The sequence below is a fragment of the Pedobacter sp. MC2016-05 genome (assembly GCF_026239735.1).
Taxonomy (GTDB): domain Bacteria; phylum Bacteroidota; class Bacteroidia; order Sphingobacteriales; family Sphingobacteriaceae; genus Pedobacter.
On record NZ_JAPIVT010000015.1, the window covers coordinates 57,672 to 115,342 of the forward strand.

A 57,671-nucleotide genomic window follows, 5' to 3' on the forward strand; every position below is an offset into this window, starting at 1 on the left:
CCCAGTGTCTTTGCTGCAACATTGGATATGTGGGAGGCAATAAGTCCCCTCCAGCTTTTTTCTTCATATTTGTTCACAGCAGAAAAAAGCGCAAGATTTGTTTTGATATCTGTCAGTGAAGCAACAATTGCATCAAGACCGAGTTCGAAGGTTTTGTTCGTTGTATTTGATACGGAAATGAATGCACCGTTTTTATTCAGAAGTGTCTGGAAATCGGTTGCGGTGTTTTCTTTTGAGAGGAATTCCTTTAGTTCGTTATTTAGCATTTGGTTCAATTATTTGCTGATAAATATTTTTGGCAACTGCATGTACCACTGGGATAGTGACGCTATTTCCAAACTGCTTGTAAGCCTGCACTTTTGAGGGGTGTAGAATAAAATTGTCGGGGAAACCCTGGAGTCTTGCGGCCTCACGCGGGGTGATTTTCCGGGGGTTCATTCCATGTTGATTTATAAGAACCTCACTGCCGTCTTTGTAATATCTTGCCGATATGGTATTTGTGTAGGGCGAATCATCAGTGAAAACACTATATCCGAATCCCTTGCCTTCGCGCTCATTCTTAAGCTTTCTGTTGCGGTGACCTTCCCACAATCTGTCCGAAATGGTGAATTCGGATGAAACTTCGGGTTCAAGTATCTGTCCTACGCGAGTAGGACGATTAGGCGGCTCGGGATAAGTGAAATTAACCTCAAGATCCTCTCTCCACAAAACAATGTAAATGCGCTGGCGGTTCTGCGGCACACCGAATTCCCTGGATCTCATCACCATCTTTTTCGCATAATTCTGCAGTTTTTTTACTTCGGCTCCGCGGATAATATCTTCAGGAATATTGCATTTGTAGCCTTCATCAATAAGAGTACCCAAAACTACTTTCAATGTATAACCTTTATCATGGCTGATCAGTCCTCTTACGTTTTCAAGAACAACCGCTTTTGGCTTTTTTGCCTGAATAATCATGGCGATATTGTGAAACAGTGTGCCTCTTGTATCTTCAATCCCCAGTTTTTTACCCGCATGCGAAAAAGGCTGGCAGGGAAATCCACCGACCAATACATCATGAGCCGGGATATCGGACGGATCTATTTTTGTAATATCACCGAACGGATGTTCCCCGAAATTGGCTTCATAAGTGAATTGTGCGTTTTTTTCGAATTCTGAAGAGAACACGCATATTCCACCGGCGCGCTCAAAGCCTTGTCTCATTCCGCCAATGCCGGCGAAAAGGTCGATGAATGAAAAATCCATCTTATTGTCCTGTGTGGGCTTTAAGTGAATTTTTGAATAAACTTCATCCCGGAATGATTTTTCGTTTTTGTAGTGCCCTCCGGTTTTAAGTGCCTTTATAATATTTTGTTTATTCGCACCCCGCTCCGCTGCAAATAGCTCTCTGCCCGATGCGAGTGCATGCACCCACTGCTGTAAAACGGATTTGGTCTGCGTTCCCTCTGGAGTGAATGGTGATGCCAATTCAAATAAACTATCCTCTAGGCTCAGGTTGGCTTGCGTGCCTTTTTCCTTTATAGCTATTTTTTGCTCTACTGACGGATTATCCAGCTTCCCTGCATTATTTTTTGAATACTTAGGTGATAATGTATTGGTAATCAGTGTGCTTTTTTGTGTTGGCATAGACTGCAATCTAGCAGAAATTAGCCTATAATTCAAGTGATGAAATTATTTTTTTTCCACGTTTCAAAGACGTTTTTGGTCGGCATCCCAAATTAGGATGTTTCTTGTGTCTTCACAGATAATCCTAAGATCATAGATGCAAACTTATTTATTCAAACCAGTGTTTATGCATAATGGCTCATAGCGAAAAGTTAAAAGTTACTGATTCGGATAATTCTGACGGATACAAAACCAGTGCGTCCAGAAGTTTCAATATGTCAAGAATTAAAGGGAAAAATTCCAAAGCTGAGATTATACTTAGGAGGGCCTTATGGAGAAAGAATATCAGATTCAGGATACATTCGTTAGTCGTTGCCGGAAGGCCGGATATACTGATCAAAAAATACAGGCTTGCAGTATTCGTTGACGGTGGCTTCTGGCACGGATATCAATGGGAATTAAATCGGTCGAGAATAAAGAGTAACATTGATTTTTGGATCAGTAAAATTGAAGGGAACATGGAACGTGACAAAATTGTCAACATCAAGCTTTCCGAACAAGGTTTTACCGTCATGCGGTTCTGGGATCATGAAGTGTTAAAAGAACTCCCGAAATGTCTAAATCAGGTGTTGCTCTATATTGAATCATGCAGGTCAGGTAAAATTCCAGAAAGAGGTTAATCCGTTCTTGATAAAATTGCTTCTTAACGTCAGTTACATAATTTAACAAGGCACTGATTTTTAGTATCAGTAAGTTTTGAAAAAGTCTTGGCGACGACATCATTATTCCTCTTCTTCTTCAAGTACTGAATAGCTATGTTAATTTAATAAAATCCGAAACCCTGGTTTTTATGAATGAGTGGTTTATGTTTTTTATCGAACGGTTTTTATTTGGAGTGTCTATCGTTGTGAACTCTTTCAATGTGCCAATTCCCTAGGTTTTTACTTCCAGTATAAGGATATTCAAGTTCGACAGTCATGGTATCAATAATTTAATTTCTTCCTATTGAAACTTTTAAAGGTGGATGGAAGTGAATGTTTCGCCTCAATTTACTATGTACCAGATTAGTGTAATTTAATATTCCGGATTCAGATACTGATTTTCTCTGTTAGAAATTGAATCAACAGTAAAACAATTAGCATGATAGGCAGATTCATTCGGTTACTCGCGTTTAGTAGAATATAAACGTACAAAATTCCACCAAGAATATTTATTTTTTTAAGTTCTTGGTCTAGACAATAGTCTGATTGATCTCTTTTAGGCCAGTTTTAGCTCATTTTAGCTCATTAGTTTCCCTAACGAAATCTAGTCACTATGTTTAAATTATGAAACAGATAAAATTGGCGGGATTAATAATAATCAAGTAATAACAGCTATAATAAAATGCAAACTAATCGTCTGGCCCAACATACCTGAAGACTTTGGGTCAGAGAATTGCTTTTGGTTCAACTTTTTTTACTGAAACCTTAATACTTCACGGTAACACCAAACAAATGCGTCTTAGCAATAGGTGAAACTTTAAAATTTTAGAAAATGAAATTAGACCTAGTTACAAAAGAAGATTTATCAGAGTTCAAAAGCGAACTGATAAATGCAATTGAACAATTAATAAAGGGCGGAGATTCGCAACAACAGAAGAAATGGTTGAGAAGTGCGGAGGTTAGAAAAATATTGAAAATTTCTCCCGGCACTTTACAAAACCTAAGAATCAACGGCGTACTCTCTTTTACAAAAGTGGGCAGTATTTTTTATTACAAATTAGACGACATCAATGCAATAATGGATGGAGAGAAAAATGAATAATTCAAAACCTGAGATGAGAGCACATCATGATTTTTTAATAAAACGAATGAGCAATGATGAAAAAATAAAAATGCCCCACCTCGCTTTATTTGCAGGCTTAATTATTTGCTGGACTCAAGAAGGACAAACTAATACCTTTTCAATAACCCGGAAAATATTAATGTCCTTTTCTAAAATTTCTTCAATTGCCACTTATCATAAATGCATCAAGGAGTTAGATCAGCTTGGCTATATTATTTATCAGCCCTCTTTTCATCCAAGAAAAGGAAGCTTGGTGACTTGGGGAAATCGTAATAAATAGATTTAAATGTTTTGCAGGATTTGGGAGATGGTTTTTTTGAAACTTTGAGGGAGCAAGTTTGTGTTTTTGTTACACAAAAACCTTTGTCGCTCCCAGCGAAAAAGAACTTGTCTTTTTACTCCCGATGGTCGCAAAAAGTAGCAAAACCAAAGTGCATGAAAGAGCAAGCTACATCAGAAAAGTCGGCAACAGCGAAAGGCGGGAGACCGATAAAGAAAATAAAAAAAGATTCTGGAATAAGAGTCAGGCTGAGTAAAACGGAATATTTTATGATTGAACAGAAATCAAAACAGGCAGGTATGAAGATCAGTGATTGGTTTCGCCATGCAGCAAAATCAGCCAAGGTTTCACCAAGGTTTAATGCAGAAGAGCTTAAAATATTCAGGATACTGGCTGGTATGGCGAATAATCTCAACCAATTAACGAAGCTTTCTCATGAGCAGGGCTTACTGCTGTTTCAGAAAAAGTGCCGAGTGCTAGTAGACGATATCAATGAAATAATAGCTAAGCTTTTCAAGGAATGATAGGAAAAGTGATTATAGGAAAAAGTTTCGGAGGCTGCGTTCGTTATGTGGTCAATAAAAAAGATGCCGAATTGCTTTACGGGGACGGAATCAGATTAGCTGATCCATCCTTTGCTGTTAAAGATTTTAATTTGCAGCGACAAATGAATCCGGCACTTTCGAAGGCAGTTGGTCATATTTCTCTTAGCTGGAGTGAAGTTGATTCCGAAAGACTGAATAGTGAAAATATGTTAGCAATGGCGATGGAATATCTGGCGCTCATGGGCATCATAAATACTCAGTTCCTTATTGTTCGTCATCATGATAATCACCATCCTCATCTGCATATTATTTACAACAGGGTGGATGATAGCGGGAACACTATATCCGATAAGTTCCAGTTAAAAAAAAATGTTGCAGCATGCAAGACTATAACCTTAAAACACGGATTTTTTATGGCAAAAGATCGAACGAAAGTTAACAGAAAAGCGCTCAAGGGAAGTGACAAGGTTAGATACCAACTTTTTGACAAGATTAAAGCAGCCCAAAAACTGAGTAAAGACTGGCGAGCTTTTATTTCCAGTTTACATAATTCAGGTGTTGATGTGATTTTTAAATATAAAGCTAACAGCGACGTAGTGCAAGGAATATCGTTTAAGGCCGGAGAATATATTTATAAAGGCTCGCAAATTGATCGAACATTAAGCTTTGGCAAGCTCTCGGAGCACTTTTTCGGGAAATCTGTCGGAGAAAAAACGTCAGACTCAGTTGAAAAGCAATCAACATATATTTCTACGAGGGAAGTTTTGAAGGATTCATTTGGGCTAACTGAGGCATTAAATACACTGTTCGCACCTCCAATATTTTCGTTTCATCATGGTGAAGCTGAGCCTGACCCCAGGAGAAAGAAAAAAAGGGAGACTGGTGAAGATGAGGAGCAAAGTCAGGGCAGAGGCAGATAAAACATATAAGTTATGGAAAACACAGAAGACAAATTAGAACAAATAGAACAACTGATTGAAGTTTTCATCAGCAAGCAAATATTAATTGAAAAAAAGTTAGATACACTTATTAAAAACCGTTCTGCCAATTATGAAGAGAAATCGGATAAGATTCTGGAACTAATTGCTCAGCAAAAGAATGCCGAAAGTTTTTCCATTATCAGACAACAGATTCAAATATTGGTTGAAAAGTCAGCTAGAGCGCCAGAAATTATTCGTGTGAGGCATCATCACAATTTTGATTTTAAAGCCAGACCTTATTTTAGTGGTGCGGCTATTATAGCTATCATGTTCGTACTTTCACTAAGTTGTTCTCTATATTTGTTTTTTCAAAACCGGCAAATTGCAACTGATGCCGAAAAATTTTTGGTATTGAAGGGAAATCAGCCTAATCTGGCTTTTACAATCGATTCTTTATACTCGTTAAATCGGGAAGTACTAATGAGACAAACTGAAGAAAGAATTTTGGAACGGGAACGGTTAATTTTAGCGGCTGAAAAAGAACAAAAAACTAAAGCGGATTATAATAGAGCAAGGGCCGAAAATAAGGCCTTAAAACGAAAGGGTTTAAAAAAGTCAAAATAGTTGTTTTGCTCACACATTTTCCACCTGCGAATTGCCCACCACGAAAAGAACCCATCGAGTATTCGCTAACCTTCGCTGTTAATGTGATATTTGCACAAAAAGGGAATTTGTGTTTATTTGAAAATATTAAAATTTCATGTATGTTCTCAACTTTAAGTTTCGCCTTTCTAGGTACACCCGAAATTATTCTCTTCTTTTTATTTTTTGCCTGCATTTTATTATCTTATTTTTTAATAAAAGGCATTATTTACTTTTTAAAGGCTTTAAAAGGTAGATAGACATCCGATAATGATTGGTGGTAACTACATCGTCCGCATACCCTTTGCCGGATTGTCTGCTCATAGATAATTGACGGGTTCAAGCACTTGCTTTATTTCTTTCCTTTATTAACCACATTGCTTCAAACAACCGAACCAAGTTTTCATAGACAGCAATGATCTCTTCTTTCGATAGACTGTCCTCCATATATTTTTGACTTAATGAATCATAAAGCCAGTTTTTCAAAATAGCATGGTAATGGCGGAGCTTAAAGGTTTTAAAAACTCTCCTTAACACTTTCACAGGATTTATTATTTCATCTGCAGCGAGGTGAGTTGGATAGTCCCTCATTCCTTTCTTTTCTTTTTTTATGCACCATTCTACAATGATATCAATCTCACCACTATCAATATCAAGTTTTCCAATTGTTTTTTTTCGAATTAACCAGGCCGCTTCAATGACTTTCATAGTAAGTTCATAATCATAAAGTCTGTCGGATGGGCTGCTTTTAAGCGGATGATTAGCCTCAAATGAAACGTCATTGCGCCATTTTTTCAACATCTTAAGTTGATCAGGTAACCATGCCGCATCAAAGAATGCTGTTATCGGCTTGATCGGCATTACTATCTCCTCATCATCAAGAAGTATAATCCTATTTTTCTTTTGTCTGCTTAAATTAGTTCTCATGAGAATTATTTTTATATTGAATTTAATCAGTTGATAAGTAGTTAGATAAGCTCAATTATAAAACTTTTGCCAGGCTGAATACGTAGTGGGGATAAACGGGTAAAAGTTGAATATAGATGACAAGTTGATCCTGTATATGTCTTCTACATTCTTAAATCGAATTATTCAAAACATATTTTATTTTCCATTGCCATATTTCCTGCCCTTTCAAATTCTGATATTTTGTTTTCACACAATTTTCTGGTTAGCTTTTCAAAAGCATAGGCTTTGGATAATAATTTATCTGCATCGTCCTGCTGGACGCTAAATTTGTCATTATACCTGGCCTGCGAGTAGCTCTTTAACAAGATTTCAAATAATCTGCGATCTTCCTCCGTTGCCTTAAGCATTTCGTAAGGTAATGATGAAAAGCTGCTACACAAATCAAGCTGCCGACCTAAATGATGAATGTCAGATCGATAAGCAAGGTGTACGCGAATTAACGCTATCGTGCATTGTTCTATAACCTGGTGGGTCATAAACAGACATACCGCATAATGCTCATTACTGTAGCAATCCGCTGCACCTTCCAAAAAACCTGCAGCGAGTTTAATTCTGTGCGCATAATGTTTGCTTGCTTTATCGGAGTTCTGTGAGGAATCAAAAGCGATACTTGGAGTTTCATTTAAGATTCCATTTGAACTGTAAAGGTGTTGAGCCGCATTTAATATGGAAATGAAAAAGCGATTGTTCTTTTCAATGGAGCATTGAATGGTTTCCATGCTGTGGGAAAGCATAGTTATTTTACCGGAGAAAAATCTGGTATTGCAAAAATCCTGTGCCTCATGCTCGTTTCTTGTTTTACTCTCCATGACCATTAACAAAAAGTAGTGGTGCTCAGTTGAAGAATAAGTGGAACCAAAACATCCCGATTTTGTTGCTGTTTGAGTCAGCTTGCAAAAGCTGTAAATATAAATTGGCTTGAATTTCTCTATAAGCAATCTACAGAGCTCAATGATGCAATCTGTCCTAACCGTTTGTAATACTTGATTTGTTTTCATAACTACATGATTTTGAATTTACTCCAAATCTCCATATCTGTTCGATCGTACCGAACCACGAGCGGGTTGTTAAATACAAAAACTTGGTTGTTTTTAACGCTCGAAAAAAATCGATATATTTGGGTATGGAAACATCGGAAAAAAACACTCGAATGCATTTAGGGCGTAAAATCTCTCGTATACGTGAATTACGCGGGATCAAGCAAGAAGCGCTTGCTAATGAATTAGGCATCAGCCAACAGGCTATAAGTAAGCTTGAGCAGAGTGAAGATATTGAAGATTCGACATTAGATAAAGTCGCTAAAGTTTTGGGAGTAACTGCCGAGGGAATTAAACAATATTCTGATGAAGCAGTATTCAATGTTATATCTAACACTTTCCATAACACGAGCAGTGACAACTCAACCCTAATTGCTAGCTCGCTGAATTACCAGCCTACTTTTAATACTATAGAGAAAATCGTAGAATTATACGAAAGATTATTGGCAAGCGAACGTGAAAAGATCGATCTTCTAAAGAAGTCTTAACGTTTTTAAAATAAAAAGCAAAAAAGCTTATCACAATTTGTGATAAACTTTTTTGCTTTTTTTGACATAGACTTTTGGCCGTTAAAAATTGGTTGAATTTTACAGGTCATCTGGTCTGAAGCCTATTCGCTTTCTCGCAGGTTTCGGAGTTTTTGGCTTATCAAGTAACTCGTCAAGATATTTAAATACTATCTCCATATTCTTATCCTGATTATCCAACTTTTTTTTAATCTTTTCGACCTCCAGTTTAATTTCAATATTATCATATAATATGTTTCTGACCCTGGTGAAAATTCGGATAATCTGGATATTCATTTGGACGGCTCTTGGACTTGACAACACGCTGGAGAGCATTGAGACACCTTGCTCTGTGAAGGCCATGGGAAGGTATTTTAAATTAGTTCCAGATTCCAAGGTGCCAGATTGGCACCTTGCATTGTAATACTCTTCAGCGGTGATTTCGAACATAAAGTCTTCGGGAAAACGCTCGATATTTCTTCTTACCTGTCTTTTGAGCTGTTTATTTTCTACGCCATAAAGCTTAGCAAGATCTGAGTCAATCATTACTTTCTGACCTCTAATAAGATAAATCTGGTTGAGCACCAATTCATCAGTGATGATAAGATTATCCATCTGATTTTTTGTTATTTAATTTTTGCGCTAATTTTTCTCTTAGTCTGGCCATGTCGGCACCAACCTTAATGTCCACCACTTTGGCATACTGTTGGGTAGTTCTGATATTGGTATGGCCCAGCATCTGGGACACGCTTTCTATTGGAACACCGTTTAACAGTGTTACTGTTGTTGCAAATGTGTGGCGGGCAATATGAGTGGTTAGTTTTTTATCAACTCCGCATATAGTCGCTATTTCATGCAGATACTCATTCATTTTCTGGTTACTCAGAACCGGCAGTAACATATTCCCATCGCATATGGGATGATCAGCATATTTATCTAACAGGACTTGCGCTTGCGGTAGAATCGGTATCGCAGAACGGGTATTAGTTTTCTGCCTTACTTTTACTATCCACTGCTCACCATCGATACCTTTATTAATGTGGTTTTTCCTTAAATTTTTGACGTCTGTATATGCCAGACCAGTATAGCAGCAAAATAAAAATACATCGCGAACCGTGCCAAGTCTTTCAGAGGAAAATTCCTTGTCAGTAATTTTCTGAAGTTCGTCCTCGTCCATGAAGAATCTGTCTGTCTTCTTCGTTTTGCCTTTATATCCGATGAAAGGATTATTTTCAATTAGTTTATTGTGGTGACTAATGTTGATGATCTTACCGACGCTTTTTAATACTTTAACAGTATAATTGTTCGAGCACTTTTTTACCGAGCGGATATAAAAATCAAAATCACTTATAAATTTCTGATCTACCTTCTTTAGATCAAGATCTTCAAGCTTATATTTTTTTTGAATGAATTCCTGCACATGCTTTCTGAGTACCAGAAATCGCTTGAGCGTACCCGGCGCGTAATCCTTTCCAACCAGTGCTCTCATTTCATCATTGTGTTCATCGATAACATCAAGGATGGATAGCATATTAATCTCCTTACCCTGAAATTTTGCCTTGATTGATGCAATTGAAATTTCTTCATTTGCATTTAGTAGCGACTTGTAGGCATCATAAACCTTTCTTTGCAGCTGGTCTAACTGAAAGTTCAGCGTCATTGATTCTTCCTTTTTACCGCTGGCTCTGCCGGAAAATGAATTCCACAGACTAGGATGACAGGATCGCGCAGTAGAAATCTCTGCACGTTTACCGTTGAGTGTTAGTCGGATGTAAATCGGTGCTACATCACCTTCATAGTTTTTTTGTCTTTTCAGATAGAAAAGCACACTAAAATTGGTTTTCATAATGATAACATTAAGAGTGAAACAAAATTAGCATTGCAGTAAGACCTTTACAAGATGTTCGGGAGGTGAACAGCTTGTAATTCAATTAATTAAGCCGTTCTGGAGAGTAAATTTAAAATTTAGCTCAACTCACCAGATTACTCACCAGACTATTCCAAAACACGCTTAAACGATGCATAAAATGGAATTTCCGTAAAAAACAAAAACCTGCAAATGTTTGATTTGCAGGTTTTTAGCGTTTTTGACATTGATTTTGTGATCCCGCTGGGATTCGAACCCAGGACCACTACATTAAAAGTGTAATGCTCTACCAGCTGAGCTACGGAATCTTCTTTATTAAAAACGTTGTCCGTTTCCTTTAAAGTGATGCAAATATAGGGTTACCATATATCTCATGCAAATAAAAATATTGAAAAAGTGCTACTGTATTGATTTATAAGGCAATTAATTATTCGTGCTCACAATTTTGAACTGAAACCTCAATTTAAAATAGTAATAAATTAACCGTGATGGTCATTTTTAATAGTTTGGTTGTCAACCATCGGAATTTATTGGTTTAATTGACATAAAGGGTTATCTAACAGTTAGAACATAGACACTCAACAGAATCAATACTGAAAATCACGCAAACGTTTGAGTTGAAAAGTTATAGTTAAATTGCTTAGTTTGGTCCTATCAACTAAACAAACCAACTTTAACAACTATAAAAAATGATCAATCCCTCTAAACCGCAAAAGAAAACGGCACTATTACCCATGATAATTTGTTGTGCCCTGTTTTTTATTTTTGGCTTTGTAACCTGGGCTAATGGAACTTTAATCCCATTTTTGAAATTAGCACTCAACCTAAAAACTGATTTACAGGCATTCTTTGTAACATTTGCATCCTACATCGCTTACTTTTTCCTAGCGTTACCAAGTTCATGGATTTTAAAAAAGATAGGCTTTAAAAATGGATTGGTATTGGGTATGGTAATTTTGGGAGTTGGTTCTTTAATATTTATCCCGGCTGCCGATAATAGAAGTTTTAGCCTGTTTTTAGCAGGAATATTTGTTCAGGGGTCTGCGATGGCACTCTTACAAACTGCTGTAAACCCTTATTTAAGTATTATTGGCCCCATCGATAGTGCAGCAGCTCGTATCTCAATTGCAGGTTTATGTAACAAGGGCGCAGGTGTTATGGTACCCATCATTTTCGGTATTTTATTTCTAGACAATGCAAAGGAGGTTACCGCAAAATTAGAAACAACCATAGATATGAATGCCAAGAATGCAATTTTAGATGAACTTCTACATCGGGTTCATACCCCTTACATTGTTTTAGCGGTGGTATTTGTGCTCTTCGCAGTCCTTATTAAATTTGTGCATTTGCCTGAAATTAATGCAGAAGACGATGACGAAGTTTTAGTAAATGATGAGTTGATGACGCCAATTGTTGCTAAAACCAGTATTTTCCAATATCCACATTTATTTTTAGGTGCTTTGGCCATATTCAGTTGCGTAGCCGTAGAAGTTATGGCCGGCGATATTATAAATACTTATGGTCGTGAATTACATATAGACGCCGATTTGCTGCGTTTCTCGACTTCTTTTACTCTAATATGTATGCTTGTGGGTTACGTATTAGGGATAGCCACTATTCCTCGTTTTGTATCACAGCAAATGGCATTAAGAATTTGTGCGCTTTCGGGTGTGCTATTAACTATTGTTTCGGTTTTCACAACTGGATATGTTTCTTATTATTCCGTTGCTTTATTAGGATTGGCAAATTCTCTAATGTGGCCAGCTATTTTTCCGTTGGGAATTAAGGGGTTAGGTAAGTTCACCAAGACCGGATCTGCCATTATGATTATGGGAATTGCAGGTGGCGCAATTTGGCCTTTGGTTTATGGCTTTTTAAAAGATAAGTTGCATATCGACTTTCAACACGCATTTTTATTTGCTATGCTTCCAGCATATCTGTACATTATATACTTTGCGATTAAAGGTCACAAAGTTGGGTTTAAACATAAATAAGAATTTACCTGGCACAAGTATCTGTTAGCCAGGTAAATTCTTCGCAACCTTTAAGGTTTACGTTTTTGTCAACCGATGTAAATATTTGAAGTTTCGATACCATTACAACATCGTTTTCTTCCATTTACCTTTCTTGAACAAGATGAAAGCCGCTAAAGCGATTCCTGCTTCGGCCGTTGGAATGGCAATGAAAACGCCCGTTGGACCCATTTCTAAATACTTAGCCAGAAAGTAAGCCAAAGGAATCTGGAACAGCCAGAAAGCGAATATGTTGATTTTGGTTGGCGTCCAGGTATCGCCTGCACCGTTAAAAGCACTACTAAATACCATAGCAGCTCCATAAATAACAAAACCAATACTTAATATTTTCAAAGCACGACTTGCAATTTCAATCACTTTTACATCGGATGTAAAGAAGGAAGAAAATAAATGGCCACAGGTTAAAAATACAACACTTACCACAGCCATGAAAATGATGATGTATTTTAACGTTTGGAAAACAGATTTTTCCGCTCTATCAATATGTCCGGCACCCAAATTCTGTCCAACCAAAGTTGCAGCAGCATTACTTAACCCCCAGGCCGGAAGCATGAAAAACATCATTAATCTTAATGCAGTTTGATAGCCTGCAGAACCTTCATCGCCACCAGTTGTTGCAACTAATTCGGCTAAAAATACCCAACTACAACTGGCAATTACGAATTGAAAGATGGCTGGAGCAGCAATTTTAACAATGGCTTTGATCTGCTCTAAATCAGGAAGGAATTGACTGATCCGGATTTTTAAAGCATTTTTTCCGTTGAATAAATTGTAAACCTGGTAACAAACGCCCAATCCACGTCCGATTGTTGTTGCAATTGCTGCTCCTGTTAACCCAAATGCTGGAACTGGTCCGAATCCATTGATAAAAATAGGGCAAAGGATGATATTTGCAATGTTCGCAATCCATAAACTTCGCATCGCGATTGCTGCATTGCCCGCACCTCTAAAAATTCCGTTGATTAAAAATAATAAAACAATGATAACACTTCCGCCCATCATAATGCGGACGAAAGTGGTTCCGTGGTTTGCAGTTTCTATTGAAGCGCCCATTAATAGAAGGATATCTCCGGCATAAATTAATCCAGCAATGCTGATTAAAATGTTAACTGCTACTGCTATCACAATAGTTTGCATACCAGCTTTCGCCGCTGCTTCTGGGTTTTTCTCCCCAATTCTTCTGGCAACAACGGCTGTTGCAGCCATACTTAAACCAATGGCTAATGAATAAATAATGGTTAAAACCGACTCAGTTAAGCCTACGGTTTGTATGGCGTGGCTACTGTTTTCTAAATGGCCTACAAAATATAAATCGACTAAAGCAAATACTGATTCCATGGCCATTTCCAACATCATTGGAATGGCTAATAGAATTATTGCTCGTTTTATACTGATTGAAGTTAAATCAACTTCGTGGCCTTTTAATGATTGTACAAGTACATCAAAAAAAGATGATAGTTTGCCCTGTGTCTTTACTGACTGTGACATATATATAAAGTAAATTATGATGAATAAACCAAAAGATAGGCAGCTAGCTGCACAAATCTTAAATTGAAATGGGAGGGAATCCTCGGTTATTTAAAACCTAAAACGGATTGAAGATACTATCATGGTTCTGTTCTTTTTGATAGCTCAAATATAAATAAATTTTTGAATTGTCAATTTTTGATGACTGATATTTAGCAGATTGATTAATTTGTTTGCCGCGGAAACACGGAAGAGCATGGAATTTTATTTAAACATTTTATTCGCATGCTGAATAAGTGAAGCAATGCGAGATGTCTGTGGGGTTGTCATTCTGAATACATTGAAAAATCTCGAAGCGATAAAATCCAAACACCAATTTACCCACGGAAAAAGTGAACAATATTTTAGGACAGAAAAACTAGGTTGCGGATTTTTCGTGCATATCATTGAAGTTTTTACTTTACGTCTTTGCTTGCCTTGCGGCAGGCAGGCGATCCCGATTCTTGATCGATTGAAGCTCCAGAGGAATGCCTTTGGCACAATGTCATTTGTAATATTTTTTTATTAAAGGAGATTGCTTCGTGCCTCGCAATTACGACAATTTTCAGGTCATTCTCAGAATGAGAGCAATATTAAAAATTATCATCGGTTTAGCCGTGTATTTCTAAAACGCTAACCTCTCAGCAAGATCGCTCGTTAATCTAATCTATATACTATAAGCCTTAATCATTTCTTCTGTCACTTTCGTTCCGCGGCTGGTGTTTAAATCAATTAACACATAATCGAAGATCCCGTCAGAAGCAACTTTGCCAGTTTTTTTGTTGATGATTTCAAACTGAACAGAACAACCTTTATCATGCATGGTTAAAATGCCTGTTCGTATTAACATCAGATCGTTCATTAAAAGCGGACGTTTGAAATTAATATCCACATGACTCACCACCCAACCTAAACTCTGCTTGGTGAAATGTTCCCAAGGCATATTATAGAATTTTTCCATTTGCTCGTAACGGGCGGCCAATACATAATCCAGATATTTGCTGTTGTGCACATGGTTAAACATGTCTATATCATCAGGACGCACACGTAGCTCGCTTTCGAAAATGCTAAATTGATTCTTTTCCAAGGGTAATTGTTTTGTGCAAAAATAGGGTTTTTAATATTAGATGCATTTTAAGTTTTTGTGTAATTTTAAATTATGGGTCGATTGAAAATATATCATTCGGATGTTGCTAGGGAAGAAATCGTGAAGTTAAATTTTTATCTCTTTCAGCAGAAGACAGATTTTTTGAATTGGTTAAACTTAATAAGTTAGCTGTTTTAATGAATGGAGGAAAACCTCTCAAAGCCCCTCAAGGAAAAGGGATTTTGATTCGTAAATCAAATCTTATAGATAATAAGTACTACTAGTTAGAGCTGTTAAATGTTGTTAAAGTTTTGTTTATACATACTTAAATGTGTTTTTTAGTGAAATGAAGAAAAACCTCTCGCTTGTTTTAACTTCTATCACACTTATTTTAAATTCTTCTTCTTTTGCTCAATCCATTATATCGGGAAAAGTTAAGAATAAACAAAGTGAAACGATTCCATATGCGAATATTGGGATGAAAAGGGGCAAGTTGGAACTGTAAGTATGGATGATGGAAGATTTAGTATTTTAATTCCAGATTCACTACTTAATGATTCTCTTACTTTTTCCAGCATTGGATTTAAAGATAAGAGTTATCTTATTAGTTCACTTAAGAATAAAACTAGTGTAGATATTATTCTTGAAAAAAAAATTATTTCAGTTTTCTGAAGTTAAAATAACTAATAAAAAGTTAAAGCAATATAAGCTTGGAATAACAGGCAGACCTTAAGTTCCCTAAACCCGACTTAGCGGAAATACTTTTTGCAACACTTGCTGAATGAGATTGCTTCGTCGTTCCTCCTCGCAAAGACGACAAAAGGAGTACTATAGGCAAAAAGATTGCAGCGAGGGCGGGAGTGTAGCAACCGATTAAAACTGCAATCTTCTTTCCAAATTCTAAACCCAGTAAATGAGCCGTTTAACTATCTTGTAATTACACTTGCTAGTTATCAAAAATAGCTTTATCTTTGCGGCATTCCAAAGGAATCCTTTTGGAACAATTAATTAATTTTTATTGCTTTAATATTATTCAAGAAATGTATTTAAGTCCAGAAAAGAAAGCCGAAATCTTTAAACAACACGGCGAAGTAGAAACCAACACTGGTTCTGCTGAAGGTCAAGTAGCGTTATTTACATACCGTATTGCGCACTTAACAGAACACTTAAAGAAAAATCGTAAAGATTTCTCTACTCAGTTGTCACTTCAAAAATTAGTAGGTAAACGCCGCGGTATTTTGGCTTACCTATACAAAAAAGATATTGAGCGCTACCGTGCTATCATTAAAGCTTTATCGCTTCGTGATATCATCAAACAAAAATAAGCGAATTTTATCAACGAAAGCCATTCTTTAGAGAATGGCTTTTTACGTTTCCTGTTAAATATTTTAACGGGATTTATTATAGATAGGTGTTTTAATCTTATCTTCGTTTGCAAAAACAAAAACATATATAAACAACGGTGTGTAGAAAGAGGAAAACACACCATAATTCTATTTAAATGAATGTAATAAAAAAATCGTTCGATTTGGGCGATGGCAGAATTGTAGAAATCGAAACAGGGAAATTGGCTAAGCAAGCTGATGGTTCGGTGGTGGTAAAAATGGGCGATACGATGTTGTTAGCAACAGTTGTATCTACGGTTGGCGCTAAACCAGGTACTGATTTTTTACCTTTATCGGTTGATTATCAAGAGAAATATGCAGCTACTGGTCGTATTCCAGGTGGCTTTTTACGCCGCGAGGCAAGATTATCTGATTACGAGGTTTTAATATCTCGTTTGGTTGACAGAGCTTTACGCCCAATGTTCCCTTCTGATTATCACTCTGATACACAGGTGATGATTTCATTAATTTCTGCTGATAAAAATATAATGCCGGATTGTTTAGCTGGTTTAGCAGCATCTGCGGCTTTATCAGTTTCTGATATTCCTTTTAACGGTCCTATTTCTGAAGTACGTGTTGCCAAAATTGATGGCAAATTGGTAATCAATCCATATGCTAGCGATTTAGAGCGTGCAACTTTAGAATTTATGGTTGCTGGTTCGGCTAACGATATTGGAATGGTTGAAGGCGAATGTGATGAAATTCAAGAAGATGAAATGGTTGAGGCTTTAAAATTTGCACATGATGCAATTAAAGTTCAATGTGCAATTCAGGTTGAGTTAACTGAGGCTACTGGTAAAACTGTAAAACGCGAATATAGCCATGAAGACCATGATGCTGATTTGAAAGCCAAGGTTTATGCTGATACTTATAATAAAGTTTACGCAGTTGCGAAATCTGGTTCGAACAAAGATGAGCGTAAAGTTGGTTTCACTGCAATTATTAATGAATTTTTCGAGGCAATGCCAGAAGATACTGCAGATTTAACTAAGGCAATGGCTAAACATTATTATCATGATGTTCAGTATGATGCCATCAGAAATCTTTTGTTAGATGAAGGTATTCGTTTGGATGGTCGTAAGACTACTGAAATTCGTCCAATTTGGAGTGAAGTTGGTTATTTACCTGCTGCTCACGGTTCGGCTGTATTTACACGTGGCGAAACTCAATCGTTAACATCAGTTACTTTAGGTAGCAAAGATGATGAGCAGATGATTGATGGTGCTTTCTTTAATGGTTACCAAAAATTCTTATTGCACTATAACTTCCCTGGTTTCTCAACTGGAGAGGTTAGACCGAACAGAGGTGCTGGTCGCCGCGAAATTGGTCACGGTGCTTTAGCACAGCGGTCGTTGAAAAAAGTTTTACCTCAAGGTGAAGCTAATCCATATACTATCCGTATTGTTTCTGATATTTTAGAATCTAACGGTTCATCATCAATGGCAACTGTTTGCGCTGGTACGCTAGCATTAATGGATGCTGGTATCAAAATTAAATCGCCGGTTTCTGGGATCGCAATGGGTTTAATTACTGATGAGAAGACTGGTAAATATGCAATTCTTTCTGATATTTTAGGTGATGAAGATCACTTAGGCGATATGGATTTTAAAGTAACGGGTACAGAAAATGGTATTGTTGCTTGTCAAATGGATTTAAAAATCAATGGCTTATCGTACGAAGTATTAACTAAAGCTTTATTACAAGCTAAAGAAGGTCGTTTACACATCTTAAACGAGATGAGGAAAACGATTGCTCAGCCTAATGAAGATATGAAGCCACATGCTCCACGTATCGTTTCGATCACTATTGAGAAAGAATTCATCGGTGCAATTATCGGCCCTGGAGGTAAAATTATCCAAGAAATGCAACGGGAAACTGGCGCTTCAATCTCTATCGAAGAAGTTGATGGTAGAGGTATCGTTGAAATTTTTGCTGATAATAAAGCTGCAATTGATGCTGCTGTAACCCGTATCCGTAACATCGTAGCTAAGCCAGAAATTGGTGAAGTTTACCAAGGTAAAGTAAAATCCATTATGCCATTTGGTGCATTTGTTGAGGTTATGCCAGGTAAGGATGGTTTATTACACATCTCTGAAATTTCATGGGAACGTTTAGAAACGATGGACGGTGTATTAAAAGAAGGTGATAAAATCGAGGTTAAATTATTAGACATCGATAAGCAAGGTAAAATGAAACTTTCTCGTAAAGTTTTATTGCCAAGGCCAGAAAAGCCAGCTGCGCCACAAGCGTAGATAGAGTTTGTTGTCATCCTGAGCTTGTCGAAGGATAAATATTATTCACCCTTTCAGTTTCGGCTGAAAGGGTTTTTTGTTTATTGCTAATTCTATATCTTTATCCTATGAAATACATCATTGCCCCATCCATACTTTCTGCCGATTTTGGCAATTTACAACGCGATCTCGAAATGATAAATCAAAGTGAAGCCGATTGGTTTCATGTTGATGTGATGGATGGTGTTTTTGTGCCCAATATTTCTTTTGGTTTCCCTGTTATGGCAGCTGTTAAAAAACATGCAACAAAACCTTTGGATGTTCATTTAATGATTGTTAACCCTGACAAATTTATTCCTGAGTTTGCGAAAGCTGGTGCAGATAGAATTACTGTTCACTATGAAGCTTGCACTCATTTGCATAGAACTATTCAGCTTATTAAAGCATCAGGATGCAAAGCTGGTGTAGCTTTAAACCCGCATACGCCAATGAACTTATTACAAGATGTAATTGAAGACTTAGATCTAGTGTTGATCATGTCCGTAAATCCAGGTTTTGGCGGACAGGCATTTATACACAATACTTATAAGAAAATTCAGGATTTAAAACGTTTAATTCAAGGGGTAAATGAGGAATTGATTATAGAAGTTGATGGCGGCGTAGGATTATCCAATCTGGCATCATTAGTTGCGGCTGGTGCTAATGCTTTTGTCGCTGGAAACGCCATTTTTGCAGATGGAAACCCAACTGAAATGATTTCTAAAATGAAAAGTTTAACAACCACTGGTATCAGTATTTAAAATTTTAACCACAGATAAAAAGGATGAACGCAGATAAAGATGTAAAAACAAACCATCGGGCACAGAAACACTGAAATCACTGAAAGTTAATTCCGTGTCAATCCGTGTTTCCGTGGCAACAAAATTCTGTATGCATCTGTGGTAAAAATTAACCAAAATCTCTACGCTAACCAATGCTCAAATTTCAGCTATTTCTTTTCCTTTTAATTGCTGGTTGCAGTTTAGCTATTGCTCAGCCGCAGGTTAGGATTTCGGGGATAGTTTACAACGAAGAAAAGTTGCCATTGTCGCAAGTTACCGTTATCGTTTTAGGCCAGGCGCAATCTACCGTAACCGATGAACTTGGCATCTATACCATCTATTCGAAATCACGAACATTTAGTATCAAATATTCCTTGCTCGGATACCGGCCACAAACCTTGAAGTTTAATGAACGTTCGGGTGCTAGAATTGCTCAAACAGTAAAGTTAGTTGCCAATATTAATGAGTTAGAACAAGTAAACATCACTAATAAACAAAATCAGCTGAGCAATACCACCACAATTAATATTGCAGATATTGCTTCCATGCCTTTGGTTTCAGGAAACTTCGAAACCATGCTTAAAACTCTGCCTGGCGTTTCAACAAACAATGAATTAAGCGCACAATACAGTGTTAGAGGTGGAAATTTCGATGAAAATCTCATTTATATTAATGATGTTGAAATAAACCGACCCGTTTTAATTCGCAACGGTCAACAGGAGGGGCTTAGTTTTATAAATTCAGAACTGGTTAGCAAGGCAAAATTTTCAGCAGGTGGTTTTGAGGCAAAATATGGCAATAAACTTTCGTCTGTCTTGGATATTAGATACGATAAGCCTGATAGTAACCAAACCATTTTAAGTACAAGTCTTCTAAACACTTCTTTAACAGCAAAGCGGATTTTTAAGCATAGCTTTTTGCTGGCTGGTTTACGGTATAAAAATAATTCAAGTGTACTGATTAAACAAGATGAAAAGGGTAGTTACAATCCTAATTTTGCCGACGCACAGTTAATGTACCAGTACGATTTCTCATCAAAATTTAACATAAATGTTTTGGGGAATCTGAATTTAGGCCAGTTTAAACTGGAGCCTACTAACCGCGAAACTCAATTTGGGTCGTTAAATACCACACTTCGTCTGGATGTTGATTATACCGGGCAGGAAATTGATGACTATCAAACTTTAGGAACAGCGGTTACGGCAACTTATTCTCCCAAACCCAATCTGGTGATTAAGTTCATAAATAGCTACTTCAATACTATAGAAAGGGAACGATTTGATATAGATGGAAGTTATATTTTTGATGAAGTTGACAATACTTTCCCTGTAGAAAATTTCGGTCCAGTTACTAAAAACAAAGGGATTGGAAGTTATTACAATTATGGTCGCAATAGCTTGAATACCCAGGTTTTTGCCTCAGAAATTAAAGTGGATCAAAATTTCGATAACCACGTTTTTTCCTGGGGATTGAAGTTTGACAAATCTAAATATGATGATCGCTTAAATGAATACAACTATATTGATTCTGCAGGATATATTTTATCTAATCGTTCAAAAAACATCGAATTACAAAATGTCATCAACGTAGAGAATAACATCGACATTAAAAATTATAGTGCTTATATCCAGGATAGTTATTCGCTTTCAAATTATGCAGAACTTCAGCTTGGTGCCCGTGCAACCTATAGTTCATTAAGTAAACAACTGTTGATTAGTCCGAGGTTATTGATTGCTTATCGCCCCAACTCAAATAATAAAATTTTAAGGTTTACAGCTGGGGTTTACAAGCAGCCGCCATCGTACCGAACCATTCGCGATTTTACAGGCCAGCTGAATATCAACCAAAAGGCACAAAGTTCTTATAACACATCTGTAGGTTACGATTATGCTTTCGATGCTTTTGGAACGCGGTTAAAGTTCACTTCTGAAGCATATTTCAAATATTCGGATAGATTAATACCATACAAAATCGACAATCTGCGTATTAAATACTTGGCCAACGAAGTTTCACGGGGTTATGCATATGGTGCTGATTTTAGTATTGGCGGCGAGTTTGTAAAAGATCTGGTTTCTTATTTCCGTATGTCGGTGATGCATGCCAATGAAGATCTTATCGGAGATAGCTATATTCAAAATGGAGAAACGATTTATCCAGGTTTCTTAAAACGCCCAACCGATCAGAGACTAAACTTTTCTATCTTCTTTCAGGATAAACTGTTAAATAGTCCAACCTACAAAGTCCACCTAAACGCCCTTTACGGCTCTCGGTTGCCAATTGGTCCATCGCAAACGCCGCGTTATTTGGATAAGTTTTATGTTCCATCTTATAAGCGGGTTGATATTGGTTTCTCCAAAGATCTCCTCGACGATGCGGCGATTCACAAGCCGAGGTTTCTGGATAAAAACTTCAGCTCTGTCATGCTTTTCTTCGAGGTATTTAATATGTTGAACATCGATAATACTGTATCGTATCTGTGGTTGAAAGACGTGGATAATGTGCAGTACGCAATTCCAAATTATTTAACCGGCAGGCAGTTTAACCTGAAGTTAATCGTGAAGTTGAAAAACAATCCATAAGTTGCGAGGCCTAATGCGCAACAACTGCTGTGTTTTCTGATGCCTGAATTTCAGTTTTGATAAACCGTTTTCCAATGAGTAAGCAGATTAACGCAATAAATGCTGCAGCGGTCATCACCAAAGGCATAGGGATAACCGAGTGCTCGCTAAATAAACTCACCATTACAGAAGCTAGTGCGCCAAGACCCATTTGCAAAGCGCCCATAAGTGCAGATGCACTTCCCGCATTTTTGCTGAATGGCGCTAATGATAACGCTGCTGCATTTGGATTGATAAAGCCCAAGCAACATAGGAATAAAGCTATAAAACCAATGGTTGAATATAAATTTAACCAATCGTTTAAAGCAAAAATCAAGAATATTAAACTGAATACACATTGAGCTAAAAGCGCTATCATAACAATTTTTTTGCTGGTTAACCAACGTAAACATAAACTGTTTAGTTGGCTCGAACCAATGAAGGCTACAGAAAGCAGTGCAAAGATCCACCCATAACCAGTTTTGCTAACAGCGTAAATCTTCATGAAAACCTGTGGCGATGATGATACATAAGCAAATAGGCCCGAAAATGTAATTGAGCTGATGATTGCATAAGTGGAAAATTGCGGCTCTTTTAAAACCGTCAAGAAGCTTTTTAAAATGGGTTTCGGCTTTAAGGAATAATTTGGATCAGGTTTATAGCTTTCGGGAAGTTTGAAAATGGAGGCCAGCAATATTATTATAGCCATAAAGCCTAAAAATACGAAAACATATTTCCAACCTAATGCGGATATCAAATAGCCGCCAGCAGTTGGGGCAAGCATTGGTGAAACGGCGATCACTAACATCAGCGATGCAAACACTTTCGGACTCTCTTCAACAGAAAACAAATCGCGAACCATTGCTACTGAAGCTACTGCCGTAGCGCAACTGCCAATAGCTTGTATAAAACGCAAAACAATTAGTTGATTTACATCGGTAACGGCTAAGCATAAAAATGAGGACAAGATATACAGAGCCAGTCCAAAAAAAAGCGGTTTTTTCCGTCCGTATTTATCCAGCAAAGGGCCATAAAGTAGCTGACCTGCAGAAATTCCGATAAAGAAACTAGATAGCGATAATGCAACTGTAGATTCGGTGCTTTTTAAATCGTTCGCAATATCGACAAAACCTGGCAAGTACATGTCAATTGAAAAGGGGCCAAGTGCCGCCAAGGAGCCTAAAATTAATATAAGATAAAAGTGCTGTTTCTTAGCCATGAATATTCCGATTTTTTTGAAGTCGCAAAGATTGGTAGATTATTTTTGCAAACCTATTTTTAAGGTCGAATGAGTGTAAAAGTCTTGGAAAAAATTACTACTTAAAAACTAAATCTCATTCGATTTATCTTTAGATTTATACGCTATGACTTTTAAAACTAAAGAAAGCCGCTTACTTCTCGTTCTGGGAAGTTTTTTTGTGGCGAATGCAATATTATCAGAATTTATCGGCGTAAAATTATTTAGTGTTGAAGAAACACTGGGTTTCAAAAAATTTGATATCAATTTATTTGGTGTGCCTAACCTTTCGTTTGTAATGTCGGCGGGAGTGCTTACCTGGCCAATCATTTTTATCATGACCGATATCATCAACGAATATTTCGGCGTAAAGCAAGTGCGGTTTCTATCTATTTTAACTTCTGTATTGATAGCTTTTGCATTTTTAGTAGTTTGGGGCTCTATGCATTTAAGCGCAGCCGATTTTTGGGTTCATCAAAATATAAACGGTGAAGATTTGAATATGAATAACGCCTTCGCTGGTATTTTCGGCCAAGGCATGTGGATTATCGTGGGCTCGATCATTGCTTTTATTGTGGGGCAGCTCGCCGATGTTTTAATATTCCATCGGATAAAAAAGATAACCGGAGAGAAGTCGCTATGGTTACGAGCTACCGGCTCAACTTTGGTTTCTCAGCTGATTGATAGTTTTGTAGTAATTTTTATTGCATTTTATTTAAACCCTCAGTATCACTATAGCTGGCAAATGGTTGCCGCAATTGGTTTGGTTAATTATACTTACAAATTTATAGTCGCTATTTTAATGACGCCCATTCTTTATATCGTTCATACCATAATTGATGGTTATTTAGGGAAAGATTTAGCCAGAAAGCTAACTGAAATGGCTGGTAGAGGATAAAGGTTAAATCGAGATAACGCAAAAGGTCGGAATCGCTCCGACCTTTATACTTAACAACAAAACAAATAAAAAAATTAACCTTAAAAATTTCTTATATCGACACTAGTTCCTGTGCGAAGACATCTGCAGCAACCTGTTCCTGTTTGTAAATCTGCCTACCCGTATAGGCCACAAAAACATTTTTATCTAGTAGAAGATCACGATTACTTATTAAATTTTCCAATTTAACCGTCCCGATTACGTATTTGTACTCACTGGCAGAATAACGCTCGCTAATATTATCGAATTCCAGTAAACTGATTAAATCTTCATCAGCATAACGCAAATAAATTTCCAGTAAAATATCTTCAGTATGTTTTACACCATTTTCTGAGTGATATTTTTTGTACTCATAGCGATAATCGTAACGTAGGGCAGCAATATCAGAAAGTACGGCAGCACCTGTTGGGTGGCCACCTGCACCTTTGCCAAAGAAAAATTGCTTATCAGCAAAAGCCGCTTGAACCGTTACCGCATTGTATTCATTCTCTACATTATATAAGAAATCGTCTTTAGCAACCAATTTTGGCAATACGTAGGTTACAATATCTTTTGTGTTTACTTTTCTCGCTGTTGGAACCAGTTTAATTTTGAAGTTTTTTTCACGGGCATATTTAATGTCGTAATGAGACAGGTTTTGAATACCAATGTTCAATATCGCATCAGGATTTACGAACAGGCCGTAAGCATGTGCTGTTGCAATGGCTAATTTGTATTTTGGGTCGTATCCACCAACATCCAGAATCGGGTCAGTTTCTGCAAAACCTAAGTCTTGCGCTTCTTTTAGTGCAGAATCATAACTCTGATTTTCGTTAAAAATTTTCGATAGAATATAATTCGACGAACCATTGAAAATTCCGCTCAGGGCATGGAAAAGTTCATTATCATAGTATTCTTCCAGGTTTCGGATGATTGGAATACTTCCACAAACTGCGCCTTCGTAAAGTAGCGATGTTCCATGTTGCTGTTGTAGATCTACTAACTCCTTCAAGTGCGTAGCGATCATCTTTTTATTTGCTGAAACGACGTTTTTACCATTTTTTAATGCCGCAGTCACAATTTCGTAAGCCGCATCAGCATCATTTATCAACTCTACAATCGTGTTGATTTCGGAATTATTCAGAATATCATTTTTATCCGTTGTAAATAGTTCTTTATTGAGGGTACGTTTCTTTCTTGGGTCTTTAATCGCTATTTTAATGATTTCAAGGTTGAGGTTTTGGCTTTGGATGATGTCCAATAAACCTTGTCCAACAACTCCGAAACCAAATAATCCTATTTTTAAATTCTTGCTCATGATGTTTTATCGTATCAAGTAGCAGATCAAGCATCATGACAGAACGCTTGAGTGTTTGCTATCAATTGTTTTTAATATTTTTCGCCACGGAAACTCGGATTTACACTGAATTAGGTACCCTAGTTTTCCGTGGCTGGTTAACTATTTCTATGTTTTTAACCTTGGGTTTTGCCTCAAACCTTTCGCCGTTCATGCTTCCACCTGATTAGGCTGTATGCTGCAGCTTGATAATCTTTTTGTTTCTGCTCTCTTTAATGAAATTTCCGATGATATTTGTTAATGCATTTGTTTCAATCAGGAAGCCATCATGACCATATTCAGAATGAATGGAGGCAAATTCCGCATCGTTAATATGATCAGCTAAAAATTTCTGCTCTGAAATTGGGAACAGGAAGTCATTTTCAATTCCAATAACCAAAGTATTTGCTTTAATCAGTTTCAAAGCCTCTGCAATTGATTTACGGTTGCGACCAACATTGTGGCTATCCATCGCTTTAGTTAAATAATAATAACTATAAGCATTAAAACGGTTTATCAATTTCTCTCCCTGATAATTTTGGTATGATGAAGCCCTAAAATTATCCGTTTTATCGTTTACGCTTTCTACTTGCGTATTCCCATAGGCATGGTAAGTTCTATAGCTTAAAAGCGCAATGCTACGAGCCGTTTTAAGTCCTTTACTACCCCCATCTGGCTGGTTGGCGTAAAAAGTTCTATCGGTGGTAATCGCCAAACGCTGACTTTCATTAAAAGCAATTCCCCACGGAGAATGAACTGCATTTGTAGCGACCAAAATAAGATTTTCAATTCTGTTCGCCTCAATTATTCCCCATTCTACTGCCTGCTGACCGCCTAGAGAACCGCCAATTAATAATTTGATGTTTCCAATTCCTAAATGATCGGCCAATAGTTGGTGAGCAGATACAAAATCGCGGATAGTAAATTGCGGGAAAGATAGATAATAAGGTAAGCCGTTTACAGGATTAGTACTTAAAGGATTGGTTGTTCCGTAGTTCGAACCCAAAACATTCGCACAAACGATATAATGTTCTTCCGGATTAAACAAAGCATTTTGCCCAAATAAACCTTCCCACCACTCGAAAACATCGGCATTCGCGGTTAAAGCATGACAAACCCAAATTACATTGTCTTTATTGGCATTTAACTTTCCATAAGTTTGATAAGCGATTTGCAGGTTGCGGATTTTCTTTCCGTTTTCTAGTTTGAATTGTTTAGGATAACTATATGTTGATGACGTGCTCATTATAAGATTGTAAAATGCGGTAACTAAAATCTGGTTTAAGCTTGTAAACTTTCAGCAGTTGCTTGGGCGCTGATCGTAGCAAATGCCTGCTCAAAATCTGCTTTGATATCGTCGATATGCTCGATACCTACTGAAACCCTCAACGCATTTGGTTTTACACCTGCTGCTAATTGCTCTGCTTCACTTAATTGTTGGTGTGTAGTTGCTGATGGCTGAATAATTAAAGTTTTGGCATCGCCGACATTTGCCAGGTGAGAAACCAGCTTTAAATTATCGATAACTTGAGTCGCGTTTTCCTTTGTGCCGTTTAACTCGAAAGATAACACACCGCCAAAACCATTGCTTAAGTATTTTTTTGCCAAATTGTTATATTTACTGCTCGCTAAACCTGGATAATGAACTTCTTTAACAAGCGGATGATTTTCTAACCAGGTGGCCAACTCCAAAGCATTATCAACATGGCGTTGTACACGAAGGGATAAAGTTTCTAAACCTTGCAATAAAAGGAATGAATTGAAAGGCGAAAGGGCAGGACCCAAATCTCTTAAACCCTCAACCCGAGCACGAATAATGAATTGAATGTTACCAAATGGTCCAGCGATGCCAAAAACATCATTAAAAACCAATCCATGATAACCTTCAGATGGTTCGGTGAACTGAGGGAATTTTCCATTGCCCCAATTATAATTTCCACCATCAACAATTACGCCTCCGATGCTGGTTCCATGTCCGCCAATCCATTTTGTTGCCGATTCTACCACGATATTAGCGCCCTGTTCCAAAGGTTTAAATAAATATCCTCCTGCACCAAAAGTATTGTCCACTATAAAAGGAAGATCGTATTTCTTCGCTATTGCTGCAATCTTCTCAAAGTCAGGAATGCTGAAAGCAGGATTTCCAATCGTTTCTAAATAGATAGCTTTTGTTTTCTCTGTTATCTTTTGCTCGAACTCTTCTGGCACATCTGGACTTGCAAAATCTACATGGATACCTAGGCGCTTGAAAGCCACCTTAAATTGATTGTAAGTTCCGCCGTAAATATGTGATGAGGAAATAATGCTATCTCCCGCCTCTAAAATATTATGCAATGCAATAAACTGCGCCGCCTGACCAGATGCTGTGGCTAAAGCTGCAACTCCACCTTCCAATGCCGCGATTCTTTTTTCAAAAACGTCAGTCGTTGGGTTCATTAAACGCGTATAGATATTGCCAAATTCTTTTAATGCGAAAAGATTAGCACCATGTTCGGCATTTTTAAATCCATAAGAGGTAGTTTGGTAAATTGGAACTGCTCTTGATCCTGTGGTTGGGTCTATTTCTTGGCCAGCGTGTAACTGTAGTGTTTCAAATTTATATGAAGTTGACATAATTTCTAAATGAGTGATTAAATGAATGTTGAATATTGATTTCAAGCTTATGGTTATAAAATTTTATCACCATAAATCAAGATAATTTTGTAGGGCGTATCCCGATCTATCGGGACCTTCCAATTTGAAAAAGAAACAAAGGAGGAAGATTTTTAAATTACTGTATGCAACAGCACATACAAGTAATCGCCTGCATATCACAACAAATCAATAAAATAGAAGAATTTTCTACCTTTTTGAGGTTTAGCCTAAGTTCGCTTTGCGATTGAAGATTTAATATTTTCATCAGTTCTAATTTATATCTCCAAATAACACCCTGTTACTTGGTCAGGAATTGGCACCTTCTCTTTCTGAGGGTTGCCAGTGGGTCACGGAGCCAGTCTCTCGCCACTTCTTTATAAATCAATCCGATTAAAGATTGACTTTTATTTAGTTGTCTACCAAATAATATTTCAAATGTCTGAATTAATTTCGAAACAACAAAATTAAATTCTGATAATTTATCAAGTACTTGTAAATCAATTTCGTATTTTTAGTTTGAAATCATAAAATGAACTTAACCTTAAAAATTTTATGTTTGTGATACCTATCTAATCATGATGAAAAAAATAAAATCTATTTCCTTGGTACTACTAATTGCAATATCAGGATTAACAGCTCAAGCACAATTCGGGGGATTAAAAGACAAACTATTAAAAGTTGGAACTGCTCAAGGTGCTAAAGCTCTTGGTGTTGATAAATTTTTAAAGCAACCCGCTGCCATTACTACAGCATTTGAAGATGTAAACCGGGAGGGTGAAAAAATGCCAGATTTTAATGCCAAGGCAAAATTTCAGCCGCTATATTTATTGCCTAAAAACCCCGATGGAGGTTTCGTTTTATGTGAGGGTTTTTATGAAATGACGAATAAGAGCTACTGTTTAAAAGCTGGAACTTTTGCGCCCTCGAAAGGGGATGGCTACATGTTTGCGCCTGTTTTAGGTCCGAAAGAAGAGATTGTGGTTTCAATTTTAAAGAGCGCCGAGAAACATCCAGAGGTGGAACAGCATGATATTCAGATTTTGCTTTGGACGATTATTGCCAGAACAAAATTTGCAGATTATGCAGGAACAGTAAAGCTAACAGCATTGAAACTTTTAACACCGAAACAATTAACCCAACTGGAAGGCGGTGCCTTAGGTATTTTACCTTTCGATGTGATGGAAAAAGCTAAAGATCAGCTTCCCTCAGGAATTAAAGCGGTTTTCGAGGCTGAAAACAATATCCGTCAACTGGTTTCTTCTGGCAACTATACCTATGCCGATATGGAAAAATACGCCATTATTGCAGGTATGGCACCACCAAGAGCCGATGTGCCAAGTGGGATTTGGACCAAACACCCTGATGGTTATTACGTTCGCTATTTTCCATCTGGTTATTCGGTTACTAAAGTTCAGGTTTATGTGCCGAAAGAATTGCTGGCGAATGGAAACAAAATTGTTTATGATGCTGCAGGCGATATTGCTTGTCCTGCTAATACAGGTTCTCAGCGATTGGCACAAACAAATGAGCCATTAAACGCAAATTACTCCGCAAAATTGGTAACGGTTTGTAATCCTAAATAGATTTTGAAAATGAGCGGGATTGTAATTCTTATCGATTTGCAGCCCCGCTTTTTGCTCTAGCCCCGATGAAAAAATCTGGGGGCTGCCGCTACAATCGTGTTTAATAACAAAGGATTGTCCGCATGCCCTTTTCTGGCGTTCGTATGTGAGAGGCAATAAGCAATCTTATGTCATTTGCTATAACCCATAGTTTAAGATTGCTTCGTGCCTCGCAATGACGGGCTAAATTACCCCAATGCTTGTTCTAAATCAGCAATAATATCATCCACGTGCTCCAAGCCAACGGAAATTCTTAAAAGATTTTTTGGGGTTTTACTGTCTGGCCCCTCAACTGAATAACGGTGTTCAATTAAACTTTCTACACCACCTAAGCTCGTTGCCTGCGCAAATAACTTTACTTTATTAACCACTCTGCTAGTTTCTTCCACATCACTTTTAACTAGGAACGACATCATTCCGCCAAAATCTTTCATTTGTTTTTTTGCAATTTCGTGTTGAGGGTGCGTTTCTAGTCCAGGGAAGAAGACTGCCTCTACCTTTGGATGATTAACCAAATATTGCGCAACTAGTTTCCCGTTTTCGCAATGACCTTTCATGCGGTAAGCCAAGGTTTTTATACTTCTACAGAGTAGGTAACAATCAAACGGCGAAGGGACCGCCCCACCGGTTTGCTGTATGTTTTTGATTCTTTCCCAAAGCTCGTCTTTTTTGGCGGTTACCAAAATTCCACCTAAAACATCGCTGTGGCCACCCAAATATTTGGTGCTGCTATGCATCACAATATCAGCCCCTAATAAAATTGGATTCTGTAAAACAGGAGAGGCGAAGGTGCTATCGCAAGCGAAAGTAATGTTGTTTTGCTTTGCAATTTTCCCAATTTCTTCGATGTCTGTAATCTTTAATAATGGGTTTGATGGTGTTTCAATCCAGATTAATTTGGTGTTTGATTTTATACTCGATTTAATTAATTCCAAATCTGTTTGGTCAACAAAATCGAATTCTAAAACTTCGTTAAATATGGTTAGAAGCTGCTTTTTTATTCCCCAATACATATCATCAGGAGCGATAATATGGCTACCAGGTTTTAATGCCTGGAACAAACTCATTCCACAATTATTTCCAGAAGCAAAAGCCGCCGCATCTTCTCCGTATTCTAATTTAGCTACAGTGTTTTCTAAAGCAGACCTGTTTGGGTTGCTCACGCGACTATACATGTGTCCACCCGGATAACCTCCATGCTCATCACGAAAAAAAGTTGTTGATAAATTTATGGGCGGCGTAACATCGCCAGTAGCATTTTTAATAAGATTAGAGGCGTGAATAGCAAGGGTTTCTGGCTTCATGATGATATGATTTTTATGCAAGTTAATCGCAACGCAATTTAATAATTTGGCGCTAATTTAAGGTTCGTAATTGTTTTGGCAAGATTTATGTAATCAGTTTCGCGAAAATTAATTTAAACTGAAATGAAAAGATTATTTATAGCTATCGCAATAGCATGTTCTACCTTAATAATGTTACAAAGTTGTAATACGGCGAAAAGAGTAACAGCAGGTGTAACGGGTAGCAGAGGTACAGTTGTTCGCGAGTGGGTGGTAAGCAATGTTGCCTTAGAGGGTTTACCTGATGGCGCTGTTCAGGGTTTATTCGGAGAAAAATCATATAAGTGTTTCCAAGGTAGTACCTGGAATTTAACAAACAGCGGTAACGGTTCTTATACTTTACCTGCATCAAGTACATGTGGTTCGGTAATGCAGACTATTTTCTGGTCGGCTGCCCCAAAAGAAGAAACTTTTCAATTTAAGAAAATATACGAAGGCGATAAAGCTAAAAACGTTACAGAAGGTTACCGTTTAGTTTTAACGGAACTTTCGAGCACACAAATGGTTATGAAATCTCCTATTGAGTTTGGTGGTAAAACAGCAAACATCATTTTAACTTTCGTACCTGCGGCAAGATAATTCATCTACTTGCCAAATAATGCGAAGAGCACTTCTAAAAAGAGGTGCTTTTTTTGTTTAGTTACTTTGTTCAATAGTTCATTAGTATGGCGCCTAACCTAATGACTAATTAACCAATCGGCCAGTGAACTATTCGTTTGTTACAACAAAATGATTTTCAAATCGACCCAATATTGTACTTTTGTGCAAAATAAATCAGGAATGAATACAACTGAGCAAGTTGAAAAAATATTAGCTGATACTTCATTATCAACTGAACTACAAAACATAGCACATAAAGTTCTCCATAAAGAACGTATTACTTTTGATGAAGGCGTTTATCTTTACGAGCATGCAGAATTAGGTTATTTGGGTGTTTTGGCAAACTTCATCCGTGAGGAAAAGCATGGTGACAAGACTTATTTCAATCGCAATTTCCATTTAGAGCCCACAAATCTTTGTGTTTACGATTGTAAGTTTTGTTCTTATTCCCGTTTAATAAAGCAAAAGGAAGAAGGCTGGGCCTTAACGATGGAGCAAATGCTTGATATTGTAAAAAAGTATGATGATGAACCGGTAACCGAAGTGCATATTGTTGGAGGTGTTTTGCCTCAATATGATGTGGCTTTTTACTCTGCATTATTTACTGCAATTAGAGCGCATCGTCCTGATTTACACGTTAAAGCGTTAACGCCTGTTGAGTACCACTATATTTTCAAAAAAGCGAAGATTGATTATGCTACGGGCATGAAGCTGATGAAAGATGCTGGTTTACAATCTATGCCAGGCGGTGGTGCCGAGATTTTTCATCCTGAAATACGAGAGCAAATTGCTAAAGATAAGTGTACAGGCGAACAATGGCTGGCTATACATGAAGAATGGCATAAATTAGGGATGAGAAGTAATGCAACGATGCTTTATGGCCATGTAGAAGAGTTTAAACACCGTGTTGACCACATGGAAAAACTCCGTGATTTGCAGGATAGAACTGGCGGTTTTCAAACCTTTATTCCTCTAAAATTCAGGAACCAACACAATCAAATGAGCAATGTAGCCGAATCTTCAGTGATAGAAGATTTGAGGAATTATGCCATCGCCCGTATTTACATGGATAATTTTGACCATATCAAAGCTTATTGGGCAATGATTAGTCGCGAAACGGCCCAACTGTCGTTAAATTATGGTGTCGATGATATTGATGGAACCTTAGATGACACTACAAAAATTTATTCTATGGCTGGTGCTGAGGAGCAAACCCCTGCAATGAGTACCCGCGAATTAGTAGAATTGATTAAGCAGGTTGGGCGTAGAGCTATAGAACGTGATACCTTATATAACGTAGTTACCGACTTCGAAAATGTTGTTTTTGAAGAAGAAAAGAAACCAGCTTATTATAAGTTGCCAGTCGTAAATTAATGATAGAATGAGTGAATGACAGAATAAGTGAATTATGGCGATACGCTCAGTTTAATTCAAAAATTAATCATTCAATAAATTTAAAAAATGAAGAGTATTTATATTATCCGCCACGGCGAAACAGAACTTAACAGACAGGGAATAGTACAAGGCAGAGGTATAAATTCAGACTTAAACGATACAGGAAGGGCACAGGCTGAGGCTTTTTATCAAAAATATAAGGATATTCCTTTCGATAAAATTTATACTTCTGAATTAAAACGTACCTGGCAAACCGTTCAAAAATTTATTGATGCCGGATTACCGTGGGAAAAACTTTCTGGTTTAGATGAATTAGCTTGGGGAGTTTGGGAAGGCAAGCCGAATACGGAAGATTCTAGAGATGCTTTTCGTGAAATGTTGCAAGCATGGGAAGACGGTAATTACGCTGCCCATTTTGAAGGTGGCGAAAGTGTGCAGGATGTTTACGAACGCTTGAAACAACCGATGGAAGTGCTATCCACACGGCCTGAAGAAGAAACCGTTTTACTTTGTATGCATGGCAGGGCAATGCGTGTGTTTCTTTGCCTTCTTCTTGATAAACCGCTAAGCGAAATGACAGAGTTTCCGCATCAAAATACGGTTTTGTATAAAATGGGATTTGAAGATGGAAAGTTTACCGTTCTTGAATTTAATAGTGCCATTCATTTGGATGGTTTAGTGATTGGGTAACCTGCTTAACGCCAAACGCGTAGCGCAAAACATATATAAACCATTGAATAAGATTAAAATATCGGCTGTTGCCTATACCAACACCAAAGCTTTTATATACGGATTAGAGCATTCGGATATCATTAATAAGATAGAATTAAGTTTAGATATTCCTTCAGATTGCGCTGCCAAAGTAATTAGTGGTGAGGTAGATATGGGTTTAATGCCCGTGGCTGCAATCCCCTTAGTTCCAAATGCGAATATTGTTGCAGACTATTGTATCGGTAGCGATGGCGCAGTTAATTCTGTGTTTATTTTTAGTGATGTTCCAGTTGACGAAATCAAAACCTTAAGGCTAGATTCTCATTCAAGAACTTCTAATAATCTGGCTAAAGTGCTGTTGAAATTTTATTGGAAACAAGAAGTAGAATTTACAAAAGACCCTGCTGCAAAGACTGATGCCGTTGTTTTGATAGGTGATAGAACCTTTGGAAAAAAAGATGATTATGCTTTTGCTTATGATATGGGGCAGGAGTGGAAGAACTTTACCGGTCTCCCTTTTATGTATGCAGCCTGGGTAGCTAACAAAGAAATATCACCAGCCTTTAAACAAGAATTTAATGCTGCTCTAAAACTTGGTTTAGCAAACAGAAATGAAATTTTGAAAGACTTACCGCACACAAATAATTTCGATTTAGAAGATTACTTGTATCATAAACTCCAGTTTGAGGTTACCGAAGATAGAAAGAAAGCAATGAAATTGTTTTTAGGCTATATTGAGGAGTTGGAGAAAGAAAAAGTTTAAACCAGATTTTATATATTATTTAAATCGTCAAGCAGTTAGAAGAGTTTAAATCTTATCCGAAATATTTAGAAAACTTAAACGTGGCAAAACTAATAAAAAAAGGCAATCCCTATTTTTTGGAATTGCCTTTTAAATTTTAATGTGCTTTCATTTTTCCAGCAATGGTTTCCAGCTTACTTTTTAACTTTGACAATGCACCGGTAAGTGCCAAATCATAGTTATTTCCCAGGTTTGCTACAGCGATTGGTTCTTTTCCAGCAATTTTTGCCTCAATTAAGCAACGTTTGTCATCCAAGCCTTCTTTACTGCCGTTCTCATCAGATAGATGCACCTCTAAGCGGGTAATTAAATCGTCAAACCTTCCTAATGCGTCATTAATGGCTCCTTTAATTTTATCTTCGTATTCCTGGTGAATGGTTAAATTTTTGTCGGTATTCAGTTGAATCGTCATAGTAAAAAGATTAAGTTAAATATAATAGCTTAACAGTTCAGGTGAAGAAACGTTTTTAAAATACGATAAATAAATGCCCCTTTCTGCAAACACGCTAATATTTTATATCGGCTGGAATGTAATTGTCTAAGCCTCTTGCTGGACAAACTTTGTTTTTAAACCAGATAGAAACGACCACGGAGTGCAACGAAGTAAAGTGGATAGCGGGACTGCAGTATCCGATAGGTACAGAACTGTTCATTTTTCATAGGATAGATGATCATTTAAGTTTGCATCAATTAAACGTTACTAACGCTAATCTACACTAGGATATCAAGGTTAGTGACTTTTAAAAGTTCTTTAACAATCTTTCAACTTTTCAACAAAACTGCCGGAGAACGATGAATGATGTTATCTTTATAGCTTTTGCAAATTACTATTAGTTTTGGCTAAAGACACGAATAAAGAAACCCCGTTAATGCAACAATACAACGCTATTAAGGCGAAGTATCCAGGTGCACTTTTACTTTTTAGGGTTGGAGATTTTTACGAAACCTTCGGCGAAGATGCCATAAAAACTGCCCAGATTTTAGGGATTGTACTCACCAGAAGAGGCACAGGACCGAACGGTGGAGCCCTCGAATTAGCAGGTTTCCCTCACCATTCCTTAGATAATTATTTGTCGAAGCTGGTTAGGGCTGGGCAAAGGGTAGCTATCTGCGATCAATTGGAAGATCCGAAGGCAACAAAAACAATCGTGAGACGTGGTGTTACTGAATTGGTTACTCCTGGTGTTGCTTACGGCGATAATATTGTTAATCAGAAATCAAATAATTATCTGGCTTCTGTTTATTTTGATAAAACGCAGATAGGCATTTCGTTTTTAGATATCTCCACGGGAGAATTTATGATTGCTCAAGGTAACAGCGATTATATTGATAAGCTTTTACAAGGCTTTAAACCTACAGAAGTAATCTTTCAAAAATCTAAACGTCAGGCTTTTATAGAGCACTTTGGTGATCGGTTTTATACTTTCGGGTTGGATGAATGGCCCTACACATCAGATTATGCTGAAGAAACTTTAACTAAACATTTTGATGTCGCCTCGCTGAAAGGTTTCGGAGTTGAGCGATTACAAAGTGGAATCATCGCAGCAGGCGTTGTTTTACACTATCTGGGCGAAACGGAACATCGAAATTTACAGCACATCACTTCAATTAGTAGAATTGAGGAAGATCGATACATGTGGTTAGATAGGTTTACTATCCGGAATCTTGAATTGGTAAACTCTGCAAACGACAACGCAGTTACTTTATTCGATATACTTGATCACACTTGTACGCCAATGGGTGCTCGTTTGCTCCAGAAATGGATTATCATGCCTTTGAAGGAATTAAAGCCAATTGAAGAACGCTTGGGCATGGTCGATTTTTTTGTGAAAAATGAAGAAGTTCAACAGGAGTTTCTAACTCATATCAAACAAATCGGCGACATTGAGCGATTGATTTCAAAGGTCGGCTTACAACGTGTTGGACCACGTGAATTGGTCGCGTTGAAGCGGGCTTTGATTCATATTGAGGCAGTTAAGAACCTCGCTGCCAAGTCGAAAAACCCGTTCCTAATCAAAATCGCCGACCAACTAAATCCTTGTTTGGCAATTCGCGACCGGATTGAAAGAGAACTTCAGCCAGAACCGCCAGCATTATTGATTAAAGGAAATGTAATTAATGATGGTATTGATGAAGACTTAGATCGCTTGCGCAAAATCGCTTTTGGCGGTAAAGATTATTTGGTGCAAATACAGAAGCGTGAAGCTGAAGCAACAGGAATTCCCTCACTAAAAATTTCTTTTAATAACGTTTTTGGTTATTATTTAGAGGTTACGCATACCCATAAAGATAAAGTTCCTGAAGGTTGGATTAGGAAACAAACCCTGGTTAACGCCGAGCGATACATTACGCCAGAACTTAAGGAATACGAAGAGCAGATTTTAGGGGCTGAAGAGAAAATTCAAGCCATTGAAATTAGGTTGTATAACGAATTAATGTACGAAACGGCTAGTTATATCAAACCGATTCAACTCAATTCGTTTTTGATTGCGCAATTGGATTGCTTGTTGTGTTTTGCTCAACTGGCAGAGAAAAACCATTACACTAAACCGACTGTAAATAAAGAAAAAGTCCTTGATATTAAGGGTGGCCGACATCCTGTTATCGAAAAGCAATTGCCAGTTGGCCAAGAATACATCACCAACGATGTTTATTTAGATACTGATTCGCAACAGATTATTATGATTACCGGACCAAACATGGCGGGTAAATCAGCAATTTTGAGACAGACCGCTTTGATTGTTTTAATGGCCCAAATGGGAAGTTTTGTTCCTGCTAAAGCTGCTGACGTCGGTTTGGTAGATAAAATTTTCACTCGTGTTGGCGCATCTGATAACATCTCTTCTGGCGAGAGTACTTTCATGGTGGAGATGAATGAAACGGCCAGTATTTTAAATAACATTTCGGATAATAGTTTGATTCTGTTGGATGAAATAGGTCGCGGAACAAGTACCTACGATGGTATTTCGATTGCCTGGGCCATTGCAGAGTTTTTGCATCAACATCCAACCTCTCGTCCGAAAACTTTATTTGCAACACACTACCACGAATTAAACGAATTGGCTAACACGATGCCTCGTATTAAAAACTTCAACGTTTCAGTTAAGGAGATGACTAATAAAGTGATCTTCTTAAGAAAACTGGTCCCGGGTGGAAGTGAGCATAGTTTCGGTATCCATGTGGCGAAAATGGCCGGGATGCCACCGAAGTTAATTGGTAGAGCAAATGAGATTTTGAAGAAACTCGAAATCGATAGGACAGAGGGGCAAAGTATCAAAGACAGCATCAAAAAGGTTCAAAATCAAGCTTACCAACTACAAATGTTCGCTATTGACGATCCTGTTTTGGTTAAGATTCGCGATGCGCTGAATAATCTGGACGTAAATGCGTTGACACCAGTTGAGGCTTTGTTGAAGTTGGATGAGATACAAAGATTGATAAAAAATTAGGGATTATTTGATGCCTGCTGAAAAAATTAAAATCCTTTTTGTTTGCACTATCAATCGAATGAGAAGTGCTACTGCCCATAAGATATATGAGCGTGGCGATAGATTTGAAGTTAAATCTGCAGGAACAGATACATCTGCCAGTGTTGTAATTTCAAGTGATTTATTAGTATGGGCAGATAGTATAGTTGTTATGGAAAGACATCATCGGAATTTTATCCGAAAGAGCTATCCAGAAATTTACAACAACAAGAAAACATGCTGTTTATATATTCCAGACGATTATGATTACATGCAGCCTGAATTAATAAATATTTTGGAATATAAATTTGAAGATGTATTTAAGCGAGGATTAATATGATAAAAACGAGAAACTCCTTTTGGTTAATCTTAACACTCTCACTTGTCTTAACCGCCTGTGGTTCCAGAAAATATACCGTTAAAAACGACACGAAAGCAGCAAAAGCAGCTGATGCGATGTCGAATTTGAAGAGTAAACAACTTTACAAATTCATTACCGATTGGACTGGTGTGAAATATCGTTTCGGTGGATTAGATAAAAATGGAATCGATTGCTCAGGTTTTGCTTTTTTATTGGAGAAAGAAATTTATGGCGTAACCTTACCCCGAATTTCCCGCGACCAAGCCAAAGCTGTAAATAAAAAAAGTATCGATCGTTTACAAGAGGGCGATTTAGTGTTCTTTTCTTTCGGAGGCAATGAGGTAGATCATGTTGGCGTTTATCTGAATAATGGCTTTTTCGTACATGCAAGTACGAATAGAGGTGTTATTGTTGATGATTTGAATTTGCCAGCTTATCAAAGGGTTCTGGTAAAATCGGGTTCGGTTAATTAATAATCCTAATATCCGTTGGTTGAAACCAACGGAAATGACACTGTACAGGTTTATGCTGCATCCATTTCATTGCAGTCTGCTTTAGCTGACTGTAAAAGATAATTTTCAAACTAAAACTCTTCAATCTTCGTTATAAAACTATGCGAATATTTTTTATAATCTGCTTTTCTTTAATTACTTATTCGGTTAATGCACAGGTGAAATTACTTACGCTTGATGATTTGGATAAACGTATCGCTCAAGGAAAAGATACCACTTATGTGATTAATTTCTGGGCAACCTGGTGTTCGCCATGTGTGGCAGAGTTGCCTAATTTTGAAAAATTAAGATTAGCTAACCTTAAAAAGCCTGTAAAAGTCCTTTTGGTGAGTTTAGATTTTAAATCAAAATTGCAGAAAAAAGTTATTCCGTTTGCACAAAAGAATAATATTAAAGCTGAGGTTTTCCTTTTAAATGAGCCAGACCAGCAACAATACATCGAACGAATTGATAAAAAGTGGTCGGGAGCGATACCTGCAACGTTGTTTGTGAATATGAAAGTAAGGCGTTTTTACGAAAAGGAATTCACTGAGCAGGAACTGAAAAATACTTTGTTAAACTTAAAGTAGGATATTATGAAAAATTTATTTCTAATTGGTTTTATGTTGATTTCCAGCTTTGCCGTTGCGCAATCAGAGGGTTATAAAATTGGAGATTTAGTTAAAGATTTTGCATTAAAAAATGTTGATTCGAAAATGGTTTCGCTCGCTAATTACAAAGATGCGAAAGGATATATCGTAGTTTTCACCTGCAATACATGTCCTGTCGCTAAAGGATATCAGGAAAGAGTTTCTGCCTTGAATGCATCGTATGCAAGCAAAGGTTATCCTGTTGTGGCTATCAATCCTAACGATGCTGGTGCCGTTCCTGACGAAAGTTTTGAGAAAATGCAGGCTCTGGCTAAAGAAAAGAATTTTAGCTTTCCTTATCTGTTAGACCCGAATCATGTGGTAACCAAACAATTTGGCGCTTTAAAAACACCTCATGTTTTTGTGTTGAGTAAAACCGATAAAGGAAATGTAGTGGAATATATCGGTTCAATCGATAATGATGCAGAGGGTGAAAATCCAGATAAGGTTAATTATGTTCAGAACGCGATTAGCGAATTATCAGCTGGTAAAAAACCAACAATTTCAAGTACTAAGGCTGTTGGTTGCAGTATAAAATGGAAAAAGGGATAATCGCTTATCCCTTTTCTTAAAGCTCCATCATTGCGAGGCACGAAGCAATCCCATTCAATAAATAAGTTAAGATTGCTATCCCGAAAGGTCGGGAAAAGCTCTACTTCGCAATGACCAAAAGCTAATTAAGCCCCAACCTCATCAAAATTAGTTGCTGTTGCCAACGCTTTCCAGTCTTCCATATCTTTCTGTACATCAGCGATTTTTGTATTTGCAACTTGATAAGCATCCGGACCTAAGAATAAATGCAAGGGCGAATTTTCGCTTTCTGCTGCTGCAATAATTAAATCTGCTGCCTTGGCAGGATCGCCTGGTTGATTATTATTGATCTGTTCCTGATGGGCGATTTGAGATTCACGCACTTCCTTATAAGCATCAATCGGTTTTTTTGGAATAGCAAAGGATCCGGAACTTAAAAACTCCGTTCTAAAATAACCAGGTTCAACAACTGTAGCTTTAATACCAAGTGATTTTACCTCAGCAGCCAAAGATTCTGTGAAACCAGCTACAGCAAATTTTGTGGCGCAGTAAATCCCGAAGCCTGGGAAATTGCCAGAAAAGCCGCCAATTGATGATATGTTGAAAATATGACCAGATTGTTGTCTCCTCATTTGAGGCAGGGCTTTTCTAATTACGTTTAAAGAACCGAAAACGTTTACATCAAAATTCTCACGAGATTCTTTATCACTCAATTCTTCCAAAGCACCAAGCATTCCATAACCAGCATTATTTACTACAACATCCAAATTCCCGAACTTGCTAAGGGTTTGACTTATTGCCGATTCAACGCTTTCTTCATTCATCAAGTTAACTGAAATTGGTAAGAAATTTTCAAATTCTCCAACGGCGTTCGATAAGTCGTTTACGTTTCTAGAAGTTGCGGCAACGTTATATCCGCGGCTTAATAATTTTTTTACTAACGTTAGTCCGAGGCCTTTTGAAGCACCTGTTACGAACCATACTTTTTTATTTTCCATGATTTTTGTTTTTAAATATTTATAAATGATTTATACCATATAAGACATATAAGAGCATTTAATCTTGTTTTATCTTAAATTTCTTATATGGTGATAATAGCTGATTAGTCGAAATCAGTTGAAATGGTAATTGCTTTCCAATCTTGATATTCTTTTGTCAGTGCATCGGTTTTTATGATTGCTCTATGCAAAGCATCTTTACCTAAAAGCAAATGGATAGGAGGATTTGGCATACTTGCCAGAGAAATCATTGCTGCAGCAGCTTTTTCCGGATCGCCAGCTTGTGTGCCATCCATTTTTAAGTATCGTTCGTGTATCACCCTTACTTCTTGGTAAGCATCGATTGGATTTTTTGCCAGCGTTAAAGATTCTTCTTTAAGAAAACTTGTTCTAAATGCTCCAGGGGCTACAACCGTAACCTTAACCCCAAATTCTTTTAGGTCTTCAGCTAACACTTCAGATAATGCAATTACTGCTGCTTTTGCAGCCGAATAAACTGCCCAACCCGTAGCGCCAACGATACCAGCGATTGATGCAATGTTGATGATATGGCCTGAACGTTGTGTTCTTAAATGCAGGCTTACTTTTCTAATCACATTTAAGGTTCCAAAAACATTTACATCGAAAGCATCTTTGGTTTCTTTATCCGTTAGCTCTTCGATGCTGCCCCCAATACCATAGCCTGCGTTGTTAATTACCACATCAATTCTACCAAATTGAGCAACAGTAGCATTAATCGCATCTTCTACACTTAACTCATCAGCAAGATTTACTGCTATAGGGAGAAATTTTTCTGAATTTGAATTGACTGCCGAAATTAAGTCGTTTACGTTTCTTGATGTTGCTGCAACTGATTGACCTGCTTTTAACAATTGGTTTACCAAACTAAGTCCTAATCCTTTAGAAGCACCCGTTATAAACCAAACTTTTTTAATCCCCATAATTTTATCCTTTTTGTTAAGACAAAATTACGGCGCGAATTAAAATTTACTATTACGTCAATCAAACTGATGATTACTAAAATCAAACAATACGATAAGAACCAGGCGTATTGTTAGTGAGTTTTTTAAAAAAATTATTGAAGTGTGTCGGTTCTTCAAAGCCTAAACAATAACCAATTTCAGAGATATTCCAGTCTGTATGTTTAAGTAAAGCCATCGCCTCGCTTAATAAACGCTCTGTAATATAATGTGTTGTGGTTTTTCCTGTTGTTTCTTTTATCGCCCTATTTAAGTGATTTACATGTACAGAAAGCTGGGCCGCGAAGTCTTTTGCTGAACGCATGGTAAATCTTTGTCCAGGGTTTTCGATGGGAAACTGTCTTTCCAAAAGCTCTGTAAATACCGAGGTAATTCGAGAATTTGCATCGGGATGTTTGTATAACACTTCTGATGGCTCTGTTTTGAGTGCGAAGTGCGTTATTTCAGTAGTATAATTTCTTAGCAGGTCATACTTATACATATAATCGCTATTGATTTCTTCCAGCATCTTCTCGAAAAGTGAAGAGATGAGCTCATCTTGTTTCGCATCCAAAATATACGCTGGCTTACCTCCAACTGCAAACATGGGCAAGTCGCCAATATTTCCACGGATTTTCTCATTGAAAAATGCTTCGGTAAATATGCAAAAGTAGCCTCTCACATCATTCAATTTACCACTCGCCAATTCCCATTTGTAGGGCACTAAAGGATTGAAAAACATCAGTGCCGTTCCATTAATCTCAACACTTTTATCAGCATAATGGTAGATATTGTGACCTCTATTCAAAGCGATTTTATAGAAGTCTCTTCGGCTGTATTTTACTGGTGGTTTATCATCGCCAACACAGTCTTCCATCCTAAATACATTAAAATGGCCGATATCTTTTTGAAGGTTATCAGGCAAAAAATCAAACTTATTTTTATAAAACTCCTCTATAGATTCTGACTTACTCATGAACCAAAGTTACAAAATTCAAACTGATATAGAAATCTTCTTTAGACTTTAGCAGAGAAATAGTTCGTCGACTAAATTGACCAAATCGTCATGCTGAATTTATTTTAGCATCTTTTTCACATAAACACCATTATCCAGATCTTTAGAGACGGGATTGCGCCCAAAACAAAGAAATCCTTATAAAAGTAAGTTCTACAAAGATTTCTTTCGCTTCGCCTCAATCTAAATCGCGAATTATTAAAAATACATTACCATGATAAATAGATTTGCATTTAATATACCAATCGGTATATATTTGCTTTGTCAATTCAAATCAACATGACCAAGGCAGAAAAAACAAGAAATTTCATTATAGAGAAAACAGCACCCATTTTTAATATGAAAGGTTATGCTGGTACATCTTTAAATGATATCATTGCTGCAACGGGGCTAACAAAGGGAAGTATTTATGGCAATTTCGCTAATAAGGATGAAGTTGCGCTTGCTGCTTTCGATTATAATTTCAGTACGAATGTTTCAAAAATCGAGGCAGAAATAAGTCGGCAAAATACGACTGAAGGAAAATTACTTGCTTATATAAATATTTACCAAAGCCTTTTAATTAATGGGATTTCTCTGGGAGGTTGCCCAATTTTGAATACGGCTATCGATGCCGATGATACACATCCCGCTCTCCGGGATAAAGTTTTAAAAGCAGTCTTCTCCTGGAAGAATAGAATTATAAGCCTGGTAGAAGAGGGGATTTTAAAGAAAGAACTTAAAGCTGATAATAATCCCGAACAAATTGCGCTAACAATTATTGCAATGATAGAGGGCGGAGTGATGGTTTCTCGCCTCACCAACAACATGGAAAATTGGAAATTAATAATGAATTCTTTAAAAAAATATATTAAAAGCTTAGGCTAAAAAATTTTAAACAAAAATATACCGATTGGTATATAATAGAAACAGCAAATATGAAAACTTCACAAAACACAGTATTAATTATCGGCGGAACAGCTGGTATCGGATTAGAAATCGTAAAACAGCTAACAGCATTAAACAATCATGTGATTGTAACGGGTAGAAACAAAGAGCGCCTGGATTCCGCATTATCAGGGTTAAGCAATGTTACGTCCATCCAATTTGATGTAAGCAAGGCAGAAGAAGTTGATCAATTAGTTGAACGAATTGGAAAGGATTTCCCTAATTTAAATATGGTGATCAATAATGCCGGGAGAGCAATTGTTTACAATTTAGCTGATAACAATCAGGACGCTTTCGCAAATGCTGAAGATGAAATGTTAACTAATTATTTATCCATCATCAGAATTAATCAAAAACTTTTACCGATTCTAAAAGCGCTGCCAGAATCGGCAATTGTAAATGTTTCGTCGGTTGTAGCTTAGGTTCCTGGTATCACGTTGCCAACTTATGCAGCCAGTAAAGCCGCTTTACATTCTTATACAACTTCGTTAAGGTTAAGTCTTGAAGATAGTTCAGTTAAAGTTTTTGAGTTGATGCCTCCTTTGGTTGATACCGAATTTTCAAAAGAAATTGGTGGGCACAATGGTATTAAGCCATCAGTTGTTGCTGATGAATTTATTGCTGCTTTAGCAGAAGATGAATTCGAAATCAGGGTTGGTGATACCGCTAAAATTTATGAATTGTTCCGTCAATCTCCTGTAGATGCTTTAAATGTGATGAATGCGAACAGAAAAGCTTGGGTAGAATCGGTAAACTAATTAATCGAATCAGCAGGAATGAAAAAGAAATTAACTTTCGCCTTTATTATGGCAATTTTTACAACAGGAATTGTAACCTTTGCGGCGATAAGCGTAAATCTAGGTTTTAGCGAGAAATTTATTAAAGTCTGGGTCAAATCCTGGGCGATTTCTTATGTAGTGGCCATTCCCGCTATACTAATCATTGCTCCGAAAGTTCAGGCTTTCGTAGATTACCTGTACGCAGGAGAAAATAAAAACTAATAAAATGAAACGAGTAGTTGTAACTGGATTAGGCGCCATAACGCCACTTGGAAACACTGTAGAAGACTTCTGGAAAAATATTCTCGATGGTAAAAGTGGTGTCGGACCGATTACTAAATTTGATACCAGTAAGTTTAAGACACATTTTGCTGCTGAGGTAAGAAATTTCAATGCGGAGGAGTTTCTGGATAAAAAAGAAGCTAGAAAGTACGATACCTTTACCCAATATGCTATCGCATCAAGCGACCAGGCGATTAAAGATGCTGGATTGGACTTTACTGTGATGACGGATGCACAATTGGCTGAAGTTGGTGTAATTTGGGCTACTGGCAACGGAGGGATCTCTACTTTCGAAGAGCAGTTGGCCGAATTTCACCAAGGTGATGGAACACCAAGATTCAGTCCGTTTTTTATTCCGAAAATGATCGTAGATATTGCCGCCGGTGCCATTAGCATCCGCCACAAACTCCGCGGACCCAATTATTGTACGGTTTCGGCTTGTGCTTCTTCCAATACGGCTATTATAAATGCTTTCGATACGATTCGTTTGGGCAAGGCAAGTGTAATGGTTGCCGGAGGTTCTGAAGCTGCAATTACCGAAGCTTCTGTGGGCGGTTTCAACGCTGCACAAGCATTGTCTAAGAGAAATGACAGTCCTGAAACAGCTTCTAGACCATTTGATGAAACCCGTGATGGCTTTGTGATGGGTGAGGGCGCAGGTGCTTTAATTTTAGAAGAATTAGAACATGCGTTAAGCCGTGGCGCTCATATTTACGCAGAAATTGTTGGTGGCGGAATGGCTGCTGATGCTTACCACTTAACAGGAACGCCACCAGATGGAATCGGAGCAACTTTAGGGATGCAAAAAGCTTTAAGCGATGCTAATATTTCTGCAGATAAAATCGACTACATCAATGCTCACGCTACCTCGACAGGCTTAGGCGATTTGAGCGAATTAAATGCAATCAAAAATGTTTTCGACGGCTTGCCTGTGGTAATTGGGGCATCAAAATCCATGACAGGTCATTTGCTTGGTGCCGCCGGCGCTGTAGAAAGCCTGATTAGTATTTTAGCCATAAGAGATGGTATCATTCCACCAACAATCAACACTGAAAAGCTTGATGAAAAAATCCCGGAAGGATTAAATATTGTTTTAGGGCAGCCGATTAGAAAGGAAATCAACTACGTTTTAAACAATACATTCGGGTTCGGCGGACACGTAGCCAGCACCATTTTTAAGAAATTTGAGGGATAAGCTATTTGTCCATTAATAGGTTAACAAGTTCTTTTAACTCTTCGAGTTCCTGTTCCAATTTCGCAATACGATTTTCCAGCTCTTCATTGGGTTGGAAAATTGTAGTTTGTGCTACTTGTGGTTCTTCCTCTTGATTGTCTGCCTGTTCACCTAATAGGTGTACATATCTTGCCTCTTTCTGTCCTGGCTTTTTGGTCAACAGTTTTACGAACGCAGGCTCTCCCTCGGCAAGCTTCTGTAATTGTTCAGAAATTTCTTCGATACTTTCAAATTCGAATAGCCTTCCTGAATTGCTATTAATTTCGCCTGGTGTTAGTGGTCCTCTCAAAAGCAATAGGCAAAGAATAGAAAGTTCTGAAGGGATCAATGGATAAGCAATCGCTAAGTTATGCTTATATTTAATTACGTGGCTCGAACCTCCTGTAGCTGTTGATATTAAACCTTTTATTTTTAGTGAATTTAATGTTAGTGTTACGGTCTCCTCACTATAATTAACCACTGGATTTCTTGAGCTTTTTTGATTACAAGCTGCTGTTAAACTGTTCAGCGTCATCGGGTAATAGTCTGGCGTGGTTCGGCTTTTTTCTATTAATGAACCTAAAACGCGTTGTTCTTCTGCAGATAAATTGGGTAGCAATTTAATTTCTTCCATTTGCTAAAAATAGAAATTGAGTTGACATTATCGAAATTATTCTGTTGGTATCAGTTATTTCTTTGGCTAATGCCTCTCATATCTTATTAGAATTATTCTAAATTTCTAAATCGAGCTAATTTCAGCTTAAGATTAGCGAACTTAGGAGACATCTCAAAACATACTTTATGCAATCATCTGATAAGGAATCAAATCAGGGCGATAGCAGGAGAGACTTTTTAAAGAAAAGTTCACTCATTACTGCAATCGCTTTAACACCATCTGTTGCTGTTAAAGCAGCCGAAAACCAGGCTGATGAACGTTTCGCTGAACTTTTTGAAAAAATACCACTTAATATAACGGTAAACAATAAGGCTTATAAGACATCTATTGAGCCTCGTGTAACACTGTTAGATTATCTGCGTGAAGAGCTTCATTTAACAGGAACCAAAAAAGGCTGCGACCATGGTCAATGCGGTGCATGTACCGTCCACGTAAATGGAGAACGCGTAAACTCTTGTTTAAGCTTGGCAGTGATGAACGAAGGGAAGAAAATAACGACTATAGAAGGACTTGCAAAAGCAGAAGAGTTACATCCGATGCAGGCAGCATTTATTAAACATGATGGTTTTCAGTGTGGTTATTGTACACCCGGACAAATCATGTCGGCAGTGGCCTGCGTAAACGAAGGGCACACAAACTCGAGGGCAGAAATTAGTGAATATATGAGTGGAAACATTTGCAGATGTGGTGCTTATCCTAATATAGTTGACGCAATAGTTGAAGTTTCGAAGGGAGGAATGAAAGCATGATCAACTTCCAATACTTAAGAACAACCTCGACAAAATCAGCATTATCCTTGTTGATAAAAGATAAAAATTCCAAGTTTCTTGCTGGTGGTACAAACTTGATCGATCTAATGAAAAGAGGGGTAACAGCTCCTGAAAAATTGATCGACATTAACCACGTTCCTTTAAAGCAAATTGAACTTGTTGGCGATAAAATTATCATTGGTGCCTTAGCATCGAATACTGCCGTTGCAGAAAATACTTTGGTTAAAGAAAAATTGCCTCTGCTGGCAATGGCCTTAAATGCCGGTGCGTCTGCGCAGTTAAGAAATGTGGCTACAGTTGGTGGCAACATGATGCAACGGACACGTTGTGGCTATTTTTATGATACTGAAATGCCCTGCAACAAGCGCCAGCCGGGATCTGGTTGCGGCGCTATTGGTGGCTTTAACAGGATGCACGCCATCTTCGGAACATCAGATAAATGCATTGCCGTTCATCCGAGTGATATGTGCGTCGCTTTAGTCGCTTTAGATGCAGTTGCTGTGCTGGCAAGTACCAAAGGCGAACGCAAGGTTTTATTTCAAGATTTTCATCGCCTTGCGGGAGATACTCCTCAGTTAGACAATAACTTAAAAGCCGATGAGATGATCGTCCGCCTAGAAATTCCGGTAAATAATTTAGCTAAAAATTCTAACTACTTAAAGGTTAGAGACCGGGCATCTTACGCTTTTGCCTTAGTATCTGTAGCGGCCGCCTTAGAAATCTCTAACAATAAAATCAGCGATGTTCGCCTTGCAATGGGCGGCGTTGCACACAAACCATGGAGATTAACAGCGTCGGAAAATTTCTTAAAAGGCAAGGAACCAAGCCTTGAAAACTTTGAGCAAGCCGCCAAGTTGGCAATGACGGATGCAAAAGGATTTGGAGAGAATGATTTCAAACTCCAGATGGCTCCCAATACAATTATTGAAGCATTAACTGTTGCAAAATCTAAGGCATAATCATGGAAAATCGAATAATTAAAGATGAAAATGACCGCGTAGATGGCGTTTTCAAGGTTACGGGCAAAGCTAAATACTTTGCTGAATACGAATTACCTGGGTTAACTTATGGCGTTTTAGTTACCAGCACCATTACCAAAGGCAAAATTACTACGCTTGATACAAAAGCTGCTGAAAAAGCGCCTGGCGTACTTGCGGTGATCTCTCATTTAAATAAACCATCGGCTCCAGCATACGAACAGGAGGGTGGCTCACCTTTTAAAATTTTTTATACCGATAAGATATTTTTTAACGGACAACCAATCGCTATAGTGGTTGCAAATACTTTTGAGCGGGCAACATATGCTGCATCATTAGTAAAGGCAACTTATGCAAAAGAAGATTTTAATACTGATTTTGAGAAAGCAATTGCCGATTCAAAAGCTAAAAAACTTCAAGGTCAGCCTGATTATAAACGAGGCGTTGAGAATGCCTATAAAACTGCGGAGGTAAAAATTGAGGCTAAATATCATTTGCCGATTGAAACACATAACCCTATGGAATTACATGGGATCATTGCTGATTGGCGTCCGAATAGCCAGGTTACCGTTTACGCAAAAACCCAGGGTGTAAAAGCAACGCAGGGAACAATAGCTAATGTATTCAAAATTCCAATAGAAAATATCCAGGTAAATTCTGAGTTTGTGGGCGGTGGTTTTGGAATGGCCTTACGTACATGGCCTTTGGAAATTGCAACGGTAATGGCTTCCAAACATCTTAGTAAACCTGTTAAACTTGTAATTACCCGAATGCAGATGTTTACCATGGTGGGCAATCGTCCGGCAGCCGTTCAAACCATAGGTTTGGGCGCCAGTAAAGATGGAAAGTTAACTGGAATTACGCATCGTGCTTTTGGAGAAACCTCCGCCTACGAAAACTTTACTGAAGGGGTGGTTAACATGGCGAAATTCATGTATCAATGCGATAATGTGAATACGCAATACACAGTTGTTCCTGTAGATTTGGGTGTGCCCATCTGGATGCGTGGACCTGGAGAAGCGACCGGTGCATTTGCGCTGGAGAGTGCGATTGATGAAATGGCCCACGCTTTAGATATGGATCCACTTGATTTCAGAATTAAAAACGACCCGGAGCGGGATCAGCAGCGTGATAAGCCATTTTCGGATAAAAATATTAAAGAGGCTTATAAAATTGGCGCTCAGAAAATAGGATGGAATGAACGCAAAAATAAACCTGGAAGCTTAGTTGAAGGGCAATGGAAAACTGGTTTTGGCGTGAGTATTGGGGTTTTTAATGCCAATAGGGGTCGAGCCAGTGTTAAAGGTATTTTAAAAGCGGATGGATCTTTGGTTTTGCAAAGCGCAACCAGTGATATCGGTCCGGGAACTGGAACAGGAATGACTTTGATTGCCAGCAAGATAACAGGTATTCCCGTAGGTAAAATTACTTTCGAGTTGGGAGATTCTTCATTGCCACCAGCGCCAAGCCAGGGTGGTTCTGCAACGCTTTCTACGGTGGGTTCTGCGGTAAACGATGTATGCGTTAGCTTAAAATCTACCATAGCAGAATTAGCAGCCAATTCGAATATGGATGCAACATCCAATTTTGTCGACGTTTTAAAGAAGAATAACCTTCCATCTATCGAGGTCACTAAGCAAAGTTCTGCTGGTAAAGAACGGGAGGAATATTCCATGTATTCTTTCTCCATCCACTTTGTGAAGGTAAAAGTGCATAGCTTAACTGGTGTAGTTAAAGTTGATAAGATTATTTCAGTGGGTGATTCAGGAACGATTGTTAGTCCTAAAACCGCTCGGAGCCAGATGGTTGGTGGTGCAGTGGGTGGCGTAGGTATGGCACTGACAGAAGAGTCTGTTATCGATCACCGTTATGGACGCTATATCAACAATAATTTTGCTGATTATCATGTGCCGGTCAATGCAGATATACCTGAAATAGAAGTACATTTTATCAATAAGCCAGATCCATACATCAATCCAATGGGTGCAAAAGGAATGGGTGAAATTGCTTTAATCGGTTTTTCTGCAGCGGTTGCAAATGCTGTTTTTAATGCCACTGGTAAAAGGATTAGAACTTTACCGATCACCCCGGATAAGATTTTAGCAAGTGCCTGATAAAAGATAGTTGAGGAAAAACGAAGATTAAATATCAATTTAAGATAGTATAAGAAAATTTATATGATAGCTGCAAAAGGATATGCTGTTCACAGTAAAACAGATCAACTGGCGCCCTGGAATTTCGAGAGAAGGAATGTTGGCCCAAAAGATGTTTTAATAGAGATTTTGTTTAGTGGTATTTGCCATTCTGATATCCATCAGGTGCGCAGCGAATGGGGTCCGGCTCGTTATCCAATGGTTCCCGGACACGAGATTGTTGGTAGAATCACTGAAGTGGGATCGGAAGTAGCCAAGTTCAGCGTTGGCGATTTGGCAGGAATAGGTTGTATGGTAGATAGTTGTAAGGAATGTACAACCTGTAAAGGCGGCCAGGAGCAGTTTTGCGAAAGAGGCGAAACGGTGTGGACCTACAACAGTGTAGAACGTGATAAGAAAACGCCTACTTACGGTGGATATGCAAATAAAATTGTTTGCACAGAAGAATTTGTAGTAAGCGTTTCTGATCGTTTGCCTTTAGCAGGAGTAGCACCATTACTTTGTGCGGGAATTACCACTTATTCGCCGATTAAACGATGGGGCATAGCCAAAGGACATAAGGTGGCCGTTTTAGGCCTGGGTGGTCTTGGGCACATGGCGGTAAAATTTGCGGTTGCATTTGGTGCAGATGTTACGGTTTTAAGTACGTCGCCTTCTAAAGAGCAGGATGCTAAAAGTTTAGGAGCACATCATTTTGTAATCACCAGAGATCCTGAAGAGCTGAAAAAATATGCAAAGCATTTCGATTTTATCATTGATTCTGTTTCTGCTCCGCATGATTATGAAATGTACCTCAAACTCCTGAATGTAAATGGTGTGCATATTTGCGTAGGATTACCACCGGAACCTTTAAAATTTCCTGGCTCTGCCTTAATGCATGGAAACCGATCTTTAACGGCTTCGAGTATTGGCGGTATTGCAGAAACACAAGAAATGCTCGATTTCTGTGCAAAACATGATATTGTTTCCGAAGTGGAAGTTATTAATATCAATTACGTAAATGAAGCTTATGAACGTGTGTTGAACAGCGATGTCAAGTATCGTTTTGTTATTGATATGGATACTATTTAATTGTAGTTAGAATAGATCTGACTTTTATATTCAGTAGGTAAACTTTACGAAGTTAAGATCATAAAAAAGGCGAACTAACGTTCGCCTTTTTTATCTAAGCATTTACAGTATTATTTAGCAGTTGCTTTTCCATTATAGGTAGCAGCTAATTTTAAAGCTTCGTATGCATTAACAATACCCCCGCTGATGCATAAATCAGAGAAAGGTACTGACACCGATTCTGCATTTTCCTCTTCTCCTTTTTTGTAAGAAACATTATGATTTACTTTGCTAACTGACTTTACAATAATTTCTTTCACTTGTGCGGCAGTCAGTTTAGGATAATAAGAACGGATTAATCCTGCCAAACCGGCAACAACAGGTGAAGCCATACTTGTTCCGTTTAAATTTTTATATTTCGATCCCGGAACAGTAGAATAGATTTGCACACCTGGAGCAAAAACGTCTACCTGAGTTTTACCGAAGTTAGAGAAACTTGCTTTTAAAGTTTCATCATCTTTAGGACCTGAGGCGCCAACTGTAATCCACGATGCGATCGTTTTTTCATCCAAATCTTTATGATTAGGGAAGTTATTTTCCGTATCGATATCCTTATTTTCGTTACCTGCAGCCTGCACAATTAAAACATCTTTAGAAGCTGCGTATTTCATAGCTTCGTTCACTACAGCTTTGTCCCAGCTGTAAGCTTTACCAAAGCTCATATTAATTACTTTTGCGCCGTTATCAACAGCATAACGAATGCCGTTTGCCACGTCTTTATCACGCTCATCACCATTCGGGGTAACCCTAACGCCCATAATTACCACGTTATCGGCCACGCCTTTGATCCCTAAATTGTTTGTTCGGTCTGCTGCAATAATTCCGGCAACATGGGAACCATGCATGGCATCCGGACCAGCAACGTCATTATTCCCATAAAATTTTTCTTTAGGATCATTAGGATGATCACCTACAATGCTACGGGGATCATAATCAACATTTAGATTATATTCTGCCTGACGGGTGTAATAATCGAAACCTTCTTTAATTTGATCTTCGTAAAAATCTTTAAAACTTACATTCGCTAATTGTTCAACTAAAATGCTTTGAATACGGCCATCCATTTCTGCTGTTGGCTTGTAGGCTTTAATTTCGGCCAAAGTAGGATTCTCTTTTCCCAATTTCTTAATAAAGGCGTCTAACGCGTTTTTAAAACCAGAAATATTAGCTAAGCCAGCTTTAGCCTCACCTAACTGTTTTTCCAAATCTGCTCTTCTGGCCTTAAATGCTTCAAAATCTGCCTTATCTTTTGCCGAAACCGTTGCATCCGTAGTGTTTTCAAATCGTTTTAGATCTCGGCGTACTAAACGCGTTAATTCTAAAGTTTCGAAGTTAACAGACTCTTTTGGTCCACCAATAAAGTTCCAACCGTGAATATCATCCGCGTAACCATTCTTGTCGTCATCTTTTCCATTGCCTGAGATTTCTTTAGCGTTAACCCACATAATTCTTTTTAAGTCTTCATGTGTATTTTCAACGCCGCCATCGTTTACGGCTACAATAACCTTTGTCGATTTTTTTCCTTTCAAAAGTTCTTTGTATGCTTTTTCGGTGCTGATTCCAAATGTTGAATCAGTTTTAAGATCAAGATTTTGCCAATTTGCTTTTTGTGCATTGGCTATAAATGGTACTGCACTAACTACAGCAGCGCTCAGCAACGCTCTAAAAATTCTACTCTTATTCATTTATGTATTTTTGTATTTAACGCGGAAAGATAATTTTAATTTCTCGTATTTCTGAAAATGTAATTAAAATGATGAATCTATATAAACAGAAGATCCCATTCAAATTAATGAACAGGATCTTAAATAATTAATGGTTCCTTATTTTAGGTTGGATACAATTTCTTTAGCTGACTGATCATGACCTTCTATAACAGTTAGGGTTTTACCTGCCCATTCTTTTAGTTTTGCATCTTTGTTTTCCATGCCATCTTTAAACAAAGAAATTGTTTTTTGATGATCGGTAACCATCATATCCATATAATGTTTATCAAAGCTTGCGCCAGTCATTTTCTTCATTTCATCCAGATGGATCTGATCTTCGGCTGGAAGCGCATCGGGAGTAATTATTTTTTTATCTGTCGCCAATGCTTTTAGTTCTTTGTTGGCCTGAGTATGGTCTGTCAGCATTTTAGAGGCGAAATCTTTCACTTTCTGATTGGAAGCGTTCTTCATCGCAATTTTTGCTGCTTCAACTTCCATAATACCACCTACAGCTGCTTTTCTCAAAAATGTTGCGCCAGCTTCATCCAAACCTGTTTCTATCACTTCACTTCCTGCAACGTGATTGCCGTTTACCATATTGGTATCGCCAGCTACGCTATCTTTTGTAGTAGATGATTTTTTATCTGCCGTTTGGCAAGCGGTTAAACTTACTGCTAATGCAATTGCGGTTACATATAAAAATTTATTGCTCATTTTATTTTCGTTTTGTACGTAAACAAAACACCAATAAGCACAAAAGGTTTTTTTGATGTTAGTCTTTATTGTAAGGATTTGAAATGGAGATTGCCATCTGGTTTTCGGGATTTTTTATCTGCGAAAATCCGAATTGCTCATAGAGCTCATGTGCATCATGGGTAGCCAGCTGGTATCTTCTCAGATTTTGTAAATCAGGGTGGAAAATCATAAACGATATTAATTTTTTAGCCAGGCCATTACCACGATGACCCTCTTCAACGTAGACATCACACAGCCAGCCGAAAGTCGCTTTATCGGTTACCCACCGGGCGAAGCCTATCTGAAGGCCACTCTTGTAGATGCCGAAACAAAGCGAATTTTGAATCGAAGCAGCAACGGTTTCTGAAGGGATATCCTTAGCCCAATATGATTCTTTACTTAAATAGCTATGAATCCGATCTATCTGCAATAGTTCTTTCTGATCTGAAAAAAGAAATCCATCTTCAATTACCTGCATTTTTTAATCCTTTATTTTGATAAGCATTAACAGATTAAATTGACTAATTTCTCATGTTAATGAACTGCAATGGCTGGTCGAAATCTTCACCACGGCATAGAGAAATTACAGCTTGGAGGTCATCAATTTTTTTGGCGGTTACCCGAACCTGGTCATCCATGATTGATGGTTGTACTTTTAAACCACTCGCTTTAATTTTAGCAACAACCTTTTTGGCTGCCTCTTTATCCAATCCTTCTTTAATGGTAATTTCCTTGCGAATCATATTGCCGGATGCGATGGTTTCTTTGCCAAAGTCAAGACTTTTTGGATCCAGATTTTGTTTCATCATCCTCGATATGATCGAACCTTCTATGGCTTTTAATCGCATGTCATCTTCCGTAACAATGGTTACAACGTTGGTTTTTTTATCCAAATCTACAGTACTTTTCGATCCATTGAAATCAAATCTATTGAGGATTTCTTTCTTGGCATTATTGATCGCATTATCAAGGGTTTGCGCATCAACTTTACTTACAATATCAAAAGAAGGCATGGTTTTAGCTTTTAAATTAAAAAATTAAGTAGATTTATTAGAAAATAATCGATCTCACAAAAAAACGAAAAATAATATGAAAACCACTAAAGCTAAGTCTCAAAAAAAAGCAACAAAAAAAGAAGCTGCAAAACAGTTAGAGCAATCAATTACTTCGCAGTTTTTAGATGTAATTAAAAGCTTGGGCCATGATGCATCAGAAATCAGTTCAGAAGTTGCAAAAGCAAGCAAACGCGTAGCTAAAAAACTGACTAAAAAGTTTACGGTGATCAAATCAGATGTGGGTCATAAGATTGATGATTTATTAAAGTCGTCAAAATCAAAGGCTGATAAAAAGCCGGTTACAAAGGTTGTTAATAAAGCAGAAAAATCTGCGGCTAAGGTGGTTAAAAAAGCAGTTTCTAAAGCTAAACCGATTGTTCAAAGTGTTAAAGTTGCAGCAATTGCATCAGAAGAAAAAGTAGAAAAAGCATTAGCTAAGCCAGTAGAAGCCATTAAAAAAACGGCAAGTAAAGCGACTGAAACGAAAGAGAATACCCCTGCTAAAAAAGAAATAAGCGAGCTTGCTGCAACTGTCGTACCAAAATTAACAGAAAAAGCTGTTAGTAAAACAACATCTGCGGCTAAGCAAAAAGTAGCAACAGCCAAGAACGACGCTACCGATACTAAAAAAGCAGTTCAAGATAGGGCAAAACCGTTAGCAAAAGACGTTTCCAAAGCAGCTGAAGAAACAGCAAAGCCAAAAAGTGTTAAAACGGCCGCTAAAAAATTGCTTTAGTTTCGGATTCTTGTATTAACGATTAAACAATTCGTTAACGTTAACACTTTGATTTATTAACATCAATTTAACAAATTATTTTGCAGCTTTGAGCATCCCTGTACCCACGGGGATTTTTTATTTTTTTAGATGAGCAAGAAGAAAATACCATTTTTAAACCGGGAGATAAGTTGGTTGTATTTTAACGATCGTGTGTTACAAGAAGCGGCCGATGAAACCGTTCCACTCATCGAAAGGATTAAGTTTCTATCTATATTTTCTTCCAATCTGGAAGAGTTTTATCGGGTGCGGGTCGCTACAATGTCGCGGTTAACCAATTTAAACGATAAAGCAAAAGCCCTTTTGGGTTTCAATCCGAAAAAAATCCTAAATGAGATTAAGAATATCGTAGTGAAACAAGAGCGCAAGTTCGATCAATTGTTTCAGGCTACGCTTATCAATGAGCTTGCACAAAATAGAATCTTTATTTTGAATGATACCCAGCTCAATGTGAGTAGAGGAGAGTTTGTGAAGAACCACTTTCGTGATAAAATTTTATCAAATCTGGTTCCGATCATGTTGGATATGGATAAACCTTTTCCAGAACTAAAAGATCGGTTTTTGTATTTCTTTGTGAAATTATCCAAAAAAGATACGAAAGTTAGAGAGAAGTATGCGCTAATCGAGATTCCGCCGAGTTTGCCACGTTTCCTGGTCTTACCAGAAACCAACGATTTAAAGTTTATTATTCTTGCTGAAGATATTATTCGTTATTGCCTGGATGATATTTTCTATGTTTTTACTTACGATCATTTAGAAGCTTACTCTATTCAGCTAACACGAGATGCTGAGTTGGATATAGATAAAAATATCGATGATAAGTTTATTGAAGACTTAAAAAGCAGTTTAGAGAAACGGAAAAAAGGTAAACCCATGCGTTTATTGTACGATTCGGCAATGCCTTTGAACATGCTTACTGTTTTGGTAAACAAACTCAAACTCGATGCCGACAGTTTAATACCGGGTAATAGTTATCATAAATTTGGAGATTTTATCTCTTTTCCTAACGTTGGGAAGAAAGAATTGGAGTATGCACCAAACGTACCCTTAAAAGTGCATGATTTGCCACGTACGCAGAGTGTTTTTAGTAGAATTGCTCGCCGCGATTATCTGGTGAACTTACCATATCAATCTTATGACTATATCATATTGTTTCTGCGGGAAGCGGCAATTGATCCTAAGGTTACTGAAATTCAAATCACGCTATATCGCCTTGCTGAAAACTCGAAGGTAATTAACGCCTTAATTAATGCGGCAAAGAACGGCAAATCAGTTTCTGTAGTATTGGAACTAAAGGCCCGGTTTGATGAACAAGCCAATATATTCTGGACATCGAGGTTGATGGAAGAAGGCGTAAAAGTTAATTATGGCTTAACAGACTATAAGGTTCATTCCAAAATTTGCCTTGTTAAAAGAATAGAAAAGGATAAGCCTGTTTATTATGCAAATTTAGCGACAGGAAATTTCAATGAGAAAACCGCTGGGTTATATTGCGATCACAGTATTTTCACAGCTAAAAAGGAAATTACAAATGATCTGGTAAAACTATTTGATGCGTTAAATAAAAGAACAGTAACCAAAGGGTTTAAA

54 protein-coding genes, 1 tRNA gene, 1 pseudogene and 1 riboswitch (2 of these 57 cut by a window edge) are annotated in these 57,671 nt (G+C 37.6%); of the genes and pseudogenes, 33 read left to right on the forward strand and 23 right to left on the reverse strand.

Translation table 11 applies throughout. The annotated features are described in order from the left end of the window. Positions 1-266: the 5' end (the start) of an AAA family ATPase gene (locus OQZ33_RS17290; protein WP_265800423.1), read on the reverse strand. The gene continues 1,648 nt to the left of window position 1, outside the view; the window shows 266 of its 1,914 coding nt (coding positions 1-266); it begins with the start codon at positions 264-266; the stop codon falls past the left edge of the window. Continuing rightward, complete coding sequence (locus OQZ33_RS17295) at positions 256-1,626, reverse strand: DNA cytosine methyltransferase (RefSeq protein WP_265800425.1); 1,371 nt, start codon at positions 1,624-1,626, stop codon at positions 256-258. The genes OQZ33_RS17290 and OQZ33_RS17295 overlap by 11 nt, the downstream gene beginning before the upstream one ends. 173 nt (positions 1,627-1,799) lie before the next feature. On the opposite strand from OQZ33_RS17295, the gene OQZ33_RS17300 reads away from it, so the two are divergent. The 6 genes from OQZ33_RS17300 to OQZ33_RS17325 all read left to right on the forward strand — a co-directional run bounded on the left by OQZ33_RS17300 (position 1,800) and on the right by OQZ33_RS17325 (position 5,798). Then, entirely contained in the window at positions 1,800-2,285 is a 486-nt protein-coding gene (locus OQZ33_RS17300) for a very short patch repair endonuclease (protein ID WP_265800426.1), read from the forward strand. 853 nt (positions 2,286-3,138) lie between these two features. Continuing rightward, positions 3,139-3,408 (forward strand): helix-turn-helix domain-containing protein, encoded by a 270-nt coding sequence (locus OQZ33_RS17305; RefSeq protein ID WP_265800427.1) that lies wholly within the window; start codon positions 3,139-3,141, stop codon positions 3,406-3,408. Beyond that, a complete protein-coding gene (locus OQZ33_RS17310) occupies positions 3,401-3,709 on the forward strand; it encodes a hypothetical protein (RefSeq protein ID WP_265800429.1) in 309 nt (102 codons plus the stop codon). Before OQZ33_RS17305 ends, OQZ33_RS17310 begins: the two co-directional genes overlap by 8 nt. 155 nt (positions 3,710-3,864) lie before the next feature. Further along, positions 3,865-4,233, forward strand: a complete 369-nt coding sequence (locus OQZ33_RS17315; RefSeq protein WP_265800431.1) for a plasmid mobilization protein — start codon at positions 3,865-3,867, stop codon at positions 4,231-4,233. Continuing rightward, positions 4,230-5,174, forward strand: coding sequence for a relaxase/mobilization nuclease domain-containing protein (locus OQZ33_RS17320; RefSeq protein WP_265800433.1), 945 nt, complete (start codon positions 4,230-4,232; stop codon positions 5,172-5,174). Before OQZ33_RS17315 ends, OQZ33_RS17320 begins: the two co-directional genes overlap by 4 nt. A 12-nt stretch (positions 5,175-5,186) precedes the next feature. Beyond that, a complete protein-coding gene (locus tag OQZ33_RS17325; RefSeq protein WP_265800435.1) occupies positions 5,187-5,798 on the forward strand; it encodes a hypothetical protein in 612 nt (203 codons plus the stop codon). Between the two features lie 357 nt (positions 5,799-6,155). Here the strand turns inward: OQZ33_RS17325 and OQZ33_RS17330 are convergent, their stop codons facing one another. Further along, positions 6,156-6,743 carry a hypothetical protein gene (locus OQZ33_RS17330; RefSeq protein ID WP_265800436.1) on the reverse strand — a complete coding sequence of 196 codons (588 nt, stop codon included), beginning with the start codon at positions 6,741-6,743 and terminating at the stop codon, positions 6,156-6,158. A 161-nt stretch (positions 6,744-6,904) separates the two neighbouring features. Beyond that, a complete protein-coding gene (locus tag OQZ33_RS17335) occupies positions 6,905-7,783 on the reverse strand; it encodes a HEPN domain-containing protein (RefSeq protein WP_265800438.1) in 879 nt (292 codons plus the stop codon). Positions 7,784-7,908: 125 nt separating this feature from the next. Here OQZ33_RS17335 and OQZ33_RS17340 point away from each other — a divergent pair, with 125 nt between their 5' ends. Beyond that, on the forward strand, positions 7,909-8,310 hold the full coding sequence (locus OQZ33_RS17340; RefSeq protein WP_265800439.1) for a helix-turn-helix domain-containing protein: 402 nt from the start codon (positions 7,909-7,911) through the stop codon (positions 8,308-8,310). A gap of 99 nt (positions 8,311-8,409) precedes the next feature. On the opposite strand, the gene OQZ33_RS17345 is transcribed toward OQZ33_RS17340, so the two are convergent. The 3 genes from OQZ33_RS17345 to OQZ33_RS17355 all read right to left on the reverse strand — a co-directional run bounded on the left by OQZ33_RS17345 (position 8,410) and on the right by OQZ33_RS17355 (position 10,503). Continuing rightward, complete coding sequence (locus OQZ33_RS17345; RefSeq protein WP_265800441.1) at positions 8,410-8,943, reverse strand: ORF6N domain-containing protein; 534 nt, start codon at positions 8,941-8,943, stop codon at positions 8,410-8,412. Next, positions 8,936-10,174: a site-specific integrase gene (locus OQZ33_RS17350; protein ID WP_265800443.1), complete on the reverse strand. Its 1,239-nt coding sequence runs from the start codon at positions 10,172-10,174 to the stop codon at positions 8,936-8,938. Before OQZ33_RS17350 ends, OQZ33_RS17345 begins: the two co-directional genes overlap by 8 nt. A 256-nt stretch (positions 10,175-10,430) precedes the next feature. Then, positions 10,431-10,503: transfer RNA gene (locus tag OQZ33_RS17355), tRNA-Lys, on the reverse strand. A gap of 381 nt (positions 10,504-10,884) precedes the next feature. Between OQZ33_RS17355 and OQZ33_RS17360 the strand changes: the two genes are divergently transcribed. Further along, positions 10,885-12,189 (forward strand): sugar MFS transporter, encoded by a 1,305-nt coding sequence (locus OQZ33_RS17360; protein WP_265800444.1) that lies wholly within the window; start codon positions 10,885-10,887, stop codon positions 12,187-12,189. 102 nt (positions 12,190-12,291) lie between these two features. On the opposite strand, the gene OQZ33_RS17365 is transcribed toward OQZ33_RS17360, so the two are convergent. Next, a complete protein-coding gene (locus tag OQZ33_RS17365) occupies positions 12,292-13,716 on the reverse strand; it encodes an MATE family efflux transporter (protein WP_265800445.1) in 1,425 nt (474 codons plus the stop codon). 685 nt (positions 13,717-14,401) lie between these two features. After that, complete coding sequence (locus OQZ33_RS17370; RefSeq protein ID WP_265800446.1) at positions 14,402-14,821, reverse strand: acyl-CoA thioesterase; 420 nt, start codon at positions 14,819-14,821, stop codon at positions 14,402-14,404. A 1,040-nt stretch (positions 14,822-15,861) separates the two neighbouring features. Here OQZ33_RS17370 and rpsO point away from each other — a divergent pair. The 4 genes from rpsO to OQZ33_RS17390 all read left to right on the forward strand — a co-directional run bounded on the left by rpsO (position 15,862) and on the right by OQZ33_RS17390 (position 21,837). After that, positions 15,862-16,146, forward strand: a complete 285-nt coding sequence (gene rpsO / locus OQZ33_RS17375) for a 30S ribosomal protein S15 (protein ID WP_025146265.1) — start codon at positions 15,862-15,864, stop codon at positions 16,144-16,146. 176 nt (positions 16,147-16,322) lie between these two features. After that, entirely contained in the window at positions 16,323-18,458 is a 2,136-nt protein-coding gene (pnp, locus tag OQZ33_RS17380) for a polyribonucleotide nucleotidyltransferase (protein WP_265800447.1), read from the forward strand. A 107-nt stretch (positions 18,459-18,565) separates the two neighbouring features. Next, positions 18,566-19,237, forward strand: a complete 672-nt coding sequence (rpe, locus tag OQZ33_RS17385; RefSeq protein ID WP_265800448.1) for a ribulose-phosphate 3-epimerase — start codon at positions 18,566-18,568, stop codon at positions 19,235-19,237. Between the two features lie 173 nt (positions 19,238-19,410). After that, positions 19,411-21,837, forward strand: a complete 2,427-nt coding sequence (locus OQZ33_RS17390; RefSeq protein WP_265800451.1) for a TonB-dependent receptor — start codon at positions 19,411-19,413, stop codon at positions 21,835-21,837. A 10-nt stretch (positions 21,838-21,847) separates the two neighbouring features. Here the strand turns inward: OQZ33_RS17390 and OQZ33_RS17395 are convergent, their stop codons facing one another. Beyond that, complete coding sequence (locus OQZ33_RS17395; protein ID WP_265800452.1) at positions 21,848-23,074, reverse strand: multidrug effflux MFS transporter; 1,227 nt, start codon at positions 23,072-23,074, stop codon at positions 21,848-21,850. A 145-nt stretch (positions 23,075-23,219) separates the two neighbouring features. Here OQZ33_RS17395 and OQZ33_RS17400 point away from each other — a divergent pair, with 145 nt between their 5' ends. Then, positions 23,220-23,990 (forward strand): queuosine precursor transporter, encoded by a 771-nt coding sequence (locus OQZ33_RS17400; RefSeq protein WP_265800453.1) that lies wholly within the window; start codon positions 23,220-23,222, stop codon positions 23,988-23,990. 91 nt (positions 23,991-24,081) lie between these two features. Here the strand turns inward: OQZ33_RS17400 and OQZ33_RS17405 are convergent, their stop codons facing one another. The 3 genes from OQZ33_RS17405 to OQZ33_RS17415 form a co-directional block, all read right to left on the reverse strand. Beyond that, entirely contained in the window at positions 24,082-25,326 is a 1,245-nt protein-coding gene (locus OQZ33_RS17405; RefSeq protein WP_265800454.1) for a homoserine dehydrogenase, read from the reverse strand. A 205-nt stretch (positions 25,327-25,531) separates the two neighbouring features. Then, complete coding sequence (locus OQZ33_RS17410) at positions 25,532-26,590, reverse strand: homoserine O-acetyltransferase family protein (protein WP_265800455.1); 1,059 nt, start codon at positions 26,588-26,590, stop codon at positions 25,532-25,534. Positions 26,591-26,625: 35 nt separating this feature from the next. Continuing rightward, a complete protein-coding gene (locus tag OQZ33_RS17415; protein WP_265800514.1) occupies positions 26,626-27,957 on the reverse strand; it encodes an O-acetylhomoserine aminocarboxypropyltransferase/cysteine synthase family protein in 1,332 nt (443 codons plus the stop codon). Positions 27,958-28,250: 293 nt separating this feature from the next. Beyond that, positions 28,251-28,361: riboswitch (SAM riboswitch) on the reverse strand. 192 nt (positions 28,362-28,553) lie between these two features. On the opposite strand from OQZ33_RS17415, the gene OQZ33_RS17420 reads away from it, so the two are divergent. Then, a complete protein-coding gene (locus tag OQZ33_RS17420) occupies positions 28,554-29,561 on the forward strand; it encodes a hypothetical protein (RefSeq protein ID WP_265800456.1) in 1,008 nt (335 codons plus the stop codon). 227 nt (positions 29,562-29,788) lie between these two features. On the opposite strand, the gene OQZ33_RS17425 is transcribed toward OQZ33_RS17420, so the two are convergent. Continuing rightward, a complete protein-coding gene (locus OQZ33_RS17425; protein ID WP_265800458.1) occupies positions 29,789-30,904 on the reverse strand; it encodes a trans-sulfuration enzyme family protein in 1,116 nt (371 codons plus the stop codon). A gap of 123 nt (positions 30,905-31,027) precedes the next feature. Here OQZ33_RS17425 and OQZ33_RS17430 point away from each other — a divergent pair, with 123 nt between their 5' ends. From OQZ33_RS17430 to OQZ33_RS17445, 4 genes are all read left to right on the forward strand, one after another. Further along, a complete protein-coding gene (locus OQZ33_RS17430) occupies positions 31,028-31,522 on the forward strand; it encodes a hypothetical protein (RefSeq protein WP_265800459.1) in 495 nt (164 codons plus the stop codon). 201 nt (positions 31,523-31,723) lie between these two features. Next, positions 31,724-32,917: an aminofutalosine synthase MqnE gene (gene mqnE, locus OQZ33_RS17435; protein WP_265800460.1), complete on the forward strand. Its 1,194-nt coding sequence runs from the start codon at positions 31,724-31,726 to the stop codon at positions 32,915-32,917. Between the two features lie 87 nt (positions 32,918-33,004). Continuing rightward, the gene (locus tag OQZ33_RS17440) at positions 33,005-33,628 is read left to right on the forward strand and encodes a histidine phosphatase family protein (RefSeq protein ID WP_265800461.1); all 624 of its coding nucleotides are present in this window, start codon (positions 33,005-33,007) and stop codon (positions 33,626-33,628) included. 43 nt (positions 33,629-33,671) lie between these two features. Beyond that, positions 33,672-34,412, forward strand: a complete 741-nt coding sequence (locus OQZ33_RS17445; protein WP_265800463.1) for a menaquinone biosynthetic enzyme MqnA/MqnD family protein — start codon at positions 33,672-33,674, stop codon at positions 34,410-34,412. A 136-nt stretch (positions 34,413-34,548) separates the two neighbouring features. On the opposite strand, the gene OQZ33_RS17450 is transcribed toward OQZ33_RS17445, so the two are convergent. After that, the gene (locus tag OQZ33_RS17450; RefSeq protein ID WP_265800464.1) at positions 34,549-34,863 is read right to left on the reverse strand and encodes an HPF/RaiA family ribosome-associated protein; all 315 of its coding nucleotides are present in this window, start codon (positions 34,861-34,863) and stop codon (positions 34,549-34,551) included. A gap of 457 nt (positions 34,864-35,320) precedes the next feature. Between OQZ33_RS17450 and mutS the strand changes: the two genes are divergently transcribed. The 5 genes from mutS to OQZ33_RS17475 all read left to right on the forward strand — a co-directional run bounded on the left by mutS (position 35,321) and on the right by OQZ33_RS17475 (position 39,972). Next, a complete protein-coding gene (gene mutS, locus OQZ33_RS17455) occupies positions 35,321-37,900 on the forward strand; it encodes a DNA mismatch repair protein MutS (protein ID WP_265800465.1) in 2,580 nt (859 codons plus the stop codon). Between the two features lie 10 nt (positions 37,901-37,910). Further along, positions 37,911-38,258, forward strand: coding sequence for a low molecular weight protein tyrosine phosphatase family protein (locus OQZ33_RS17460; protein ID WP_265800466.1), 348 nt, complete (start codon positions 37,911-37,913; stop codon positions 38,256-38,258). Beyond that, positions 38,255-38,752, forward strand: a complete 498-nt coding sequence (locus OQZ33_RS17465; RefSeq protein ID WP_265800467.1) for a C40 family peptidase — start codon at positions 38,255-38,257, stop codon at positions 38,750-38,752. The genes OQZ33_RS17460 and OQZ33_RS17465 overlap by 4 nt, the downstream gene beginning before the upstream one ends. Before the next feature lie 140 nt (positions 38,753-38,892). Further along, positions 38,893-39,360, forward strand: a complete 468-nt coding sequence (locus tag OQZ33_RS17470) for a TlpA disulfide reductase family protein (protein ID WP_265800468.1) — start codon at positions 38,893-38,895, stop codon at positions 39,358-39,360. 6 nt (positions 39,361-39,366) lie between these two features. Continuing rightward, a complete protein-coding gene (locus tag OQZ33_RS17475; protein ID WP_265800469.1) occupies positions 39,367-39,972 on the forward strand; it encodes a thioredoxin family protein in 606 nt (201 codons plus the stop codon). 125 nt (positions 39,973-40,097) lie between these two features. Here the strand turns inward: OQZ33_RS17475 and OQZ33_RS17480 are convergent, their stop codons facing one another. The 3 genes from OQZ33_RS17480 to OQZ33_RS17490 all read right to left on the reverse strand — a co-directional run bounded on the left by OQZ33_RS17480 (position 40,098) and on the right by OQZ33_RS17490 (position 42,884). After that, positions 40,098-40,949: an SDR family NAD(P)-dependent oxidoreductase gene (locus tag OQZ33_RS17480; RefSeq protein ID WP_265800470.1), complete on the reverse strand. Its 852-nt coding sequence runs from the start codon at positions 40,947-40,949 to the stop codon at positions 40,098-40,100. A gap of 104 nt (positions 40,950-41,053) precedes the next feature. Continuing rightward, positions 41,054-41,890, reverse strand: a complete 837-nt coding sequence (locus OQZ33_RS17485) for an SDR family NAD(P)-dependent oxidoreductase (RefSeq protein ID WP_265800471.1) — start codon at positions 41,888-41,890, stop codon at positions 41,054-41,056. Between the two features lie 82 nt (positions 41,891-41,972). Further along, complete coding sequence (locus tag OQZ33_RS17490) at positions 41,973-42,884, reverse strand: helix-turn-helix domain-containing protein (RefSeq protein WP_265800472.1); 912 nt, start codon at positions 42,882-42,884, stop codon at positions 41,973-41,975. A gap of 318 nt (positions 42,885-43,202) precedes the next feature. On the opposite strand from OQZ33_RS17490, the gene OQZ33_RS17495 reads away from it, so the two are divergent. From OQZ33_RS17495 to fabF, 4 genes and pseudogenes are all read left to right on the forward strand, one after another. Further along, complete coding sequence (locus OQZ33_RS17495; protein ID WP_265800474.1) at positions 43,203-43,790, forward strand: TetR/AcrR family transcriptional regulator; 588 nt, start codon at positions 43,203-43,205, stop codon at positions 43,788-43,790. Positions 43,791-43,840: 50 nt separating this feature from the next. Next, a pseudogene (locus OQZ33_RS17500) lies at positions 43,841-44,608 on the forward strand (SDR family oxidoreductase). Between the two features lie 18 nt (positions 44,609-44,626). Continuing rightward, positions 44,627-44,851, forward strand: coding sequence for a DUF2798 domain-containing protein (locus OQZ33_RS17505; RefSeq protein WP_265800476.1), 225 nt, complete (start codon positions 44,627-44,629; stop codon positions 44,849-44,851). Between the two features lie 4 nt (positions 44,852-44,855). Continuing rightward, on the forward strand, positions 44,856-46,106 hold the full coding sequence (gene fabF / locus OQZ33_RS17510) for a beta-ketoacyl-ACP synthase II (RefSeq protein ID WP_265800478.1): 1,251 nt from the start codon (positions 44,856-44,858) through the stop codon (positions 46,104-46,106). Position 46,107: 1 nt separating this feature from the next. Here fabF and OQZ33_RS17515 read toward each other — a convergent pair whose 3' ends face one another. Next, on the reverse strand, positions 46,108-46,758 hold the full coding sequence (locus OQZ33_RS17515) for a YceH family protein (RefSeq protein ID WP_265800479.1): 651 nt from the start codon (positions 46,756-46,758) through the stop codon (positions 46,108-46,110). Positions 46,759-46,925: 167 nt separating this feature from the next. On the opposite strand from OQZ33_RS17515, the gene OQZ33_RS17520 reads away from it, so the two are divergent. From OQZ33_RS17520 to OQZ33_RS17535, 4 genes are all read left to right on the forward strand, one after another. Next, a complete protein-coding gene (locus OQZ33_RS17520) occupies positions 46,926-47,549 on the forward strand; it encodes a (2Fe-2S)-binding protein (RefSeq protein ID WP_265800480.1) in 624 nt (207 codons plus the stop codon). Further along, entirely contained in the window at positions 47,546-48,529 is a 984-nt protein-coding gene (locus tag OQZ33_RS17525) for an FAD binding domain-containing protein (RefSeq protein ID WP_265800482.1), read from the forward strand. Before OQZ33_RS17520 ends, OQZ33_RS17525 begins: the two co-directional genes overlap by 4 nt. 2 nt (positions 48,530-48,531) lie before the next feature. Beyond that, complete coding sequence (locus tag OQZ33_RS17530; protein WP_265800484.1) at positions 48,532-50,661, forward strand: xanthine dehydrogenase family protein molybdopterin-binding subunit; 2,130 nt, start codon at positions 48,532-48,534, stop codon at positions 50,659-50,661. Between the two features lie 63 nt (positions 50,662-50,724). After that, on the forward strand, positions 50,725-51,771 hold the full coding sequence (locus OQZ33_RS17535) for an NAD(P)-dependent alcohol dehydrogenase (RefSeq protein ID WP_265800485.1): 1,047 nt from the start codon (positions 50,725-50,727) through the stop codon (positions 51,769-51,771). Positions 51,772-51,881: 110 nt separating this feature from the next. Here OQZ33_RS17535 and OQZ33_RS17540 read toward each other — a convergent pair whose 3' ends face one another. From OQZ33_RS17540 to OQZ33_RS17555, 4 genes are all read right to left on the reverse strand, one after another. After that, positions 51,882-53,495, reverse strand: coding sequence for a S8 family peptidase (locus OQZ33_RS17540; RefSeq protein WP_265800486.1), 1,614 nt, complete (start codon positions 53,493-53,495; stop codon positions 51,882-51,884). 138 nt (positions 53,496-53,633) lie between these two features. Then, positions 53,634-54,230 (reverse strand): DUF4142 domain-containing protein, encoded by a 597-nt coding sequence (locus OQZ33_RS17545; RefSeq protein WP_265800487.1) that lies wholly within the window; start codon positions 54,228-54,230, stop codon positions 53,634-53,636. A gap of 58 nt (positions 54,231-54,288) precedes the next feature. Beyond that, positions 54,289-54,729: a GNAT family N-acetyltransferase gene (locus tag OQZ33_RS17550; protein ID WP_265800488.1), complete on the reverse strand. Its 441-nt coding sequence runs from the start codon at positions 54,727-54,729 to the stop codon at positions 54,289-54,291. 43 nt (positions 54,730-54,772) lie between these two features. After that, positions 54,773-55,264, reverse strand: a complete 492-nt coding sequence (locus OQZ33_RS17555) for a YajQ family cyclic di-GMP-binding protein (RefSeq protein ID WP_056849049.1) — start codon at positions 55,262-55,264, stop codon at positions 54,773-54,775. Between the two features lie 265 nt (positions 55,265-55,529). Between OQZ33_RS17555 and OQZ33_RS17560 the strand changes: the two genes are divergently transcribed. Further along, entirely contained in the window at positions 55,530-56,042 is a 513-nt protein-coding gene (locus tag OQZ33_RS17560) for a hypothetical protein (RefSeq protein WP_265800489.1), read from the forward strand. A gap of 129 nt (positions 56,043-56,171) precedes the next feature. Continuing rightward, positions 56,172-57,671, forward strand: partial view of a polyphosphate kinase 1 gene (ppk1, locus tag OQZ33_RS17565; protein ID WP_056849047.1) — the 5' portion only. It continues 558 nt past the right edge of the window; only the first 1,500 of its 2,058 coding nucleotides appear in the window; the start codon lies at positions 56,172-56,174; the stop codon falls past the right edge of the window.

Coding starts and splice junctions, on each gene's coding strand:
- OQZ33_RS17295 (WP_265800425.1), bottom strand. CDS start 1,626: ATGCCAACACAAAAAAGCACACTGATTACCAATACATTATCACCTAAG.
- OQZ33_RS17300 (WP_265800426.1), top strand. CDS start 1,800: ATGGCTCATAGCGAAAAGTTAAAAGTTACTGATTCGGATAATTCTGAC.
- OQZ33_RS17305 (WP_265800427.1), top strand. CDS start 3,139: ATGAAATTAGACCTAGTTACAAAAGAAGATTTATCAGAGTTCAAAAGC.
- OQZ33_RS17310 (WP_265800429.1), top strand. CDS start 3,401: ATGAATAATTCAAAACCTGAGATGAGAGCACATCATGATTTTTTAATA.
- OQZ33_RS17315 (WP_265800431.1), top strand. CDS start 3,865: ATGAAAGAGCAAGCTACATCAGAAAAGTCGGCAACAGCGAAAGGCGGG.
- OQZ33_RS17320 (WP_265800433.1), top strand. CDS start 4,230: ATGATAGGAAAAGTGATTATAGGAAAAAGTTTCGGAGGCTGCGTTCGT.
- OQZ33_RS17325 (WP_265800435.1), top strand. CDS start 5,187: ATGGAAAACACAGAAGACAAATTAGAACAAATAGAACAACTGATTGAA.
- OQZ33_RS17330 (WP_265800436.1), bottom strand. CDS start 6,743: ATGAGAACTAATTTAAGCAGACAAAAGAAAAATAGGATTATACTTCTT.
- OQZ33_RS17335 (WP_265800438.1), bottom strand. CDS start 7,783: ATGAAAACAAATCAAGTATTACAAACGGTTAGGACAGATTGCATCATT.
- OQZ33_RS17340 (WP_265800439.1), top strand. CDS start 7,909: ATGGAAACATCGGAAAAAAACACTCGAATGCATTTAGGGCGTAAAATC.
- OQZ33_RS17345 (WP_265800441.1), bottom strand. CDS start 8,943: ATGGATAATCTTATCATCACTGATGAATTGGTGCTCAACCAGATTTAT.
- OQZ33_RS17350 (WP_265800443.1), bottom strand. CDS start 10,174: ATGAAAACCAATTTTAGTGTGCTTTTCTATCTGAAAAGACAAAAAAAC.
- OQZ33_RS17360 (WP_265800444.1), top strand. CDS start 10,885: ATGATCAATCCCTCTAAACCGCAAAAGAAAACGGCACTATTACCCATG.
- OQZ33_RS17365 (WP_265800445.1), bottom strand. CDS start 13,716: ATGTCACAGTCAGTAAAGACACAGGGCAAACTATCATCTTTTTTTGAT.
- rpsO (WP_025146265.1), top strand. CDS start 15,862: ATGTATTTAAGTCCAGAAAAGAAAGCCGAAATCTTTAAACAACACGGC.
- pnp (WP_265800447.1), top strand. CDS start 16,323: ATGAATGTAATAAAAAAATCGTTCGATTTGGGCGATGGCAGAATTGTA.
- rpe (WP_265800448.1), top strand. CDS start 18,566: ATGAAATACATCATTGCCCCATCCATACTTTCTGCCGATTTTGGCAAT.
- OQZ33_RS17390 (WP_265800451.1), top strand. CDS start 19,411: ATGCTCAAATTTCAGCTATTTCTTTTCCTTTTAATTGCTGGTTGCAGT.
- OQZ33_RS17395 (WP_265800452.1), bottom strand. CDS start 23,074: ATGGCTAAGAAACAGCACTTTTATCTTATATTAATTTTAGGCTCCTTG.
- OQZ33_RS17400 (WP_265800453.1), top strand. CDS start 23,220: ATGACTTTTAAAACTAAAGAAAGCCGCTTACTTCTCGTTCTGGGAAGT.
- OQZ33_RS17405 (WP_265800454.1), bottom strand. CDS start 25,326: ATGAGCAAGAATTTAAAAATAGGATTATTTGGTTTCGGAGTTGTTGGA.
- OQZ33_RS17410 (WP_265800455.1), bottom strand. CDS start 26,590: ATGAGCACGTCATCAACATATAGTTATCCTAAACAATTCAAACTAGAA.
- OQZ33_RS17415 (WP_265800514.1), bottom strand. CDS start 27,957: ATGTCAACTTCATATAAATTTGAAACACTACAGTTACACGCTGGCCAA.
- OQZ33_RS17420 (WP_265800456.1), top strand. CDS start 28,554: ATGATGAAAAAAATAAAATCTATTTCCTTGGTACTACTAATTGCAATA.
- OQZ33_RS17425 (WP_265800458.1), bottom strand. CDS start 30,904: ATGAAGCCAGAAACCCTTGCTATTCACGCCTCTAATCTTATTAAAAAT.
- OQZ33_RS17430 (WP_265800459.1), top strand. CDS start 31,028: ATGAAAAGATTATTTATAGCTATCGCAATAGCATGTTCTACCTTAATA.
- mqnE (WP_265800460.1), top strand. CDS start 31,724: ATGAATACAACTGAGCAAGTTGAAAAAATATTAGCTGATACTTCATTA.
- OQZ33_RS17440 (WP_265800461.1), top strand. CDS start 33,005: ATGAAGAGTATTTATATTATCCGCCACGGCGAAACAGAACTTAACAGA.
- OQZ33_RS17450 (WP_265800464.1), bottom strand. CDS start 34,863: ATGACGATTCAACTGAATACCGACAAAAATTTAACCATTCACCAGGAA.
- mutS (WP_265800465.1), top strand. CDS start 35,321: ATGCAACAATACAACGCTATTAAGGCGAAGTATCCAGGTGCACTTTTA.
- OQZ33_RS17460 (WP_265800466.1), top strand. CDS start 37,911: ATGCCTGCTGAAAAAATTAAAATCCTTTTTGTTTGCACTATCAATCGA.
- OQZ33_RS17465 (WP_265800467.1), top strand. CDS start 38,255: ATGATAAAAACGAGAAACTCCTTTTGGTTAATCTTAACACTCTCACTT.
- OQZ33_RS17470 (WP_265800468.1), top strand. CDS start 38,893: ATGCGAATATTTTTTATAATCTGCTTTTCTTTAATTACTTATTCGGTT.
- OQZ33_RS17475 (WP_265800469.1), top strand. CDS start 39,367: ATGAAAAATTTATTTCTAATTGGTTTTATGTTGATTTCCAGCTTTGCC.
- OQZ33_RS17480 (WP_265800470.1), bottom strand. CDS start 40,949: ATGGAAAATAAAAAAGTATGGTTCGTAACAGGTGCTTCAAAAGGCCTC.
- OQZ33_RS17485 (WP_265800471.1), bottom strand. CDS start 41,890: ATGGGGATTAAAAAAGTTTGGTTTATAACGGGTGCTTCTAAAGGATTA.
- OQZ33_RS17490 (WP_265800472.1), bottom strand. CDS start 42,884: ATGAGTAAGTCAGAATCTATAGAGGAGTTTTATAAAAATAAGTTTGAT.
- OQZ33_RS17495 (WP_265800474.1), top strand. CDS start 43,203: ATGACCAAGGCAGAAAAAACAAGAAATTTCATTATAGAGAAAACAGCA.
- OQZ33_RS17505 (WP_265800476.1), top strand. CDS start 44,627: ATGAAAAAGAAATTAACTTTCGCCTTTATTATGGCAATTTTTACAACA.
- fabF (WP_265800478.1), top strand. CDS start 44,856: ATGAAACGAGTAGTTGTAACTGGATTAGGCGCCATAACGCCACTTGGA.
- OQZ33_RS17515 (WP_265800479.1), bottom strand. CDS start 46,758: ATGGAAGAAATTAAATTGCTACCCAATTTATCTGCAGAAGAACAACGC.
- OQZ33_RS17520 (WP_265800480.1), top strand. CDS start 46,926: ATGCAATCATCTGATAAGGAATCAAATCAGGGCGATAGCAGGAGAGAC.
- OQZ33_RS17525 (WP_265800482.1), top strand. CDS start 47,546: ATGATCAACTTCCAATACTTAAGAACAACCTCGACAAAATCAGCATTA.
- OQZ33_RS17530 (WP_265800484.1), top strand. CDS start 48,532: ATGGAAAATCGAATAATTAAAGATGAAAATGACCGCGTAGATGGCGTT.
- OQZ33_RS17535 (WP_265800485.1), top strand. CDS start 50,725: ATGATAGCTGCAAAAGGATATGCTGTTCACAGTAAAACAGATCAACTG.
- OQZ33_RS17540 (WP_265800486.1), bottom strand. CDS start 53,495: ATGAATAAGAGTAGAATTTTTAGAGCGTTGCTGAGCGCTGCTGTAGTT.
- OQZ33_RS17545 (WP_265800487.1), bottom strand. CDS start 54,230: ATGAGCAATAAATTTTTATATGTAACCGCAATTGCATTAGCAGTAAGT.
- OQZ33_RS17550 (WP_265800488.1), bottom strand. CDS start 54,729: ATGCAGGTAATTGAAGATGGATTTCTTTTTTCAGATCAGAAAGAACTA.
- OQZ33_RS17555 (WP_056849049.1), bottom strand. CDS start 55,264: ATGCCTTCTTTTGATATTGTAAGTAAAGTTGATGCGCAAACCCTTGAT.